The 57,671-nt window shown below is 42.6% G+C and carries 42 protein-coding genes, 5 tRNA genes, 6 rRNA genes, 1 other RNA gene and 1 other annotated feature; of the genes, 49 read left to right on the forward strand and 5 right to left on the reverse strand.

Features of this window, described 5'->3' with window-relative positions; genetic code table 11:
* The 13 genes from dnaA to rrf (N1I87_RS00065) all read left to right on the forward strand — a co-directional run.
* Positions 1-1,344 (forward strand): chromosomal replication initiator protein DnaA (dnaA, locus tag N1I87_RS00005; protein ID WP_270583198.1); only part of this gene is annotated, 1,344 nt, incomplete at its 5' end.
* 186 nt (positions 1,345-1,530) lie between these two features.
* Positions 1,531-2,673 (forward strand): DNA polymerase III subunit beta, encoded by a 1,143-nt coding sequence (gene dnaN / locus N1I87_RS00010; protein ID WP_341100147.1) that lies wholly within the window; start codon positions 1,531-1,533, stop codon positions 2,671-2,673.
* A gap of 403 nt (positions 2,674-3,076) precedes the next feature.
* Complete coding sequence (yaaA, locus tag N1I87_RS00015) at positions 3,077-3,295, forward strand: S4 domain-containing protein YaaA (RefSeq protein ID WP_003353420.1); 219 nt, start codon at positions 3,077-3,079, stop codon at positions 3,293-3,295.
* 16 nt (positions 3,296-3,311) lie between these two features.
* The gene (gene recF, locus N1I87_RS00020; protein WP_340397326.1) at positions 3,312-4,436 is read left to right on the forward strand and encodes a DNA replication/repair protein RecF; all 1,125 of its coding nucleotides are present in this window, start codon (positions 3,312-3,314) and stop codon (positions 4,434-4,436) included.
* 4 nt (positions 4,437-4,440) lie between these two features.
* Positions 4,441-4,698, forward strand: a complete 258-nt coding sequence (remB, locus tag N1I87_RS00025; protein ID WP_270583201.1) for an extracellular matrix regulator RemB — start codon at positions 4,441-4,443, stop codon at positions 4,696-4,698.
* Positions 4,699-4,977: 279 nt separating this feature from the next.
* Positions 4,978-6,903 carry a DNA topoisomerase (ATP-hydrolyzing) subunit B gene (gene gyrB, locus N1I87_RS00030; protein WP_040341093.1) on the forward strand — a complete coding sequence of 642 codons (1,926 nt, stop codon included), beginning with the start codon at positions 4,978-4,980 and terminating at the stop codon, positions 6,901-6,903.
* Positions 6,904-7,004: 101 nt separating this feature from the next.
* The gene (gene gyrA, locus N1I87_RS00035) at positions 7,005-9,470 is read left to right on the forward strand and encodes a DNA gyrase subunit A (protein WP_341100149.1); all 2,466 of its coding nucleotides are present in this window, start codon (positions 7,005-7,007) and stop codon (positions 9,468-9,470) included.
* Between the two features lie 321 nt (positions 9,471-9,791).
* Positions 9,792-10,883 (forward strand): HD-GYP domain-containing protein, encoded by a 1,092-nt coding sequence (locus N1I87_RS00040; protein WP_341100151.1) that lies wholly within the window; start codon positions 9,792-9,794, stop codon positions 10,881-10,883.
* A 367-nt stretch (positions 10,884-11,250) separates the two neighbouring features.
* A 16S ribosomal RNA gene (locus tag N1I87_RS00045) occupies positions 11,251-12,805 on the forward strand.
* Between the two features lie 64 nt (positions 12,806-12,869).
* Positions 12,870-12,946 (forward strand) — tRNA-Ile (locus N1I87_RS00050).
* A 23-nt stretch (positions 12,947-12,969) separates the two neighbouring features.
* Positions 12,970-13,045 (forward strand) — tRNA-Ala (locus N1I87_RS00055).
* Positions 13,046-13,125: 80 nt separating this feature from the next.
* Positions 13,126-16,058: ribosomal RNA gene (locus N1I87_RS00060) — 23S ribosomal RNA — on the forward strand.
* Between the two features lie 76 nt (positions 16,059-16,134).
* Positions 16,135-16,250 (forward strand): 5S ribosomal RNA (gene rrf, locus N1I87_RS00065).
* Together the 16S, 23S and 5S rRNA genes with 2 tRNA genes alongside form the textbook arrangement of a ribosomal RNA operon.
* 314 nt (positions 16,251-16,564) lie before the next feature.
* Here the strand turns inward: rrf (N1I87_RS00065) and N1I87_RS00070 are convergent.
* Positions 16,565-17,530 (reverse strand): YaaC family protein, encoded by a 966-nt coding sequence (locus N1I87_RS00070; protein WP_341100152.1) that lies wholly within the window; start codon positions 17,528-17,530, stop codon positions 16,565-16,567.
* Positions 17,531-17,644: 114 nt separating this feature from the next.
* Here N1I87_RS00070 and guaB point away from each other — a divergent pair, with 114 nt between their 5' ends.
* The 6 genes from guaB (at position 17,645) to N1I87_RS00100 (ending at position 24,362) form a co-directional block, all read left to right on the forward strand.
* Positions 17,645-19,111, forward strand: a complete 1,467-nt coding sequence (gene guaB, locus N1I87_RS00075; protein ID WP_341100154.1) for an IMP dehydrogenase — start codon at positions 17,645-17,647, stop codon at positions 19,109-19,111.
* 369 nt (positions 19,112-19,480) lie between these two features.
* Positions 19,481-20,824, forward strand: a complete 1,344-nt coding sequence (locus tag N1I87_RS00080) for a D-alanyl-D-alanine carboxypeptidase family protein (protein WP_003352270.1) — start codon at positions 19,481-19,483, stop codon at positions 20,822-20,824.
* A 158-nt stretch (positions 20,825-20,982) separates the two neighbouring features.
* Positions 20,983-21,864, forward strand: coding sequence for a pyridoxal 5'-phosphate synthase lyase subunit PdxS (gene pdxS / locus N1I87_RS00085; RefSeq protein ID WP_003352269.1), 882 nt, complete (start codon positions 20,983-20,985; stop codon positions 21,862-21,864).
* A 13-nt stretch (positions 21,865-21,877) separates the two neighbouring features.
* On the forward strand, positions 21,878-22,462 hold the full coding sequence (gene pdxT, locus N1I87_RS00090; RefSeq protein ID WP_003352268.1) for a pyridoxal 5'-phosphate synthase glutaminase subunit PdxT: 585 nt from the start codon (positions 21,878-21,880) through the stop codon (positions 22,460-22,462).
* Positions 22,463-22,516: 54 nt separating this feature from the next.
* Positions 22,517-22,727 (forward strand) — a binding site (T-box leader).
* 116 nt (positions 22,728-22,843) lie between these two features.
* Positions 22,844-24,127, forward strand: coding sequence for a serine--tRNA ligase (serS, locus tag N1I87_RS00095; RefSeq protein WP_003352267.1), 1,284 nt, complete (start codon positions 22,844-22,846; stop codon positions 24,125-24,127).
* A gap of 142 nt (positions 24,128-24,269) precedes the next feature.
* A tRNA-Ser gene (locus N1I87_RS00100) sits at positions 24,270-24,362 on the forward strand.
* Positions 24,363-24,542: 180 nt separating this feature from the next.
* On the opposite strand, the gene N1I87_RS00105 is transcribed toward N1I87_RS00100, so the two are convergent.
* Positions 24,543-25,829 carry a LysM peptidoglycan-binding domain-containing protein gene (locus N1I87_RS00105; protein ID WP_003352263.1) on the reverse strand — a complete coding sequence of 429 codons (1,287 nt, stop codon included), beginning with the start codon at positions 25,827-25,829 and terminating at the stop codon, positions 24,543-24,545.
* A 289-nt stretch (positions 25,830-26,118) separates the two neighbouring features.
* On the opposite strand from N1I87_RS00105, the gene tadA reads away from it, so the two are divergent.
* The 12 genes from tadA to rrf (N1I87_RS00165) all read left to right on the forward strand — a co-directional run bounded on the left by tadA (position 26,119) and on the right by rrf (N1I87_RS00165) (position 36,448).
* A complete protein-coding gene (gene tadA / locus N1I87_RS00110) occupies positions 26,119-26,595 on the forward strand; it encodes a tRNA adenosine(34) deaminase TadA (protein WP_003352262.1) in 477 nt (158 codons plus the stop codon).
* A gap of 111 nt (positions 26,596-26,706) precedes the next feature.
* An RNA gene (gene ffs / locus N1I87_RS00115) (signal recognition particle sRNA large type) lies at positions 26,707-26,971 on the forward strand.
* 413 nt (positions 26,972-27,384) lie between these two features.
* Positions 27,385-29,076 (forward strand): DNA polymerase III subunit gamma/tau, encoded by a 1,692-nt coding sequence (gene dnaX / locus N1I87_RS00120; RefSeq protein ID WP_341100156.1) that lies wholly within the window; start codon positions 27,385-27,387, stop codon positions 29,074-29,076.
* Positions 29,077-29,228: 152 nt separating this feature from the next.
* Positions 29,229-29,552, forward strand: a complete 324-nt coding sequence (locus N1I87_RS00125; protein WP_003352260.1) for a YbaB/EbfC family nucleoid-associated protein — start codon at positions 29,229-29,231, stop codon at positions 29,550-29,552.
* A 9-nt stretch (positions 29,553-29,561) separates the two neighbouring features.
* Positions 29,562-30,158: a recombination mediator RecR gene (gene recR / locus N1I87_RS00130; RefSeq protein WP_003352259.1), complete on the forward strand. Its 597-nt coding sequence runs from the start codon at positions 29,562-29,564 to the stop codon at positions 30,156-30,158.
* A gap of 13 nt (positions 30,159-30,171) precedes the next feature.
* Entirely contained in the window at positions 30,172-30,390 is a 219-nt protein-coding gene (locus N1I87_RS00135; protein WP_003352258.1) for a YaaL family protein, read from the forward strand.
* A gap of 54 nt (positions 30,391-30,444) precedes the next feature.
* Positions 30,445-30,711: a pro-sigmaK processing inhibitor BofA family protein gene (locus N1I87_RS00140; protein ID WP_003352257.1), complete on the forward strand. Its 267-nt coding sequence runs from the start codon at positions 30,445-30,447 to the stop codon at positions 30,709-30,711.
* 688 nt (positions 30,712-31,399) lie between these two features.
* Positions 31,400-32,954, forward strand: a 16S ribosomal RNA gene (locus tag N1I87_RS00145).
* 64 nt (positions 32,955-33,018) lie between these two features.
* Positions 33,019-33,095, forward strand: a tRNA-Ile gene (locus N1I87_RS00150).
* A gap of 23 nt (positions 33,096-33,118) precedes the next feature.
* Positions 33,119-33,194: transfer RNA gene (locus N1I87_RS00155), tRNA-Ala, on the forward strand.
* Positions 33,195-33,274: 80 nt separating this feature from the next.
* Positions 33,275-36,207: ribosomal RNA gene (locus N1I87_RS00160) — 23S ribosomal RNA — on the forward strand.
* 125 nt (positions 36,208-36,332) lie between these two features.
* A 5S ribosomal RNA gene (gene rrf, locus N1I87_RS00165) occupies positions 36,333-36,448 on the forward strand.
* Positions 36,449-36,843: 395 nt separating this feature from the next.
* Here the strand turns inward: rrf (N1I87_RS00165) and N1I87_RS00170 are convergent.
* Together N1I87_RS00170 and tnpA are read right to left on the reverse strand one after the other, a co-directional pair.
* Positions 36,844-37,956, reverse strand: coding sequence for an RNA-guided endonuclease InsQ/TnpB family protein (locus N1I87_RS00170; RefSeq protein ID WP_003353586.1), 1,113 nt, complete (start codon positions 37,954-37,956; stop codon positions 36,844-36,846).
* Between the two features lie 11 nt (positions 37,957-37,967).
* Complete coding sequence (gene tnpA / locus N1I87_RS00175) at positions 37,968-38,366, reverse strand: IS200/IS605 family transposase (RefSeq protein WP_003352529.1); 399 nt, start codon at positions 38,364-38,366, stop codon at positions 37,968-37,970.
* Between the two features lie 380 nt (positions 38,367-38,746).
* On the opposite strand from tnpA, the gene N1I87_RS00180 reads away from it, so the two are divergent.
* The 10 genes from N1I87_RS00180 to rsmI all read left to right on the forward strand — a co-directional run bounded on the left by N1I87_RS00180 (position 38,747) and on the right by rsmI (position 46,849).
* Entirely contained in the window at positions 38,747-38,941 is a 195-nt protein-coding gene (locus N1I87_RS00180) for a sigma factor G inhibitor Gin (RefSeq protein ID WP_327805821.1), read from the forward strand.
* A 246-nt stretch (positions 38,942-39,187) separates the two neighbouring features.
* Complete coding sequence (locus tag N1I87_RS00185) at positions 39,188-40,606, forward strand: aminotransferase class I/II-fold pyridoxal phosphate-dependent enzyme (protein WP_341100158.1); 1,419 nt, start codon at positions 39,188-39,190, stop codon at positions 40,604-40,606.
* Positions 40,607-40,953: 347 nt separating this feature from the next.
* Positions 40,954-41,592 (forward strand): dTMP kinase, encoded by a 639-nt coding sequence (tmk, locus tag N1I87_RS00190; protein WP_341100159.1) that lies wholly within the window; start codon positions 40,954-40,956, stop codon positions 41,590-41,592.
* A 378-nt stretch (positions 41,593-41,970) separates the two neighbouring features.
* On the forward strand, positions 41,971-42,411 hold the full coding sequence (locus N1I87_RS00195; RefSeq protein ID WP_003352337.1) for a YaaR family protein: 441 nt from the start codon (positions 41,971-41,973) through the stop codon (positions 42,409-42,411).
* 13 nt (positions 42,412-42,424) lie between these two features.
* A complete protein-coding gene (gene holB / locus N1I87_RS00200; protein ID WP_445285673.1) occupies positions 42,425-43,438 on the forward strand; it encodes a DNA polymerase III subunit delta' in 1,014 nt (337 codons plus the stop codon).
* Positions 43,431-44,258 (forward strand): PSP1 domain-containing protein, encoded by an 828-nt coding sequence (locus N1I87_RS00205; RefSeq protein WP_003352335.1) that lies wholly within the window; start codon positions 43,431-43,433, stop codon positions 44,256-44,258. Before holB ends, N1I87_RS00205 begins: the two co-directional genes overlap by 8 nt.
* Positions 44,259-44,272: 14 nt before the next feature.
* The gene (yabA, locus tag N1I87_RS00210) at positions 44,273-44,632 is read left to right on the forward strand and encodes a DNA replication initiation control protein YabA (RefSeq protein ID WP_003352334.1); all 360 of its coding nucleotides are present in this window, start codon (positions 44,273-44,275) and stop codon (positions 44,630-44,632) included.
* Positions 44,633-44,981: 349 nt separating this feature from the next.
* Complete coding sequence (locus N1I87_RS00215) at positions 44,982-45,722, forward strand: tRNA1(Val) (adenine(37)-N6)-methyltransferase (protein WP_341103229.1); 741 nt, start codon at positions 44,982-44,984, stop codon at positions 45,720-45,722.
* A complete protein-coding gene (locus N1I87_RS00220) occupies positions 45,706-45,981 on the forward strand; it encodes a GIY-YIG nuclease family protein (RefSeq protein ID WP_270584452.1) in 276 nt (91 codons plus the stop codon). The genes N1I87_RS00215 and N1I87_RS00220 overlap by 17 nt, the downstream gene beginning before the upstream one ends.
* Positions 45,971-46,849 carry a 16S rRNA (cytidine(1402)-2'-O)-methyltransferase gene (gene rsmI, locus N1I87_RS00225; RefSeq protein ID WP_341100162.1) on the forward strand — a complete coding sequence of 293 codons (879 nt, stop codon included), beginning with the start codon at positions 45,971-45,973 and terminating at the stop codon, positions 46,847-46,849. The genes N1I87_RS00220 and rsmI overlap by 11 nt, the downstream gene beginning before the upstream one ends.
* Positions 46,850-46,936: 87 nt before the next feature.
* Here the strand turns inward: rsmI and N1I87_RS00230 are convergent, their stop codons facing one another.
* Positions 46,937-47,230 (reverse strand): AbrB/MazE/SpoVT family DNA-binding domain-containing protein, encoded by a 294-nt coding sequence (locus N1I87_RS00230; RefSeq protein ID WP_003352328.1) that lies wholly within the window; start codon positions 47,228-47,230, stop codon positions 46,937-46,939.
* A 634-nt stretch (positions 47,231-47,864) separates the two neighbouring features.
* Between N1I87_RS00230 and metG the strand changes: the two genes are divergently transcribed.
* The 8 genes from metG (at position 47,865) to N1I87_RS00270 (ending at position 56,619) form a co-directional block, all read left to right on the forward strand.
* Positions 47,865-49,814 (forward strand): methionine--tRNA ligase, encoded by a 1,950-nt coding sequence (gene metG / locus N1I87_RS00235; RefSeq protein ID WP_270584467.1) that lies wholly within the window; start codon positions 47,865-47,867, stop codon positions 49,812-49,814.
* A 442-nt stretch (positions 49,815-50,256) separates the two neighbouring features.
* On the forward strand, positions 50,257-51,024 hold the full coding sequence (locus N1I87_RS00240; protein WP_048622329.1) for a TatD family hydrolase: 768 nt from the start codon (positions 50,257-50,259) through the stop codon (positions 51,022-51,024).
* A 211-nt stretch (positions 51,025-51,235) separates the two neighbouring features.
* Entirely contained in the window at positions 51,236-52,441 is a 1,206-nt protein-coding gene (locus tag N1I87_RS00245) for a ubiquitin-like domain-containing protein (protein WP_341100163.1), read from the forward strand.
* Positions 52,442-52,643: 202 nt separating this feature from the next.
* On the forward strand, positions 52,644-53,201 hold the full coding sequence (rnmV, locus tag N1I87_RS00250; RefSeq protein ID WP_270584465.1) for a ribonuclease M5: 558 nt from the start codon (positions 52,644-52,646) through the stop codon (positions 53,199-53,201).
* Positions 53,198-54,073, forward strand: a complete 876-nt coding sequence (gene rsmA, locus N1I87_RS00255) for a 16S rRNA (adenine(1518)-N(6)/adenine(1519)-N(6))-dimethyltransferase RsmA (RefSeq protein ID WP_003352322.1) — start codon at positions 53,198-53,200, stop codon at positions 54,071-54,073. Before rnmV ends, rsmA begins: the two co-directional genes overlap by 4 nt.
* Positions 54,074-54,211: 138 nt before the next feature.
* Positions 54,212-55,093: a sporulation peptidase YabG gene (gene yabG / locus N1I87_RS00260; protein WP_003352320.1), complete on the forward strand. Its 882-nt coding sequence runs from the start codon at positions 54,212-54,214 to the stop codon at positions 55,091-55,093.
* Positions 55,094-55,955: 862 nt separating this feature from the next.
* Positions 55,956-56,225, forward strand: coding sequence for a biofilm formation stimulator Veg (gene veg / locus N1I87_RS00265; RefSeq protein WP_048622332.1), 270 nt, complete (start codon positions 55,956-55,958; stop codon positions 56,223-56,225).
* Positions 56,226-56,433: 208 nt separating this feature from the next.
* Positions 56,434-56,619: a small, acid-soluble spore protein, alpha/beta type gene (locus tag N1I87_RS00270; RefSeq protein WP_003352318.1), complete on the forward strand. Its 186-nt coding sequence runs from the start codon at positions 56,434-56,436 to the stop codon at positions 56,617-56,619.
* The last annotated feature ends 1,052 nt before the right edge of the window (positions 56,620-57,671 follow it).

The raw sequence follows: 57,671 nt of genomic DNA on the forward strand, positions 1-57,671 counted from the left end.
ATGGAGAATATCGAGGATTTGTGGAATAAGGCGCTTGCCAGTATTGAAAAAAAAATCAGCAAGCCAAGCTTCGAAACATGGCTAAAGTCTACCAAAGCTCATGCGCTTCAAGGCGACACATTAATCATCACCGCTCCCAATGAATTTGCCAGAGATTGGCTCGAAGGGCGTTATTCGCAGCTAATTGCGGGAGTTATCTATGAATTGATTGGTGAAGAACTAGAAATAAAATTTATCATCCCTCAAAATCAGGAAGAAAAGGATTATGACATTCCCGTTCCCAAAAAAGTCCAACCTAAAGATGATGAGTATGACTTTCCTCATAGTATGCTGAATCCAAAGTACACATTTGACACTTTTGTCATTGGATCCGGAAACCGTTTTGCCCATGCCGCTTCTTTAGCAGTGGCCGAAGCACCTGCTAAAGCATACAATCCTTTGTTTATCTATGGGGGAGTTGGATTGGGAAAAACCCACCTTATGCATGCGATCGGACATTATGTTCAAGAGCATAATCCTTCAGCGAAAGTTCTTTATATAACATCCGAAAAATTCACCAATGAATTTATTAATTCGATTCGCGATAACAAATCCGATGAATTTCGCAATAAATATCGAAATGTCGACGTTCTTTTAATTGATGATATTCAATTTTTAGCAAAAAAAGAACAAACACAAGAAGAATTTTTCCATACCTTTAATACGCTGCATGAGGAAAGCAAACAAATTGTCATCTCCAGTGACCGTCCTCCTAAAGAAATTCCAACTTTGGAGGATCGGCTGCGATCGCGTTTTGAGTGGGGATTAATTACGGATATCACCCCGCCTGATTTGGAGACAAGAATTGCCATCCTCCGCAAAAAAGCGAAAGCAGAAGGTTTGGACATCCCTAATGAAGCCATGCTTTATATAGCCAATCAAATAGATACAAATATTCGGGAGCTGGAAGGAGCTCTTATTCGTGTTGTTGCCTATTCTTCCCTTATCAATAAAGACATAAATGCCGATCTGGCAGCGGAAGCATTAAAGGATATTATTCCAAGTTCCAAGCCAAAAGTAATTACCATTCAAGAAATTCAACGTGTTGTAGGTGAACACTACAATGTAAAAATAGAAGACTTTAAAGCGAAAAAACGAACAAAGTCCATCGCGTTTCCAAGGCAAATTGCTATGTATTTGTCAAGGGAACTGACAGATTCCTCGCTGCCTAAAATCGGGGAAGAGTTTGGGGGCCGTGACCATACAACGGTTATTCATGCGCATGAGAAAATTTCGAAGCTGCTGCAAACGGATGAACAATTGAAGAGAAGTATTGCGGAAATTGAAAATAAATTGAAATCGTAAAAGGGAATACTGTGAATAACATGACCAAGGCTAGCCACAGTCTGTCCACATGTGGATAGGCTGTGTTTTCGTGTAATTAACAAGTTTATCCACATATCCACAGGCACTACTATTACTACTACGATTTTTTTAAATAAAAAATATATATGTTTTTAACAAAAAATTATTCTCATGGAGGCTATTAAAATGAAATTCGTCATTCAAAAAGACCGTCTTGTTCAAAGTGTTCAAGATGTAATGAAAGCAGTTTCCTCACGAACAACAATCCCCATATTAACTGGTATAAAAATTGTAGCCGATCACAGAGGAGTTTCTTTAACAGGGAGCGATTCCGACATTTCCATTGAATCTTTTATTCCTACGGTAGAAGAAGATGATCAAATAGCGACTATACAAGAAAGCGGTGCTGTTGTTCTACAAGCTAAATTTTTCAGTGAAATCGTCAAAAAGCTGCCGCTCGACACAGTGGAAATTGAAGTCACCAATAAAAGCAATTACCAAACTGTCATACGGTCAGGGCAAGCGGAGTTCAATTTAAACGGATTGGATCCTGATGAATACCCGCATTTGCCGCAAATCGAAGATGGTAAAGTCTTTCAATTGCCGGCGGATTTAATGAAAACCATTATTCGGCAAACTGTTTTTGCAGTGTCCACGTCAGAAACACGTCCAATCTTGACAGGTGTCAACTGGAAAGTGGAAGGAAATGAACTTATTTGCGTAGCCACGGATAGCCATAGGCTTGCGCTGAGAAAAGCGGCTGTAGAAACTGAATTTGAAGAAGCATACAGCGTGGTGATCCCGGGAAAAAGTTTAAGCGAATTAAGCAAAATTTTAGATGATTTATCGGATCCAGTAGAAATTGTGTTTACGGAGAATCAAGTTTTATTCAAAATGAAACATATTTTATTCTTTTCAAGATTGCTGGAAGGGAATTATCCGGATACATCTAGACTGATTCCTACCGAAAGCAAAACCACCATTGAATTAAATACAAAAGAGTTTTTGCAAGCTATTGACCGCGCTTCTCTCCTTGCAAGAGAAGGACGAAATAATGTTGTCAAGCTATCCACCGTAGAACAAAATGAAATTGAAATTTCTTCTAATTCTCCTGAAATCGGGAAGGTCATTGAATTGGTAAAAAGCCAGCGAATTGAAGGGGAAGAGCTAAAAATCTCATTTAGCGCCAAATATATGATGGATGCTTTAAAAGCGTTGGAAGGCACCGAAATTCGTATTCAATTTACGGGAGCTATGCGCCCCTTTGTGATAAGACCTATTATGGATGACTCAATTTTGCAGCTTATTTTGCCGGTGAGAACGTATTAATTTCGTAATTAAACTGTTTTCGATCCATTTGAAAGCTGTCCGCTTTGCGGTGCCTCAACGATTACCGCAAGACGGATCTTTGTTTAAAGCATTATGCTATAGGGTGGCTTGAGATTAAATCACTGCAAACAAAATGTTTAAAGGTTTTGATACAGAGTTTTCACTATTTGCTGGTATCTGACTCTTAAGGTTCTTCCTTCTATAGTGGATTTTATGGCGAAGGCAGGCCTTTAAAAGGGTCAGTTTTTTATTGGATGATCGAAAGAGAAAATCAGTTGCGGCCATCTCTATTTAATTCCATTCTTGGATTTGGGTGTTTTGAGACAAGTATGATTTTGAATTTACCTGATTATTTTAGTAAAATTAAATTTTAGATACTAAAATCGGAAAGCAGTGAGCACGAATGGCAGAAAAGGTTTTTATCGATACAGACACCATTACTCTTGGACAATTTTTAAAATTGATCAATGTGATTTCTACGGGTGGAATGGCTAAATGGTTTTTGAGTGAAAACGAAGTGTATATAAACGGAGAACTGGACCAACGGAGAGGGAAAAAATTAAAACCAGGCGATACCGTTGTCATTCCTTCCGTCGGTGAATTTGTCATTACACGAACTTAAAAAGGGTGTCGCGTAAATGTACATGAAAGAGCTGGTATTGGAAAATTTTAGAAATTACGAATCTTTGCAATTAACTTTTGACAATAAGGTGAATGTGATACTCGGGGAAAATGCCCAAGGAAAAACAAATGTACTCGAAGCGATTTATGTATTGGCGATGGCTAAATCCCATCGCACGTCAAACGATAAAGATTTGATTCGCTGGGATGAAGAGTATGCTAAAATAGAAGGTAGAGTGGAAAAACGGCATACCTCGATTCCATTAGAATTAACGATTTCAAAAAAAGGGAAAAAAGCGAAATCCAATCATATTGAGCAGCAAAGATTAAGTCAATATGTTGGAAATTTGAATGTCGTGATGTTTGCTCCTGAGGATCTTCATTTAGTCAAAGGAAGCCCGCAAGTTAGACGCCGTTTTATTGATATGGAGATCGGACAAATCTCTCCTGTCTATTTACATGATATTAGTCAATATCAAAAAGTTTTACAGCAAAGAAATCATTATTTAAAACAGCTGCAGGCTAATAAGCAGCACGACAAAACGATGCTGGAAGTTTTGAATGAACAGTTAATTACGTTAGCGGTAAAGATTGTTCAAAAACGTTTTGAGTTTATCCGGCTTTTAGAAGAATGGGCTCAGCCGATTCATTCCGGAATCTCCAGAGGACTTGAAAAATTAAAAATCGATTATCGTCCGTCTATCGATGTATTAGAAGATGACGATTGGTCAAAAATGGTAGAAGTATTCGAAGAAAAAATTTCTTCTCAAAAGGAGCGGGAGATTGAGCGCGGGGTCACGTTGATAGGCCCTCACCGGGATGAATTGGTTTTTATGGTGAATGGAAAAAACGTTCATACCTTTGGATCGCAAGGACAGCAAAGAACGACAGCTCTTTCTGTAAAATTGGCGGAAATTGAGTTAATTTGCTCGGAAATCGGCGAATACCCTGTGCTGCTTTTGGATGACGTTTTATCGGAATTGGACGATTTTAGACAGTCGCATTTGCTGAACACCATTCGCGAAAAAGTTCAGACATTTGTCACTACAACTAGTACAGACGGCATTCATCATCAAACGTTGAAAGAAGCAGATACTTTTCATGTGGTGGCCGGCAGGGTGTCAAAACAAGATGGAGGTTAAAAGAATGTATTTGCATGTAGGAGATGATTGCATAATACATGCAAAAGATATTGTGGCCATTTTGGATCGAAAAGGTTCGGATATTCCCAGCCTTTTGCAGTATTGGAATAGAACGGGGAAGATCCCGGAATCATCGGTTTTGCCTCCTGACTGTAAATCGATCGTCATTACAACGGAGCAAATCTATTTTTCACCGTTTGCCTCAGGTACTCTGAAAAAACATTTAACCCGCATAAATGGTCATTCAGTTTTTAATTTTTAATTTCCTTAACAAGAACGGATTCGGGATTTGCTGTCCGGAAAGGTATGTTCAACAAACTTCCGACTTCCGATGAAATGGAGAAATTTCCTCCTGATCCACTCGACCCGGCTCATTTATGCGAAGTATACAGATCTTTAGATCGTTTATATAAATCAACATTGGATGCCCGCTTATGTTGTGTCGGGCTTTTGCGGTTATTTCCCCGTTTTTTGACGGGGCTGTACGAGCAGTGAAAGCAGGAAAAGGCATTGAAGAAAGAGCAGGTGATTGAATTTGGCGATAGATAAGAACGAACAAAATTCTCAATCGTATGATGCTAGCCAAATCCAGGTATTAGAAGGTCTGGAAGCTGTAAGAAAACGACCTGGTATGTATATTGGATCAACAAGCAGCAAAGGTCTTCACCACTTAGTCTGGGAAATCGTTGATAATAGTATTGACGAAGCACTTGCCGGATATTGCAGTGAAATCAATGTCATTGTTGAAGAAGACAACAGTATAACGGTGATTGACAACGGCCGCGGTATCCCAGTGGACATTCAAGAAAAAATGGGCCGTCCGGCAGTAGAAGTCATTATGACCGTTCTTCATGCCGGCGGGAAATTCGGCGGAGGTGGGTATAAAGTATCCGGGGGCCTTCACGGAGTTGGTGCTTCCGTTGTTAATGCCTTATCCACTGAACTGGAAGTGTTTGTCCATCGGGATGGCAATATTTATTATCAAAAATACCGGCGCGGTGTCCCAGTAGAAGATTTGAAAACGATCGGTCATACCGATCGAACGGGAACAACCGTTCATTTTAAGCCAGACCCGGAAATTTTTACGGAAACCACCGTGTTTGATTATGACGTATTAGCGACAAGAATTCGTGAACTTGCTTTTTTAAACCGGAATATCAAGATTACCATCGAAGATCGCCGTGAAGGGCAAAAAAGAAAAAATGAATATCATTACGAAGGCGGAATCAAGTCTTATGTCGCTCATTTAAATCGTACCAAGGAAGTACTTCATGAAGAACCCATTTATGTTGAAGGTTTAAAAGATGATATTCAAGTAGAAATTGCCTTGCAATACAACGAAGGTTTTTCCAGCAATATTTATTCATTTGCCAACAACATTCATACGTATGAAGGCGGAACTCATGAATCTGGTTTTAAAACAGCCTTGACTCGAGTAATCAATGATTATGCCCGCAAAAACGGACTGATAAAAGATTCGGATCAAAATTTATCAGGAGAAGATGTCAGAGAAGGGCTGACCGCCATTGTTTCCATTAAACATCCAAATCCTCAATTTGAAGGTCAAACGAAAACAAAATTAGGAAATTCAGAAGCTCGCACCGTTACGGACGCTCTTTTCTCTGAGCATTTTGAAACCTACCTACTTGAAAACCCATCCGTGGCCAGAAAAATCGTAGAAAAAGGATTGATGGCGGCGAGAGCGCGGCTGGCAGCTAAAAAAGCACGTGAATTGACAAGAAGAAAAAGTGCATTGGAAGTTTCCAGTTTACCGGGAAAACTTGCCGACTGTTCTTCACGCGATCCATCCATCAGCGAATTGTTTATTGTGGAAGGGGACTCGGCAGGAGGATCTGCCAAGCAAGGCCGCGATCGTCATTTCCAAGCCATTTTGCCTTTGAGAGGAAAAATTTTGAACGTGGAAAAAGCGCGGTTGGATAAAATTTTATCCAACAATGAGATCAGAATGATCATTACCGCTTTAGGCACCGGAATCGGGGAAGAATTCGATATTTCAAAAGCCCGCTACCATAAGGTGGTCATCATGACGGATGCCGATGTAGACGGTGCTCATATCCGTACGTTATTATTAACCTTTTTTTATCGTTATATGCGCCAAATCATTGAAGCGGGCTATGTTTATATAGCACAGCCTCCTTTATATAAAGTTTCTCAAGGAAAGCGAATTGAGTATGCATATAATGATCGGCAATTGGACGAAATTTTATCCAGTCTTCCAGAAAGTCCAAAACCAGGCATTCAACGTTATAAAGGTTTAGGGGAAATGAATCCGGAACAATTATGGGAAACAACAATGGATCCTGAAAAAAGAGCAATGCTTCAAGTTAGTTTGGAAGATGCCATAGAAGCTGACGAAACATTTGAAATGCTGATGGGAGACAAAGTAGAACCGCGCAGACAATTTATTGAAGAAAATGCTTTGCACGTAAAAAATCTAGATGTTTAATACAGCAGGATAGATGAAAAGTCTATCCTGCCTTCGTAAAGAAAACAGATTCTTACGGCTGATACGCCGGGAACTGTGTGTATGAAGGAGGTTCTTAATAAATGGCAGATATGCCTAGTTCTAGAGTACAAGAAGTGAATATCAGCCAGGAAATGCGTTCTTCCTTTCTTGATTATGCCATGAGCGTCATCGTCTCCCGTGCTATCCCCGATGTCCGCGATGGTCTTAAGCCGGTGCATCGCCGTATTTTATACGCGATGAACGATCTTGGAATGACGCCGGATAAAGCATATAAAAAATCGGCTCGTATTGTCGGCGAAGTCATTGGGAAGTACCATCCTCACGGTGATGCCGCCGTTTATGAAACGATGGTCCGTATGGCTCAAGATTTCAGCTACCGCTATATGCTTGTGGACGGACATGGAAATTTCGGTTCCATTGACGGTGATCCCGCTGCCGCTATGCGTTATACGGAAGCCCGTATGTCCAAAATTTCGATGGAATTATTAAGGGACATAAATAAAGACACGATTGACTATAAAGATAACTATGAAGGATCTGAAAAAGAGCCTGAAGTGTTACCATCCCGATTCCCCAACCTGCTTGTAAACGGATCATCAGGAATTGCGGTTGGAATGGCAACCAATATCCCGCCTCATCAGTTGGGAGAAGTCATTGATGGCATTTTAGCATTAAGCAAAAACCCGGACATTACGATTTCAGAGTTAATGGAGTACATTCCGGGGCCTGATTTCCCAACAGCAGGACTTATTATGGGAAGAAGAGGCATTCGTAGAGCGTATGAAACCGGCAGAGGGTCGATTACACTACGGGCGAAAGCGGAAATTGAAACAAAATCCAACGGAAAAGAAGCCATTATCATCACTGAAATTCCTTATCAAGTCAATAAAGCCAAATTAATTGAAAAAATCGCAGAACTCGCTCGTGATAAAAGAATAGATGGCATTACGGATTTAAGAGATGAATCAGACCGTCGCGGTATGAGAATTGTCATCGAAGTGCGCAAAGATGCCAATGCCAATGTATTGCTTAATAATTTATATAAACATACAGCTTTGCAAACAAGTTTTGGCATCAATTTGTTGGCGCTTGTAGACGGTCAACCTAAAGTATTGAACTTGAAGCAATGCCTGCATTATTATCTCGAGCACCAAAAAGTTGTCATTCGCAGAAGAACGGAATTTGATTTGCGAAAAGCAGAAGCGCGTGCACATATTCTGGAAGGATTGCGCATTGCACTCGATCATATTGATGAAATTATTAATCTTATCCGCTCCTCTCAAACAACGGATATTGCCCGGCAAGGCTTAATGCAACGTTTTTCTTTGACCGAAAAACAAGCCCAAGCCATTCTTGATATGAGGCTGCAGCGGTTGACAGGTTTGGAACGGGAAAAAATTGAAGAAGAATATCAAAATTTGATTCGTTTGATCGCTGAACTAAAAGCAATTCTTGCCGATGAAGAGAAAGTACTGCAAATTATCCGCGACGAACTTTTAGAAATTAAAGAACGTTTTAATGATAAACGCCGTACAGCGATCATGGATAGCGGAGTCGACGAAATTGAAGATGAAGACCTGATTCCCGAGGAAAATATCGTGATTTCGCTCACTCATAACGGTTATATTAAACGCCTTCCACTTTCTACTTACAAAAGCCAAAAGCGCGGCGGCAGAGGCATTCAAGGCATGGGAACGAACGAAAATGATTTTGTGGAACATCTCATTACGACGTCGACCCATGACACGATTTTATTTTTCACTAACAAAGGAAAAGTGTATAAAACGAAAGGGTATGAGATACCGGAATTAGGAAGAACCGCAAAGGGAATTCCAATCATCAATGTGCTTGGAATTGAGAAAGATGAATGGATTAATACCATGATAGCCGTGGAAGAATATCATGAAAATTGGTATTTAGTCTTTACGACCAAGCATGGGATTACAAAACGAACGCCGCTGAGAGAGTATGCTCATATTCGTACGAACGGCTTGATTGCTTTGACATTAAGGGAAAATGACGAACTCATTTCGGTTAAATTGACAGATGGAAACCAAGATATTGTCATTGGAACAAAGAACGGCATGATGATTCGGTTTAAAGAAACGGAAGTTCGGTCGATGGGTAGAACTTCTACTGGTGTGAAAGGAATTACGTTGGATGATGACGATGAAGTTATTGGAATGGAATTGCTGCATGATGGCGAAGAAGTTCTGATCGTTACTCGAAACGGTTATGGAAAACGAACGCATGAAGCTGAATATCGAATTCAAGGGCGCGGAGGAAAAGGATTGCGCACTTGCAGAATCACTCCGAAAAACGGTCCTCTTGTCGCTATAAAAACGATTTCTGGTGAAGAAGACATCATGCTCATGACTGCTGGTGGTGTTTTAATTAGGATGGATGTTCAAGACATTTCTCGAACGGGAAGAAATGCACAAGGAGTAAAATTAATTCGCCTTGACGAAGATGAATATGTCGCCACCGTAGCCGTTGTTGAAAAAGAAGAAAGCGACAAAGAAGAAGATCAAGAAACGGAAGAATAGGTCAAATTTCTTCTTCAGGACACTTCATTAAATTTTCCGCTAACTGTAATGATGTGAGGAAACATATAAGCTAATCGATTTATATATGTTCATTAGGTGGTCTTAAAAATGGTGTATCTTCTCTCTCGATTGAAGAAAGAGAAGATAGACCTTTTTCTTTTGTATAAATTCCTTGATACTGGGATTAAAAAAAGAACTATTTTTGATTGATTAGAAATGAATGGAAAAATTTAATAATTTTTTGCAATATTTTTTTAATTCCCTCCTCATTTTGGAGTTTTTTTGGTAAATTGGTAATAGATAATGATGGAGGGATTCTTAATGGAGGTAATAGTGGAAGAGCTGGAAGCGGGTCTGACTTTAAACAGCGATGTTTTAGGTCTTTCGGGCTACCCTATTATTCCTAAAAATACAGTACTAACAGATGAGCATATCGAGATTCTGAAAGCCTTTTCCATATCATCTGTCGATGTAAAAGGCAAGGAACGGAAGAATTCATTCACTAAATCCAAAAATCAATCGCCAGTGTCAGCCGTTCGAACGCAAGAATTTGAAAAAAATACGAATAAGCAAACAAACCTTTTTGATTTGTATATGAATGGGGTAGTGTCGTACGAAAGAGAATTCAAAAAATGGCAGTCCGGATTGGGAATTGACATAAATGCTGTAAGAAAGATTATTCTGCCTTTAATAAAAACGATCGAATTTCAAAAAGATAAATTGATTGAAATTCTTGATTATACGACAAAAGAGAAATATTTATTTCATCATGCAGTATCTGTAGGCATGATCAGCAGTTCCTTAGCCCAAGAAATGAAGCTTGGAAATGGGACGTCCATTCAAGTGGGACTGGCGGGTTTATTAGCGGATTGCGGCATGGCTAAAATCAATGGTACTCTTTTGAAGCCGGACAAACAATTATTTTCTCAATATAATGACATTAAGCAGCATGTCATGCATAGCTATAATATGGTCAAAAACATTAATCTATTGAGGACGGAAACGAAGCTTAGCATTCTCCAGCATCATGAAAGACTAGATGGAAGCGGTTATCCTCTAGGTGAAAAAGGTAAGAGAATCCATTTACTTTCACAAATAGTAGGTATTGCGGATCTTTTTCATCATATGGTTTCAGAAAGAGTTCATGAGAAAAAACAACCGTTATTTAAAGTGCTCGAAACGATTCGTCATGATTTGTTCGGACAATTTGATATTCAAGTTGTTAATGCTCTTTTAAGTGTTTTCGCTCGTCTATCGATTGGCACAAGAATCCAGCTGATGGATCAAAGGATCGCAACGGTTCTATTTGTAAATGACAATGAAAAAACAAGACCGATTATTAAAATAGAGGGTACAAACGAAGTGATTGACATGGCGGCTAAAAGAGATTTGGTCATTGATAAGGTTCTTTAAAAGAGTTTAAAGCTCAATCACGGAGGCCTATATTCTTTTATGTTATTTTAATCAAATTTCATTTAATTGATGATTGAAATTCGAGCTGTTTCGCAGTTCATTGAAAATAGGAGTTTAACTATTGTTTTAAACTATACTTTTGAAAAAACAAAAACAGACATTATACGAAAATAGGGGTTGAAATCTTTCAAGATCATTGTTATTATATCTAGCGGAAAGTTTTTTGGTCATGTTTTTTCTTTTAAAAAAATATTGACTCACTAATTTGAATGTGATAATATATAAAAGTCGCTTAATTGATCTTTGAAAACTGAACAAAACGAAGCGTAAACCAATGTTTCGATAGAAACAAGCCAAGTCAAATTTCTTTTTGGAGAGTTTGATCCTGGCTCAGGACGAACGCTGGCGGCGTGCCTAATACATGCAAGTCGAGCGGACTTTCAAGAAGCTTGCTTTTTGAAAGTTAGCGGCGGACGGGTGAGTAACACGTGGGCAACCTGCCTGCAAGACGGGGATAACTCCGGGAAACCGGGGCTAATACCGGATAATATCTTCCTTCGCATGAAGGAAGGTTGAAAGGCGGCGCAAGCTGCCGCTTGCAGATGGGCCCGCGGCGCATTAGCTAGTTGGTGAGGTAACGGCTCACCAAGGCGACGATGCGTAGCCGACCTGAGAGGGTGATCGGCCACACTGGGACTGAGACACGGCCCAGACTCCTACGGGAGGCAGCAGTAGGGAATCTTCCGCAATGGACGAAAGTCTGACGGAGCAACGCCGCGTGAGCGAAGAAGGTCTTCGGATCGTAAAGCTCTGTTGTCAGGGAAGAACAAGTACCGTTCGAACAGGGCGGTACCTTGACGGTACCTGACCAGAAAGCCACGGCTAACTACGTGCCAGCAGCCGCGGTAATACGTAGGTGGCAAGCGTTGTCCGGAATTATTGGGCGTAAAGCGCGCGCAGGCGGTCTCTTAAGTCTGATGTGAAAGCCCACGGCTCAACCGTGGAGGGTCATTGGAAACTGGGAGACTTGAGTGCAGAAGAGGAGAGCGGAATTCCACGTGTAGCGGTGAAATGCGTAGAGATGTGGAGGAACACCAGTGGCGAAGGCGGCTCTCTGGTCTGTAACTGACGCTGAGGCGCGAAAGCGTGGGGAGCGAACAGGATTAGATACCCTGGTAGTCCACGCCGTAAACGATGAGTGCTAAGTGTTAGAGGGCTTCCACCCTTTAGTGCTGCAGCTAACGCATTAAGCACTCCGCCTGGGGAGTACGGCCGCAAGGCTGAAACTCAAAGGAATTGACGGGGGCCCGCACAAGCGGTGGAGCATGTGGTTTAATTCGAAGCAACGCGAAGAACCTTACCAGGTCTTGACATCCTTCGCTACCTCTAGAGATAGAGGGTTCCCCTTCGGGGGACGGAGTGACAGGTGGTGCATGGTTGTCGTCAGCTCGTGTCGTGAGATGTTGGGTTAAGTCCCGCAACGAGCGCAACCCTTGACCTTAGTTGCCAGCATTCAGTTGGGCACTCTAAGGTGACTGCCGGTGACAAACCGGAGGAAGGTGGGGATGACGTCAAATCATCATGCCCCTTATGACCTGGGCTACACACGTGCTACAATGGATGGTACAAAGGGTCGCGAAACCGCGAGGTGGAGCCAATCCCAAAAAACCATTCTCAGTTCGGATTGCAGGCTGCAACTCGCCTGCATGAAGCCGGAATCGCTAGTAATCGCGGATCAGCATGCCGCGGTGAATACGTTCCCGGGCCTTGTACACACCGCCCGTCACACCACGAGAGTTTGCAACACCCGAAGTCGGTGAGGTAACCCTTACGGGAGCCAGCCGCCGAAGGTGGGGCAGATGATTGGGGTGAAGTCGTAACAAGGTAGCCGTATCGGAAGGTGCGGCTGGATCACCTCCTTTCTAAGGATATATGAAGGAACGCTTTCGTTTTGTTCAGTTTTGAAGGATCAATCCTTCCTGGTGGGGGCCTGTAGCTCAGCTGGTTAGAGCGCACGCCTGATAAGCGTGAGGTCGATGGTTCAAGTCCATTCAGGCCCACCATGTGAAAACCCAATAGAAATGAAGGGGCCTTAGCTCAGCTGGGAGAGCGCCTGCTTTGCACGCAGGAGGTCAGCGGTTCGATCCCGCTAGGCTCCACCAAGTCTGATTGTTCCTTGAAAACTAGATAGAAGAAAGAAGCAGCATAAACCGAGTATCGCCATCTAGGATAAAACCAACATGGTTAAGTTAGAAAGGGCGCACGGTGGATGCCTTGGCACTAGGAGCCGATGAAGGACGGGACTAACTCCGAAAAGCTCCGGGGAGCTGTACGTAAGCGTTGATCCGGAGATTTCCGAATGGGGAAACCCGCTGCCCGTAATGGGGCAGCATCCTTGCCTGAATCCATAGGGTAAGGAAGGCAACCCGGGGAACTGAAACATCTAAGTACCCGGAGGAAGAGAAAGCAACAGCGATTCCCTGAGTAGCGGCGAGCGAAACGGGAACAGCCCAAACCAGAAGGCTTGCCTTCTGGGGTTGTAGGACACCAATGGTGGAGTCACAAAGGAACGAGGTAGACGAAGAGGTCTGGAAAGGCCCGTCAGAGAAGGTAACAACCCTGTAGTCGAAACTTCGTTCCCTCCCTGGTGGATCCTGAGTACGGCGGGACACGAGGAATCCCGTCGGAAGCTGGGAGGACCATCTCCCAAGGCTAAATACTCCCTAGTGACCGATAGTGAACCAGTACCGTGAGGGAAAGGTGAAAAGCACCCCGGGAGGGGAGTGAAAGAGAACCTGAAACCGTGTGCCTACAAGTAGTCAGAGCCCGTTTACGGGTGATGGCGTGCCTTTTGTAGAATGAACCGGCGAGTTGCGATCTCATGCGAGGTTAAGTCGAAAAGACGGAGCCGCAGCGAAAGCGAGTCTGAACAGGGCGCATGAGTATGGGGTCGCAGACCCGAAACCAGGTGATCTACCCATGTCCAGGGTGAAGGTGAGGTAACACTTACTGGAGGCCCGAACCCACGCACGTTGAAAAGTGCGGGGATGAGGTGTGGGTAGGGGTGAAATTCCAATCGAACTTGGAGATAGCTGGTTCTCTCCGAAATAGCTTTAGGGCTAGCCTCAAGGGAAGAGTCTTGGAGGTAGAGCACTGTTTGGACTAGGGGCCCTCATCGGGTTACCGAATTCAGACAAACTCCGAATGCCAGTGACTTATCCTTGGGAGTCAGACTGCGAGTGATAAGATCCGTGGTCAAAAGGGAAACAGCCCAGACCGCCAGCTAAGGTCCCAAAGTATACGTTAAGTGGAAAAGGATGTGGAATTGCTTAGACAACCAGGATGTTGGCTTAGAAGCAGCCACCATTTAAAGAGTGCGTAATAGCTCACTGGTCGAGTGATTCTGCGCCGAAAATGTACCGGGGCTAAACGTATCACCGAAGCTGCGGGTGGACACCTTCGGGTGTCCGCGGTAGGAGAGCGTTCTAAGGGCAGAGAAGCCAGACCGGAAGGACTGGTGGAGCGCTTAGAAGTGAGAATGCCGGTATGAGTAGCGAAAGAAGGGTGAGAATCCCTTCCACCGAATGCCTAAGGTTTCCTGAGGAAGGCTCGTCCTCTCAGGGTTAGTCGGGACCTAAGCCGAGGCCGACAGGCGTAGGCGATGGACAACAGGTTGATATTCCTGTACCACCTCTTTTCCGTTTGAGCGATGGGGGGACGCAGGAGGATAGGGTAAGCGCACCGTTGGATGTGCGTCCAAGCAGTGAGAGGGGCAGCGAGGCAAATCCCGTTGCCATTCACCTCAAGCTGTGACGGCGAGGGAAATATAGTACCGAAGTTCCTGATTCCACACTGCCAAGAAAAGCCTCTAGCGAGGAAAAAGGTGCCCGTACCGCAAACCGACACAGGTAGGCGAGGAGAGAATCCTAAGGTGTGCGAGAGAACTCTCGTTAAGGAACTCGGCAAAATGACCCCGTAACTTCGGGAGAAGGGGTGCTTTTTGGGGTGCATAGCCCCGAGAAGCCGCAGTGAATAGGCCCAGGCGACTGTTTAGCAAAAACACAGGTCTCTGCGAAGCCGTAAGGCGAAGTATAGGGGCTGACGCCTGCCCGGTGCTGGAAGGTTAAGGGGAGCGCTTAAAGCTTTGCTTGAAGGTGCGAACCGAAGCCCCAGTAAACGGCGGCCGTAACTATAACGGTCCTAAGGTAGCGAAATTCCTTGTCAGGTAAGTTCTGACCCGCACGAAAGGCGTAACGATCTGGGCACTGTCTCAACGAGAGACTCGGTGAAATTATAGTACCTGTGAAGATGCAGGTTACCCGCGACAGGACGGAAAGACCCCGTGGAGCTTTACTGCAGCCTGATATTGAATTTTGGTACAGCTTGTACAGGATAGGTAGGAGCCTTAGAAACCGGAGCGCCAGCTTCGGTGGAGGCGCCGGTGGGATACTACCCTGGCTGTACTGAAATTCTAACCCGCACCCCTGATCGGGGTGGGAGACAGTGTCAGGTGGGCAGTTTGACTGGGGCGGTCGCCTCCTAAAAGGTAACGGAGGCGCCCAAAGGTTCCCTCAGAATGGTTGGAAATCATTCGCAGAGTGCAAAGGCAGAAGGGAGCTTGACTGCGAGACCTACAAGTCGAGCAGGGACGAAAGTCGGGCTTAGTGATCCGGTGGTTCCGTATGGAAGGGCCATCGCTCAACGGATAAAAGCTACCCCGGGGATAACAGGCTTATCTCCCCCAAGAGTCCACATCGACGGGGAGGTTTGGCACCTCGATGTCGGCTCATCGCATCCTGGGGCTGTAGTCGGTCCCAAGGGTTGGGCTGTTCGCCCATTAAAGCGGTACGCGAGCTGGGTTCAGAACGTCGTGAGACAGTTCGGTCCCTATCCGTCGCGGGCGCAGGAAATTTGAGAGGAGCTGTCCTTAGTACGAGAGGACCGGGATGGACGCACCGCTGGTGTACCAGTTGTCTCGCCAGAGGCATCGCTGGGTAGCTATGTGCGGAAGGGATAAGTGCTGAAAGCATCTAAGCATGAAGCCCCCCTCAAGATGAGATTTCCCATTTCTTCGGAAAGTAAGATCCCTGAAAGATGATCAGGTAGATAGGTCCGAGGTGGAAGCGTGGTGACACGTGGAGCTGACGGATACTAATCGATCGAGGACTTAACCAAATGAAAGTGCGAAATCGGTGAAACTGCTTCTTCTATCTAGTTTTGAAGGAACAATCGTTCCGACAACTTCATACCGTCTGGTGGCGATGGCGAAGAGGTCACACCCGTTCCCATCCCGAACACGGAAGTTAAGCTCTTCAGCGCCGATGGTAGTGAGGGGTTTCCCCTTGCGAGAGTAGGACGCTGCCAGGCAATAGAGAAGGACTTGTTGAACAGATCCCTGTTGAACAAGTCCTTTTTTGTTTGAAGAAAGCGATATACCGTTTTGGCTTGTTGTGATGCCGCTTGAATGAGAGGAACTAATGTGGCTCTTTTTCTAAATAAAACAATCGGCTGCGTTTACTTTTGATCGACTGTTCCATTTTTTTAATCAGGCATGTTTCCCAAGTTGCTCGCACTTAGCATAGCGGGATTTCAAGGTGAAATTGAAAAAAGAAGAAATCGAGTAAAGATGTGAAAAAAAGAATGGTGTGCTAAATTCAATAAAAAATCTTTAGAAGATAATCCTATCTTTCCATTGGCCATTGCTGCAAGTAGTGAGCAATAAAAATTGGCACCTTGTGAGAAGATACTGACATGAATTGGGTAATAAAGGGATAGTCTTCATTGGGGTTGGTTTTTATCAGTTCAAGCCACCACTCTGTTTCATATCTCGCGATCATACTAAGATTGTACAACAAGGTATAGTGAACCATTAGTTCTGGCAGAAAAAAGTTCCTTTTTTCTATAGGGAAGGCGAGTGTTTGATTTTCAAAGTGGTATCGCAGCGGAGGATACTCTAATTTATTCCCTTGAAAGGTAAGCTGAAAATAATGGTCATCATGTTGTTCAATGTTCATTTCTTCTCTTATTTTACTGTTCAGGTAATCGATGAATCTTGTTTCGGTCATATGAAAACCGTTTAATATATTTTTTGTCAATAAGAAAGATTGGTGGTGTTTCTTTTCAAGAAGAATAAAGCTGTTTTTTCCGAAAAGAAATCTGAAGGCATTCGATAGTTCAGGTACTTCAAGCAATAGATGTTTCATAACAAACTTTTCTCCTTCTAGTTGTTTCACGTGAAACAATTTATTGGCAAAATGCATAAATAAACCGTTTTTTTGGATTTTCACTTCATCATCTAGAAATTGATAATTTTGTTTTTTTCTTTTTCTGGTGGAGAGGCCGTGTGCAAGCACAGATGTATTTTCCGGATAATAAGGGTCTACTGTTAATAAACAAGCTTTGATGAATTGAATGGTGCCGTAAAAAAGCAAAATAGGCTGCAAAGAAACAGGCGACTGTCGTACTTGTTGAAAATAGGATATTCCATGTTCGATAAAGTGCATAAATCGGGTGCAATTATGAAAACTGAGGGAAGTGGCTTGTTCACGATTTAAGGATTTATAGCATTGATATAGATATTTTTGAGAGGTGGAAGCGGACTGAAAATAATTTAAAATTTGGAATGGATCAAAATGGTTCTTTATCATGATAAACTGCCTCCCAAAATGTTTGAAAAATCAAACTTATTGTGGATATCTTGACAGTATTTTATCCAATTGATAACCTACTAATAATATTTTGGACTAGGAGGGCGAGAAAAAATGTGGGAAACCAAATTTGTAAAAGAAGGACTAACTTTTGACGATGTTCTGTTGATGCCTGCAAAGTCGGATGTATTGCCAAGAGACGTGGATTTAAGTGTTTCTTTAACAGAAACATTGAAGTTAAATATTCCTATTATCAGCGCTGGTATGGATACCGTAACGGAAGCGGAAATGGCGATTGCCATGGCTCGTCAAGGCGGATTGGGGATTATTCATAAAAATATGAGCATTGAACAGCAGGCGGAGCAAGTTGATAAGGTGAAACGGTCAGAGAGCGGCGTCATTACGGATCCTTTCTTTTTAACGCCTGAACATCAAGTGTATGATGCTGAACATTTGATGGGCAAGTATAGAATTTCCGGGGTCCCGATTGTAAACAATGAACAAGAACAAAAATTAGTCGGCATTATTACGAACCGGGATTTACGGTTTGTACAAGATTATTCCATCAAGATTTCTGAAGTGATGACAAAAGAGAATTTAGTAACGGCTCCGGTTGGGACGACATTAGAAGAAGCTGAAAAAATCCTTCAGAAGCATAAAATTGAAAAACTGCCATTGATTGATGAGAACGGTGTATTAAAAGGATTAATTACGATTAAAGATATTGAAAAAGTGATTGAGTTTCCGAACTCTGCGAAAGATAAGAAAGGACGGCTTTTAGCGGGTGCTGCTGTAGGTGTTACGAAAGACACGAAGAAACGTGTGGAGATGTTGGTAAAGGCGAATGTCGATGTCATTGTCATTGATACCGCGCATGGCCATTCGCAAGGAGTTATTAATACCGTGAAAGAAATACGGGCCGCTTATCCGACACTCAATATTATTGCCGGTAACGTTGCAACTGCAGAAGCGACAAGAGCTTTAATTGAAGCAGGGGCAGACATTGTGAAAGTTGGGATCGGACCTGGTTCGATTTGTACGACGCGCGTTGTGGCTGGAGTAGGCGTGCCGCAAATAACAGCGATATATGATTGTGCAACGGAAGCAAGAAAATACGGAAAAGCGATTATTGCGGACGGTGGAATCAAATATTCCGGAGACATTGTCAAGGCGTTGGCTGCCGGAGGGCATGCTGTTATGCTAGGAAGCTTGCTGGCTGGAACTTCCGAAAGCCCTGGAGAAACGGAAATTTATCAAGGACGACGTTTTAAAGTGTATCGAGGAATGGGTTCGATCGGTGCGATGGAAAGTGGTTCAAAAGACCGTTATTTCCAAGAAGATGCCAAAAAATTAGTTCCGGAAGGGATTGAAGGTCGTGTTCCTTATAAAGGACCGCTTGCTGACACGATTTATCAGCTGGTTGGCGGAATCCGTTCGGGCATGGGATACTGTGGCACCAAAAATTTGGAAGAATTGAGAGAAAATGCTCAATTTATCCGGATGACAGGTGCTGGATTAAGAGAAAGCCATCCGCATGATGTCCAAATTACGAAAGAAGCCCCAAATTATTCTTTGTCTTAATGATTGAAATCTGTTTTTGATGTCAACATGACAAATCTTGAGGCGGTAGGGAAATAGCCCTGCCGCCGTTTATTTTTTCTGGTCTAAAAGTAGGTCACAATGAAAGGGAGTCCTTTAGTAATCTAATAGAATTCAAGTTTTAAAAATCATAAAATCAGTTTTCATTCTTGCCGTAAAACGAAATGAACCAGATTACTTAATACATTTCAAATAAGCTGAAAGGAAAAAAGATTCTACGGATATAGTCATGCCTATGGGCCCATTGTGATCGTTTCGAAAATAAAAAGTAGTCCGATCCTCTGTCTACTTTTTGTCTTGAGAGTATGATAAAATATCGAAGGTGTACATATAAAGATGGAGGGCTATTGAGTGAGAAAGAAGAAGGTTTACAAAAGTATCGCCTGTTTAGTCAGCTTGTTGCTATTGACCGTTTTACTTCAATCTCCCGTTCAAGCTCAAGCGGAAGAAACTCCAAATATTAACGCTGCAGCTGCGATTTTAATAGATGGAGATACCGGGAAAATTTTATACGAAAAAAATGCTGATAAAATGTTGGGAATTGCAAGTATGACTAAAATGATGACAGAATACTTGCTTTTGGAAGCGATTAAAGAAAAAAAGGTCAGCTGGGATACGGAATATCGAGTAAGTGATCGTGTTTATAAAATTTCCCAGGAAAGAAATTTTTCAAATGTCCCACTGCGATTAGGAGAAAAGTATAAAATACGAGAATTATATGAAGCCATGGCAATTTATTCTGCCGATGCCGCTTCAATAGCTATCGCCGAAACCATTGCTGGCTCCGAGGAAAACTTTGTGAAATTAATGAACCAAAAAGCGAAAGAACTTGGCTTGCAGTGCAAATTTGTGAATGCAACCGGTTTAAGCAACAAAGATTTAAAAGGAATGTATCCGAAAAATTCAGGGCCAAACGATGAAAATTTGATGACAGCAAGATCTACTGCAAAATTAGCTTATCGACTTATAAAAGATTATCCGGAAGTGTTAAAAACAGCCAGCATTCCCAAAAAGAAATTTCGTCCTGGAACAGCCGATGAAATCAATATGGAAAATTGGAACTGGATGTTGCCGGGATTAGTTTTTGCTTACAAAGGAATGGATGGTTTAAAAACAGGGACAACCGATTTTGCTGGATATTGTTTTGCAGGTACGGCCAAGCGAGGAAATGTACGTCTTATTTCTGTTGTGATGAATGCAAAGGATCCAAGTGGAAAAGGTTCTTATAATGCCAGATTTACCGAAACGAAAAAACTGTTGGATTATGGGTTTAATGAGTTCTCTCGACAAAAAATTTATCCGGCTAAATTACAATTAAAAGGATACGAAACGATAAAGGTTGAAAAAGGAAAAGACAAAGAAGTGACCATTTATACAAACAAGCCTTTTTATGACCTCGTAAAAAAAGGTGAACCTAAAAAATATACCGCTTCTTTCACGCCGGATAGGTCAAAGATTGATAAAAACGGCGCTTTGAAAGCACCTGTTCAAAAAGGTGAAACAGTCGGCTATTTAACCTTCCATTCTGAAACCAACAATCCGTTGGGATACTTGTCAAAAGAGGAAGAAAAAAAGGCTAGCATCCCGGTTGTAACGGCAAAAGCGGTGGATAAAGCGAACTGGTTCATCCTTTCACTACGAAGTATTGGGGATCTTTTCGATGGAATGTTTTCCACAGTTAAAAGCTGGTTTTGATAGTTTTTGACCTCCTTGTATTGACAGGAGGTTTTTTTTGTTGTTTATTTAAATTCAAGGGAATCATATGATCCTCCAATTATATCGGAAAACCCGGATATTTCAAAATTTTTAACAAATAATCATATAGACGTCCTTGTCTGAAGGGGGAATTACAAGTGAGTACAGGTACAGATCGGGTTAAAAGAGGAATGGCCGAAATGCAAAAAGGCGGAGTCATTATGGACGTTGTCAATGCTGAACAGGCCAAAATTGCTGAAGCAGCAGGAGCAGTGGCTGTTATGGCATTGGAAAGAGTCCCTGCTGATATCCGAGCAGCCGGTGGAGTAGCAAGAATGGCAGATCCGCGCGTTGTGGAAGAAGTTATGAATGCTGTTAGCATTCCAGTCATGGCAAAAGCAAGAATTGGTCATATTGTGGAAGCTCGTGTGCTGGAAGCGATGGGTGTAGACTATATCGATGAAAGTGAAGTATTGACACCGGCAGATGAGGAATTTCATATTAATAAAAAAGAATTTACGGTTCCATTTGTATGCGGATGCCGTGATCTTGGAGAAGCTGCCCGTCGTATTGGGGAAGGAGCGTCTATGTTAAGGACAAAAGGAGAACCTGGTACCGGAAATATTGTGGAGGCAGTTCGCCATATGCGCAAAGTCAACGCGCAAGTTCGAAAAGTAGTTCATATGAGCGAAGACGAGCTCATGACGGAAGCTAAGAAATTAGGAGCTCCTTATGAAGTATTGCTTCAAATTAAAAAAGAAGGTCGTCTTCCAGTTGTCAACTTTGCGGCTGGTGGGGTTGCTACACCTGCTGATGCAGCGCTTATGATGGAATTGGGAGCGGACGGAGTATTTGTCGGTTCTGGTATCTTTAAATCTGAAAATCCGGAAAGATTTGCAAAAGCGATTGTAGAAGCAACGACTCACTACCAAGATTATGAATTAATTGCAGAATTATCGAAGAATTTAGGAATTCCGATGAAAGGAATGGAAATCTCCACGCTTTCTCCGGAAAACCGGATGCAAGAGCGCGGTTGGTAAGGGGTTAAACAACATGAAAATTGGAGTACTAGGACTTCAAGGTGCTGTTCGTGAACATATTCGATCTGTCGAAGCATGCGGCGAAGAAGCGTTTGAAATTAAAAAAGTCGATCAGTTGAAAGATTTGGACGGGCTGATTCTTCCTGGGGGAGAAAGCACTACAATGAGACGGCTGATCGACCGCTATGGATTTTTAGAACCTATTAAAGAATTGGCCAATAGCGGAAAACCGATTTTTGGAACATGTGCCGGCCTTATTTTACTGGCGAAAGAAATTGTCGGTTATCAACAACCGCACTTAGGACTCATGGATGTGACGGTGGAACGAAATTCATTTGGTAGACAGCGGGAAAGCTTCGAAGCTGAACTTGATATTAAAGACGTTGGCGAGTCTTTCCCGGCAGTATTTATTCGTGCTCCGCATATTGTGAAAGTCGGCCCTAATGTCGAAGTGCTCGCAAAACATGAAGATCGGATTGTAGCGGCACGGGAAGGCAATCTATTAGGATGTTCTTTCCACCCGGAATTAACGGATGATTATCGGTTTACGAAGTATTTTTTGAACATGGTAAAAGAAGCCAAACAAGCTCGCGTATAAACAACTTGCGAGAGAACGAAAATTATAGTAAATTGGTCTTGAAAATTAAAGAAGATCAAAGCAATGACAGGAAATAGTAGCAGGACATCCCTGGCATAGAGAGTCGATGGTCGGTGGAAATCGAACCGGGGTGCTTGTGAATCCATCCTGGAGTGGAATGCTGAAAAAATGAGTAGGCATTTCCGGTTCTCGCCGTTATCCAGATGAAGTGGAAAGTGTGCAACTTTCAATTAGGGTGGCAACGCGGGTTACTCTCGTCCCTTATACAGGGATGAGAGTTTTTTTGTGGATTCAGAGAAACCGGTTGAGCCTGGAAGCTTCAACGTCTAGTTGATTGTTCGAATTCATGGATATAAAAACGTTGGAAAGGAAGTGGCGATAATGTTAGACATCAAGTATTTACGCAATCATTTTGAAGAAGTAAAAGAACGTCTGCAGCACCGTGGAGAAGATTTATCTGATTTTGAAAAGTTTGAAACGCTAGATCAAAAGCGGAGAGAGCTTCTTACGAAAAGCGAACAATTGAAAAGCAAAAGAAATAATGTGTCCCAACAAATTGCTCAAATGAAGCGAGAAAAGCAAAATGCTGACCATTTGATTCAAGAGATGCGAGAAGTCGGGGACGAAATTAAAGAGTTGGACCATCAATTGAAAACTGTAGAAGAAGAACTTCAGCAGTTGTTGTTATCCATTCCGAATATTCCACATGAAAGCGTACCGGTTGGCGATTCTGAGGATGACAACGTGGAAATCCGCAGGTGGGGAGATATCAAAACCTTTGATTTTGAACCGAAACCGCATTGGGATCTTGCTGATCAATTAGGTATTTTAGATTTTGAAAGAGCGGCTAAAGTGACAGGAAGCCGGTTTGTGTTTTATAGAGGGTTAGGCGCCAGACTGGAACGAGCGTTAATCAGTTTTATGCTCGATCTTCATGTGGAAGAGCACGGATACGAAGAGATTCTCCCTCCTTATATGGTCAATCGCGCCAGTATGACAGGTACTGGACAATTGCCGAAATTTGAAGAAGATGCCTTTTTAATTGAAAAAGAGGATTATTTCCTCATTCCTACAGCTGAAGTGCCTGTCACCAATTACTTCCGGGATGAAATTTTGGATGGCGACCAGCTGCCCATTGCATTTGCTGCATACAGTGCATGCTTCCGGTCTGAAGCGGGTTCGGCGGGAAGAGATACGAGGGGATTAATCCGTCAGCACCAATTTAATAAAGTCGAACTTGTCCGCATCGTCAAACCTGAAGATTCTTATGCAGAATTGGAAAAATTGACAGGGCATGCAGAAAAAGTTTTGCAGCTTTTAGGACTTCCGTATCGAGTCATGAGCATGTGTACGGCGGATTTAGGATTTACAGCGGCTAAAAAATATGATATTGAAGTATGGCTTCCAAGCTACAATACGTTCCGCGAAATTTCTTCTTGCAGCAATTTTGAGGCCTTCCAAGCGAGAAGAGCGAATATCCGCTTCCGCAGAGAAAAAAATGCAAAGCCGGAACATGTCCATACGTTAAATGGATCTGGCTTGGCTATTGGACGTACCGTAGCAGCCATTTTAGAAAATTATCAGCAAGCGGACGGAAGTGTGATCATTCCGGAAGTACTCCGTCCTTATATGGGAGGAAAAGAAGCGATCCGCCCGGAAAAATAAAGGAAAGGGACCTGATTGAAAAGATGCTTTCAACGGGTCATCGGAACTTTATAGGCAGAAGGAAAAAAACTTCTGCCTTCTTCTTATATTTTTGGTTATTGACACTATTCATTGATTGTGATAAATTATTTTTTGTCCGTATGGAGGAGTACCCAAGTCTGGCTGAAGGGATCGGTCTTGAAAACCGACAGGCGGGTTACACCGCGCGGGGGTTCGAATCCCTCCTCCTCCGCCATCACTCACAAGCGCATAATATTGGAGATATTGTACAAAATTCGTTACAACTATGTAGCGAATTTTTTTATGTCTTTTTGTCCTGCTCTTGAAACAGAATCTTTCATCCGTTTAGACTTTTATTGGAGGCACAGCTGATCTGTACCGAAGAATGCAGGCAGCCACACTTTCAATGACGCTTTTATTTTTTGACGGGATTGAAATTGTCAGCTAGAAGCAGCCAATTTTGAGGGAAAGAAAGACCTAGTTTCCAATAGCTCATGCCTCTTAAATTGAGTTCTTTCACTAAATCAAATTTTGCTTGAATAGAACGAGCGTCTTCAAACCATACTTTATGCCTTCGATTTTGTTCATCGATGTAGTCGATATACGGGGCTTGAGCTTGTTGGTCATATTGAATGGCGGCGTTGTATTTCACTGCCAAGAGAATAGCCTGCTGCGGGCTAATGGCTTTTGCCGTATCTCTTCCCGGTACAAACGGCAAAGTCCAATCATAACCGTACAAGTTCTGCCCCATTAAAATTTTTTGCGAAGGAATTTCTGAAACAGCATATTGAAGAACTTGACGTACAGGTTCAATAGGTGATACGGCCATTGGAGGGCCGCCGCTGTATCCCCATTCATATGTCATAATGACGACAAAATCAACGATGGCTCCGTGGGCTTTATAGTCGTGTCCTTCGTACCATCTCCCTTTTTGGTCTGCACTTGTTTTTGGAGCAAGAGCAGTGGAAATGAACCATCCTTGGCGAGAAAAGAGGTCTTTTGCTTTTCTTAAAAATTGATTATAGGCTTCCCGATCTTCGGGGCGAAGGTATTCAAAATCAAAGTGGATGTCTCGAAAGTGGTATCTGTTGGCAAGGGAGATAATATTTTGGAGAAAGCGGTTTTGAATTTGTTGATCGTTCAACAAAATCTGACCCAACTCGGCACTGAATTGGCCCTGTTCTTGATTCGTAATGACCATCACGAGAATATTGCGGTATTGTGAAGCAATGGCCGCCAAATTGCCCAGGGGAGGCGTGTCCAAAGTTCCATCCCTTTTTGCTCGAAAACTAAAAGGAGACAAAAAAGTCAAATAAGGAGCGGCTTCTCTTGCGCTGGATTCGAGTTCTGGCGATACAGAGGTTCCAAAAGGCTCAACATAGGCGTTAAATTCTGCATTTCGTTTCCGCGATGGGGGGATAAACAGGCGCAATCCTTCTCTTAGCACTGTGTTTACTGAAATTCCGTTTACGCGAGCAAGTTCTTCAGGAGATAAGCCATATCTGCGGGAAATGGACCAAAGGCTGTCCCCCCTACGAACAGTATAAAAGCTCCCAGAAGTAGGAATGACAATCGCTTGCCCGATTACCAGATGATCGGGATTCGGCAATTGATTGGCCGTTTCAATAGCATTTGCGTTTATGTTATACTCTCGGGCAATGCTAGTTAATGTCTCATTTTGTCTAACCACATGAATTTGCAGTCCGATTCCCCCTCTAGATGTATTCATTAGTAAATGTTTATGACAGAGACGAGCAAGATATTCGAAAGTTTTGGCTATTCATTCGGATCCGCTTTTCCTGTGCAATATAAAATATGATTGACTGTACATATGTTCATTTTTCTGTGCGAAAAGAAGATTCTTCCCCGCGCCACTTATTGGGTTTTGCCTTTCGTATTCTATGAGGATGGGATTTTTCCCTGTTTAAGGTGAAAAGTGTTTATGATCGAAATGATTGTCCCTCGAAAACGAATATGAGGAGTTGTTCCACATGAAAGAACAAGATCTTTTTTTTATGAAAATAGCGATCGAAGAAGCAAAAAAGGCGGAAGAAATCGGCGAGGTTCCGATAGGCGCAGTCATTGTTATGAACAATCAAGTCATAGCCAAAGCTCATAACAAAAGGGAAACGTCCCAAAATGCTGTTGCCCATGCAGAGGTGTTAGCGATTCAAGAAGCTTGCAGAAACGTTGGCTCTTGGAGGTTGGAGGGAGCGACATTGTATGTTACGTTGGAACCATGTGCCATGTGCAGCGGGGCGATTGTATTGTCACGGATAGAACGTGTGGTATACGGAGCTAAAGATCCAAAAGGAGGCTGCGCAGGCACGCTGATGAATCTATTGACGGAAGATCGCTTTAATCATCAATGCGACGTGACCGCCGGAGTGCTTGAACAAGAGTGCGGGGCAATATTGACGGATTTTTTTCGAAAATTAAGAGAAGAAAAAAAGAAAAATAAGGGATAAATATAAAATATCAATGATAGGATGAAAATCTTAACATCGGTTGCTTTTTTATAGTCGACCTAGTATACTAATATATGCACCAATAAGGTGCTTAATATGGTATCAACTATGCCGTGCTAGGTGGGGAGGTAGCGGTGCCCTGTACCCGCAATCCGCTCTAGCGGGACTGAATCCCTTCCCCCGGTCGATATTCTGCAGGGTCTGCCTTAAGCAAGTGGTGTTGACGTTTGGGTCCTGCGCAATGAGAATCCACGAACCATGTCAGGTCCGGAAGGAAGCAGCATTAAGTGGACCATCTCATGTGCCGCAGGGGTGCCTGAACCGAGCTAACTGCTTAAGTAACGCTTGTGGGAGTCGGTCAAAGGAAGGTGCACGGCAGTTTCATACATAATAAAAAAAGTCCATCCTTTCATGGGGTGGGCTTTTTCGCTTTTGATTACCTAATCGTCTCTTTGTATTGGTGTAAAAAGTTTTTTCTATAGGTTATAATAAAGTGAAGCTTTTATTATTTGGAAATCGTATATTGTAGTGGCGATTCGTTGGCTCAATCAGACATACTCAGGCAGAAAATTTATGTTTTTTTCATTTGGGGCCAGTAAGACTCCTGCATTAAGGATTCGAAGCAAAAATGATCGTTTGGCGGTGCTGACTGTCTCTAAATGTCTGATAGGTTCATTAATCATCAGTGGAGATGATAGAACTCTTTTGCTGGAAATTTCATTTCAATCGATAAGAGAGATTCTTCTGCCTGATCAGATAATGGAATCATAACTTTACGGAGGGGGAATCATGAGTTATCAAGCTTTATACCGTGTCTGGCGTCCGCAAACTTTTGCTGATGTCGTAGGCCAAGAACATGTGACGAAGACATTGCAAAATGCCCTCCTTCAACAAAAAATTTCTCATGCTTATTTGTTCACGGGCCCGCGAGGAACGGGAAAAACGAGCGCGGCTAAAATTTTGGCAAAAGCCGTCAATTGTGAGCATGCACCAACTATGGAGCCTTGTAATCAATGCAGCGCATGCAAAGGAATTACGGATGGATCGATACCGGACGTAATAGAAATTGACGCCGCTTCCAATACGGGAGTGGATGATATTAGGGATATTCGAGATAAAGTCAAATATGCGCCGAGTGCGGTTCCTTTTAAAGTATACATTATTGATGAAGTTCACATGTTGTCGATTGGCGCTTTCAATGCTTTGCTGAAAACGTTGGAAGAACCGCCGAAACATGTTATTTTTATTTTAGCTACAACGGAGCCTCATAAAATTCCGCTGACCATTATTTCAAGATGTCAGAGATTTGATTTTAAGCGTATTACAACCCAAGCGATTGTGGAAAGAATGAAGCTGATCGCAGATGAGTCTGGCGTTTCGTACGAAGAAAATGCTCTGCGGATCATAGCTCGGGCAGCGGAAGGTGGAATGAGGGATGCTTTAAGTTTATTGGATCAGGCAATTTCCTTCAGCAATGAAAAGTTGACGGAAGAGGATGCCCTTGTAGTCACCGGATCCGTTGGACATAGCACATTGAATCATCTTGGGCGGGCTATTTTGGAAAAAGATATTGCATCAGCAATGGAAGGGTTGAAAAGTCTATTCATGAAAGGGAAAGACCCTTCAAGATTTACGGAAGATTTCATTCATTATTTTCGAGATCTCCTTTTATATAAAACAGCCCCTCAGCTCGAAGATACTTTAGAGCACCCTGCTGATGAAGAATTTATTTCTTTGGCTCGAGAGTTTCCGACTGATTTCATCTATGATTGCATAGAGATTTTAAATCAAACTCAACAAGAAATGAAATTCACGAATCATGCTAGAATATATTTGGAAGTAGCTTTCGTGAAAATGTCTCAAGCGGAAACAAAACCAGTCACATCGCAAGTTCAGCCGGACTTGTCGAAACTGCTTAGCAGGATCGAAACACTAGAACAAGAGTTGCATGAATTGAGAAGCAGAGGACTTTCTCCGGAAGAAACTTCCCCTGTGAAAACACCGCCAAAGAATCCAGTACGGTCGCACCATGACTATAAAGTGCCGGTGAAGAAGATCGAGCATATTTTAAAAGAGGCGACCAAACAGGATTTGCAATTATTGAAAAGCCGGTGGGGAGAAATGCTCGAAATTCTCAATCAACGCCAAATGCGGTCACAGGCGGCATTACTGAACGATGCGGAACCAGTAGCTGCTTCGCCGGATTCGTTTGTATTAAAATTTAAATATGACATTCATTGTAAAATGGCGATGGAAAATGCAAAATTTGTAGAAGCGATTTCTTCGGTGTTTGGGGAATTGACGGGAGTTCGCTATGTGCCGGTGGGTATTCCGGAAGAAAAATGGCATATCATTCGCGAAAATTTTATCAGACAACAAAAGGAGAACATCGCCGATGACGGCAGTCGTAATGAGGAAGATCCTCTAATTGCCGAAGCAGTGAAGCTTGTGGGAGAAGACTTGCTAGAGATTAAAGATTAATATTCATGGTATATTACATCCTGGCTTAGTCTTTTTAAGAAATATGTATTTTGGTCAGCTTATTTTTAGTGATATAGGAATGCTCCTGCTCATTGAATAATTGTCTTTCTAAAAGCAGGTCATGGAGCAGATAAAAATGGAGGATGATAAAAATGATGCGTGGAATGGGCAATATGCAGAATATGATGAAGCAAATGCAAAAAATGCAAAAGAAGATGCAGCAAGCACAAGAAGAACTCGGTGAAAAAAGAGTAGAAGGTACGGCAGGCGGCGGCATGGTAAAAGTGGTTGTTTCTGGCCATAAAGAAGTGCTGGACGTAATCATAAAAGAAGAAGTAGTGGATCCGGAAGATGTTGAAATGCTGCAAGATTTAGTGCTTGCTGCTACAAATGACGCACTCAAGAAAGTAGATGAATTGACGAATGAAACAATGGGGCAATTTACAAAAGGGTTAAACATCCCAGGGTTGTTCTAGGAGGAAATTATGCATTATCCAGAACCGATTACAAAACTCATCGATAGTTTTATGAAACTGCCAGGAATCGGGCCGAAAACTGCCGCCCGACTGGCATTTTTTGTTCTCGACATGAAGGAAAATGAAGTATTGGATTTTGCCAAAGCGCTTGTCGACGCGAAACGAAATCTTGGATATTGTTCCATCTGTGGGCACATCACGGATCAGGATCCGTGTTATATTTGTCAGGATGAAAGAAGAGACCGAAGCGTAATCAGCGTTGTCCAAGATCCAAAAGACGTGATTGCCATGGAGAAAATGAAAGAATATAACGGATTGTATCATGTACTTCACGGGGCTATTTCTCCTATGGATGGCATCGGACCGGAAGATATCAATATTCCTAGTTTGCTAAAAAGGCTGCAAGATGAAACGGTTCAAGAAGTGATTCTTGCCACCAACCCCAATATCGAAGGAGAAGCAACGGCAATGTATATTTCTCGTCTTCTAAAACCGACCGGTATCAAAGTAACGAGAATCGCTCACGGACTTCCGGTTGGAGGAGACTTGGAGTATGCGGATGAAGTAACGTTGTCGAAAGCACTGGAAGGAAGAAGAGAGATATAGGCGGTGAAGGTAAGTGCTGATTCGAAAGAAACATAAATTAAAAGCGGAATTTGACAACAAACTCATTGAACAGATGGAAGCGGCGCGGCAAGAATGGCTGCAGCAAAGCAATTTTTTAAAACTAAGCATGGAGCAAAGCCTCGATTTGATCACGCGAAAGAAAATCGCTGAAGCCAAATATTTTTTTCTCTATCGAGAAGCTAAAAAAAGAAAAATTATCATAAAAAGATAGCCTGTTTCATAAGATCTCCTAAGTGGACAAACTTATGAGATTGGAGGGGCTTTTTTGGAATTTGCTTATTCATTGGGGATATTGGCGATCTTGCTTTTGTTGTGGATTGCTTTTAAAGCAAATGTCAAACCGTTAAAATTTTTAGGCAACATTGTTATAAAGGGGGCCATCGGTGCTCTATTCTTATTTCTTCTGAATTTGTTCGGCAACCAGTATAGTTTGCATGTCCCTATTAACCTAGCAACTTCTTTTATAGCCGGTCTTTTGGGAATTCCGGGAGTTTGTGCCCTTGCCGCCATTCAGTTATGGATTCTTTCGTAATGTTTGTACGATGATTGAATCGATACCCGCTTTTCAGCTGAGCTGTTTGCACGGGCGGGTATGTTGGAATTTGAGATATTTTCGTAATGGAAATCATCATTTATTTGGAATCTCTTTAAATGTTTTTGAAAAGTATGTTGAACCAGACAGAGACGTCCAACAAGGGCGACTCTGTTTTGTTATGACTTTAGTAAGTTGAGCTCGCGATAGCGTGCGAAACAATAAACCACCTGCTATGCGGGTGGCGCCGATTTGCTTCTTCATCTTGCTTATCCCAATTGTTTTTTACGATTATCTTTTTGTTACACGGCTTCGTGTTCAAAGTGAAGGCAAAATGCTTTTGAAAAATCTTTTGGATATGATCGAATGGATTTGTGAAACTAGATTTCATTCTCTTTGTTTTCGTTATTAAGAGATGTAACTTAAGTAAAATGATGATATTACCATATTTGACCGAATAATTTTCTTTACACTTTTTTAAAAAAAATGTCGTATTAGTATTGACAGCTATATTTAATGGTGATAGTATATATCTCGTCGCTGTTAGTTCTTACAAAAAAGAAAAAACAGTAGACATAAACTTAGATTTGTGATATTATTTAAAAGTTGACAGGAAATTGATCTTTGAAAACTGAACAAAACGAAGCGTAAACCAATGTTTCAATAGAAACAAGCCAAGTCAAATTTCTTTTTGGAGAGTTTGATCCTGGCTCAGGACGAACGCTGGCGGCGTGCCTAATACATGCAAGTCGAGCGGACTTTCAAGAAGCTTGCTTTTTGAAAGTTAGCGGCGGACGGGTGAGTAACACGTGGGCAACCTGCCTGCAAGACGGGGATAACTCCGGGAAACCGGGGCTAATACCGGATAATATCTTTCTTCGCATGAAGGAAGGTTGAAAGGCGGCGCAAGCTGCCGCTTGCAGATGGGCCCGCGGCGCATTAGCTAGTTGGTGAGGTAACGGCTCACCAAGGCGACGATGCGTAGCCGACCTGAGAGGGTGATCGGCCACACTGGGACTGAGACACGGCCCAGACTCCTACGGGAGGCAGCAGTAGGGAATCTTCCGCAATGGACGAAAGTCTGACGGAGCAACGCCGCGTGAGCGAAGAAGGTCTTCGGATCGTAAAGCTCTGTTGTCAGGGAAGAACAAGTACCGTTCGAACAGGGCGGTACCTTGACGGTACCTGACCAGAAAGCCACGGCTAACTACGTGCCAGCAGCCGCGGTAATACGTAGGTGGCAAGCGTTGTCCGGAATTATTGGGCGTAAAGCGCGCGCAGGCGGTCTCTTAAGTCTGATGTGAAAGCCCACGGCTCAACCGTGGAGGGTCATTGGAAACTGGGAGACTTGAGTGCAGAAGAGGAGAGCGGAATTCCACGTGTAGCGGTGAAATGCGTAGAGATGTGGAGGAACACCAGTGGCGAAGGCGGCTCTCTGGTCTGTAACTGACGCTGAGGCGCGAAAGCGTGGGGAGCGAACAGGATTAGATACCCTGGTAGTCCACGCCGTAAACGATGAGTGCTAAGTGTTAGAGGGCTTCCACCCTTTAGTGCTGCAGCTAACGCATTAAGCACTCCGCCTGGGGAGTACGGCCGCAAGGCTGAAACTCAAAGGAATTGACGGGGGCCCGCACAAGCGGTGGAGCATGTGGTTTAATTCGAAGCAACGCGAAGAACCTTACCAGGTCTTGACATCCTTCGCTACCTCTAGAGATAGAGGGTTCCCCTTCGGGGGACGGAGTGACAGGTGGTGCATGGTTGTCGTCAGCTCGTGTCGTGAGATGTTGGGTTAAGTCCCGCAACGAGCGCAACCCTTGACCTTAGTTGCCAGCATTCAGTTGGGCACTCTAAGGTGACTGCCGGTGACAAACCGGAGGAAGGTGGGGATGACGTCAAATCATCATGCCCCTTATGACCTGGGCTACACACGTGCTACAATGGATGGTACAAAGGGTCGCGAAACCGCGAGGTGGAGCCAATCCCAAAAAACCATTCTCAGTTCGGATTGCAGGCTGCAACTCGCCTGCATGAAGCCGGAATCGCTAGTAATCGCGGATCAGCATGCCGCGGTGAATACGTTCCCGGGCCTTGTACACACCGCCCGTCACACCACGAGAGTTTGCAACACCCGAAGTCGGTGAGGTAACCCTTACGGGAGCCAGCCGCCGAAGGTGGGGCAGATGATTGGGGTGAAGTCGTAACAAGGTAGCCGTATCGGAAGGTGCGGCTGGATCACCTCCTTTCTAAGGATATATGAAGGAGCGCTTTCGTTTTGTTCAGTTTTGAAGGATCAATCCTTCCTGGTGGGGGCCTGTAGCTCAGCTGGTTAGAGCGCACGCCTGATAAGCGTGAGGTCGATGGTTCAAGTCCATTCAGGCCCACCATGTGAAAACCCAATAGAAATGAAGGGGCCTTAGCTCAGCTGGGAGAGCGCCTGCTTTGCACGCAGGAGGTCAGCGGTTCGATCCCGCTAGGCTCCACCAAGTCTGATTGTTCCTTGAAAACTAGATAGAAGAAAGAAGCAGCATAAACCGAGTATCGCCATCTAGGATAAAACCAACATGGTTAAGTTAGAAAGGGCGCACGGTGGATGCCTTGGCACTAGGAGCCGATGAAGGACGGGACTAACTCCGAAAAGCTCCGGGGAGCTGTACGTAAGCGTTGATCCGGAGATTTCCGAATGGGGAAACCCGCTGCCCGTAATGGGGCAGCATCCTTGCCTGAATCCATAGGGTAAGGAAGGCAACCCGGGGAACTGAAACATCTAAGTACCCGGAGGAAGAGAAAGCAACAGCGATTCCCTGAGTAGCGGCGAGCGAAACGGGAACAGCCCAAACCAGAAGGCTTGCCTTCTGGGGTTGTAGGACACCAATGGTGGAGTCACAAAGGAACGAGGTAGACGAAGAGGTCTGGAAAGGCCCGTCAGAGAAGGTAACAACCCTGTAGTCGAAACTTCGTTCCCTCCCTGGTGGATCCTGAGTACGGCGGGACACGAGGAATCCCGTCGGAAGCTGGGAGGACCATCTCCCAAGGCTAAATACTCCCTAGTGACCGATAGTGAACCAGTACCGTGAGGGAAAGGTGAAAAGCACCCCGGGAGGGGAGTGAAAGAGAACCTGAAACCGTGTGCCTACAAGTAGTCAGAGCCCGTTTATGGGTGATGGCGTGCCTTTTGTAGAATGAACCGGCGAGTTGCGATCTCATGCGAGGTTAAGTCGGAAAGACGGAGCCGCAGCGAAAGCGAGTCTGAACAGGGCGCATGAGTATGGGGTCGCAGACCCGAAACCAGGTGATCTACCCATGTCCAGGGTGAAGGTGAGGTAACACTTACTGGAGGCCCGAACCCACGCACGTTGAAAAGTGCGGGGATGAGGTGTGGGTAGGGGTGAAATTCCAATCGAACTTGGAGATAGCTGGTTCTCTCCGAAATAGCTTTAGGGCTAGCCTCAAGGGAAGAGTCTTGGAGGTAGAGCACTGTTTGGACTAGGGGCCCTCATCGGGTTACCGAATTCAGACAAACTCCGAATGCCAGTGACTTATCCTTGGGAGTCAGACTGCGAGTGATAAGATCCGTGGTCAAAAGGGAAACAGCCCAGACCGCCAGCTAAGGTCCCAAAGTATACGTTAAGTGGAAAAGGATGTGGAATTGCTTAGACAACCAGGATGTTGGCTTAGAAGCAGCCACCATTTAAAGAGTGCGTAATAGCTCACTGGTCGAGTGATTCTGCGCCGAAAATGTACCGGGGCTAAACGTATCACCGAAGCTGCGGGTGGACACCTTCGGGTGTCCGCGGTAGGAGAGCGTTCTAAGGGCAGAGAAGCCAGACCGGAAGGACTGGTGGAGCGCTTAGAAGTGAGAATGCCGGTATGAGTAGCGAAAGAAGGGTGAGAATCCCTTCCACCGAATGCCTAAGGTTTCCTGAGGAAGGCTCGTCCTCTCAGGGTTAGTCGGGACCTAAGCCGAGGCCGACAGGCGTAGGCGATGGACAACAGGTTGATATTCCTGTACCACCTCTTTTCCGTTTGAGCGATGGGGGGACGCAGGAGGATAGGGTAAGCGCACTGTTGGATGTGCGTCCAAGCAGTGAGAGGGGCAGCGAGGCAAATCCCGTTGCCACTAACCTCAAGCTGTGACGGCGAGGGAATTATAGTACCGAAGTTCCTGATTCCACACTGCCAAGAAAAGCCTCTAGCGAGGAAAAAGGTGCCCGTACCGCAAACCGACACAGGTAGGCGAGGAGAGAATCCTAAGGTGTGCGAGAGAACTCTCGTTAAGGAACTCGGCAAAATGACCCCGTAACTTCGGGAGAAGGGGTGCTTTTTGGGGTGCATAGCCCCGAGAAGCCGCAGTGAATAGGCCCAGGCGACTGTTTAGCAAAAACACAGGTCTCTGCGAAGCCGTAAGGCGAAGTATAGGGGCTGACGCCTGCCCGGTGCTGGAAGGTTAAGGGGAGCGCTTAAAGCTTTGCTTGAAGGTGCGAACCGAAGCCCCAGTAAACGGCGGCCGTAACTATAACGGTCCTAAGGTAGCGAAATTCCTTGTCAGGTAAGTTCTGACCCGCACGAAAGGCGTAACGATCTGGGCACTGTCTCAACGAGAGACTCGGTGAAATTATAGTACCTGTGAAGATGCAGGTTACCCGCGACAGGACGGAAAGACCCCGTGGAGCTTTACTGCAGCCTGATATTGAATTTTGGTACAGCTTGTACAGGATAGGTAGGAGCCTTAGAAACCGGAGCGCCAGCTTCGGTGGAGGCGCCGGTGGGATACTACCCTGGCTGTACTGAAATTCTAACCCGCACCCCTGATCGGGGTGGGAGACAGTGTCAGGTGGGCAGTTTGACTGGGGCGGTCGCCTCCTAAAAGGTAACGGAGGCGCCCAAAGGTTCCCTCAGAATGGTTGGAAATCATTCGCAGAGTGCAAAGGCAGAAGGGAGCTTGACTGCGAGACCTACAAGTCGAGCAGGGACGAAAGTCGGGCTTAGTGATCCGGTGGTTCCGTATGGAAGGGCCATCGCTCAACGGATAAAAGCTACCCCGGGGATAACAGGCTTATCTCCCCCAAGAGTCCACATCGACGGGGAGGTTTGGCACCTCGATGTCGGCTCATCGCATCCTGGGGCTGTAGTCGGTCCCAAGGGTTGGGCTGTTCGCCCATTAAAGCGGTACGCGAGCTGGGTTCAGAACGTCGTGAGACAGTTCGGTCCCTATCCGTCGCGGGCGCAGGAAATTTGAGAGGAGCTGTCCTTAGTACGAGAGGACCGGGATGGACGCACCGCTGGTGTACCAGTTGTCTCGCCAGAGGCATCGCTGGGTAGCTATGTGCGGAAGGGATAAGTGCTGAAAGCATCTAAGCATGAAGCCCCCCTCAAGATGAGATTTCCCATTTCTTCGGAAAGTAAGATCCCTGAAAGATGATCAGGTAGATAGGTCCGAGGTGGAAGCGTGGTGACACGTGGAGCTGACGGATACTAATCGATCGAGGACTTAACCAAATGAAAGAGCGAGATCGGTGTATACTGCTTCTTCTATCTAGTTTTGAAGGAATAATTTTTTCCTAAATATCCATTTGTTATTGCAATCTTCATAATTTATGTTACAATATTACCTGTCTTGAACGTCTGGTGGCGATGGCGAAGAGGTCACACCCGTTCCCATCCCGAACACGGAAGTTAAGCTCTTCAGCGCCGATGGTAGTGAGGGGATTCCCCTTGCGAGAGTAGGACGCTGCCAGGCAAAAGAGAAGGACTTGTTGAACAGGGATCTGTTCAACAAGTCCTTTTTTGTTTGAAAGAAGCGATATTCAGTTTTGGCTTGTTATGGTGTGCTTTAACGGATGGCTGTTAAGATTCTTTTCTTATTTTAATGAATGAAAGGGACATCATTTCTGAAAAAATCTACTTCGTCTAATTAGTGATCTTTCGTCAAAACAATCTTTCTTAGAAGATCAAAGTCTCTTTTTTCTTGAACGCTTTTCTATAAAGGTATTGTTAGAAATAAAAGCTGTTCTCGTGAACTACCCTCCACTTACCACCCTTGTGGGTCGCTTGAAGTGGGGGCTTCTCGGGTAATCCTATCTAACGATAAGAAATTGACCGAGCTTACCCTCTCGTTCCGAAAGTTATTATTCTTTATGCTAATATGCGTAATCCTTCATTTTTGATATTGATTGCTGAATTGTGATCACGATCTAATACAAAACCGCAAGAACATTCATATACACGTTTAGATAATGGCATTTCTTTTTCCTTGCCACAACAAGAACATTTCTTAGTAGAAGGGAACCACTTATCGATTTTTACAAGTTGTTTCCCTTGTTCTTTTAGCTTGTATTCTAAGAAAGTAGTGAACATACCCCAGCCATTATCATGAACACTTTTTCCAAAATTGAGGGCTTGAGACATTCCTTTCATGTCTAAGTCCTCAATGATAACTGCGTCATAGGTTGATGCTAATTCTTTTGATTTATGGTGAAGAAAATTCTTGCGTTGATTGGCAATTTTCTCTTGTAACTTTGCTACTTTCAAACGTTGTTTTTCCCAACGTGCAGAACCTTTTTTTCTGCGAGAAAGAATTCGTTGTGCTTTTGCCAGTTTGTCTAATGCTTGTCGATAGTACCGTGGGTAATTGGCTTTCTCACCCTGTTCACTCTCGACATATAGACCGTCCATAGCAAAATCTAAGCCAACTACTTTTTGAATCTTTACTGACTGAATATCTTTCTCGTATTCTGTCAAAATCGAAATATAATATTTACCTGTCTTTGTTTTAGAAATAGTACAAGATTTGATTTTATAATCAGCAGGTATTTCTCTATGTCGGTTCATTTTCATTGGCTTTTTGATTTTTGGTAGTTTGATATGACCATTTTCTAGCTTAATATTGCCGTTGACCATATTGGTTGTGTAAGATTGTTTATTTTTCTTGCTTTTGAATTTAGGAAACTCCGCACGACCTTCAAAAAAGTTCTTATAAGCATTTTGCAAATTGATCTGTGCGTTTGCTAAAGCTAAAGAATCCACTTCTTTTAGGAATGGAAATTCATCTTTGTATTTCGCTGGTGTCGGGAATGCTTGTTGTTTAAGCGTTTCTTTATCGTTTTTGAATTTCTCATACGTTTCCTTACGTTCTTCCAGCATCTTATTGTAGACAAAGCGAACACAACCAAATGTTTTGGCTAATTGGATTTTCTGTTCTTTATTCGGATACAAACGAAATTTGAAGGCTTTGTTTTGTTTGGCCATATCAAATCACCTCACTTCTGACCTTGATTTTCAATGTATTTTTTTATGACTTCTATTGGTGCACCGCCTGTTGTAAGCAGGCAAAAGCTTCTTGACCAAAACATCTCTTTCCATAGTCTTTTTCGGATATGAGGAAAGTTTTTCTTTATCAGTCGAGAACTTGCACTCTTATACGTATTGATGAACTTCGATAATTCAGAATTAGGATGTGCTTTGAATAGGATGTGGATATGATCCTTATCATGATTCCACTCTGTCAAAGTAATGTTGTATTTTTTTCCGATCTCAATGAACATATCTTTTGCAAAATCAGATATTTTATCGGTGAACACTTCTCTGCGATACTTTACAACTAATACAAGATGATAATGTAATAGGAACACTGAATGATTATTACTATCCAATTTCATTGATATATCAATCCTTTTTTATATATAAGACTGATTATATCAAAACCTTTGGCTAAAGCCAACCGAAATTCATCTCCCACCTACTCATTGGGCTACGCCCTGCACATTCCTTGAGGATGGGAGACTTCTTTCGGAAATCCGTTAAATCTGTCCCAAAAAAGCAAATGGAAGCGGCGCGATTCTTTGGATTAAAACGCTAAGGTTTGAAAAAATGATGACCCTTGGTCGCCCAGTTCCTTTCACTATAAAAAAGACCATCGCTAGATATGCTTTATCAGAACGATTGCATAATGCGAAAGTGATCCACAAGGAAATATATTCTATTTTCGTATAAAAAGGGAGAAAATGGGCAGAATGATAGAGAAGGGGAGGTAGATGAAATGAAGAATCAGAGAGACAGCGGGGAGATTTGTATCATTTGCGAAAATCAAAAAACGGAAGGCATTCATGTATTGGAGTCTTTTATTTGTACGGATTGCGAAAAAAAGATGACTTCTATTGAAACGACACATTCGGATTACTCCTACTATGTACAAAAATTAAAAAAAATAAAATCATCCAATGTCTATTCATAAGTACCGTTATGTTGCTATTTTCATTGAAAATAACATTCTGTTTAGAGTATGAGGATTGGAATCAATTTTTCAGCAGCAAGTGTTCTTTCTATCGCCGGCTAGTCCAATAGAGTGGAACGGTCGATATACCAATTTGCTATTTTAAGATGGATTATTTCAAATATTTCGGATTCCCGTGGTTGATTTTTTGCACGGGGTCTTTTTGTATAATGATGAGTAGAAAACAAGAAAGGACAAAAAGACAAGATGGAACAAGATAAAATGCCTATTATGGATGCGTTAATCAAACATCAACAAAAACGGCCTGTTTCTTTTCATGTACCCGGTCATAAATTTGGAACAGTAATAGGAGAGATTCCAGACGATTTTCGGACGATTTTATCTTATGATGCTACCGAAATTACCGGCCTTGACGATTTTCATTCTCCCGAAGGAGCGATCCTGGAGGCTCAGACTCTTTTAACCAAACTATACGGTTCTAAGAAAAGCTATTTTTTAGTAAACGGAAGCACCGCCGGCAACCTTGCCATGATTGCCAGTTCTTTTCAGAAAGAGGATATTGTATTGGTGCAAAGAAACTGCCATAAATCCATCATCCACGGATTGATGCTGGCCAACATTCGCCCTGTTTTCCTGGAGCCGGAATATGATGAAAAAACAAAAAGCCCTGCAGGTGTTTCTTTGGATACATTGAAGCTTGCATTGGAGCGGTTTCCAAATGCCAAAGGACTGATTCTTATCTATCCTAGCTATTACGGCGTATCTTACCCGATCAAGGAACTGATCGATTATGCCCATCAAAAGGATTGTATCGTATTGGTCGATGAAGCTCACGGGCCTCATCTCGTTCTCGGGGATCCATTTCCTCCATCGGCTTTGAGTATGGGAGCAGATATGGTCGTTCAATCGGCGCATAAAATGCTTCCGGCGATGACAATGGGTTCTTTTTTTCATGTCGGCACGGAGAGACCTTCGTTAGAAAAAGTGGAATTCTACTTATCGCTTTTTCAATCGAGCAGTCCCTCTTATCCGATTATGGCTTCCTTAGATGCTGCCAGACAGTATTTAGCATTGATAAAGGAAGAAGATGTGGCTTTTACGTTGGAGGAAAGAGAGCGTTTTGTGGAATGGCTTCAAAAAGAAAAGGACTTGCAAGTAGCAGTGTCTGAGTTCCCTTATGATCCATTGAAGCTAATAGTGCGGAGTCCAAACAGCGATGGTTTTCAGCTGAAAAAGGATATTGAAACGGCAGGAGTTTTTCCTGAACTGGCCGATCCTTATCAAGTTCTTTTTACGCTGCCATTACTAAAGGAAGGAAATCGTATTTTTTATCAGCAAGCAAAAGAAGCAATCGCCAGAGTGACAATAACAGAACGAAATGTACGACCTGTGGAGTTGCCGGCACTTTCCCATTCTAAAGTATCATCTGTTCCCGTTTCTTTCGAAAATTGGAGGGAAAAAGATAAGAGGTGGGTAAAGCTTTCCGAAGCGGAAGGAAGCATATCCGCCGCCATGATCATTCCTTATCCACCGGGGATACCGCTCTTAATGATGGGAGAAAGAGTGACGAAGGAAAAAATCGATTTTATTGAAGAATTAGTAGCAAGAGGTGCTCATATACAAGGAGATCATCAGCTGAATGAGGGATTCATCGCTGTATATTAGTGCGAAAACACGGCGGCAAATCCTTTTCTTAGTGAAAGCTAAATTTCTTTTCGGTTTACCTTATCTTTTGCTATTTTCCTAACATATGAAAACCAGTAGAATAGAAAGGACGATATTTATATTGAAAAAGCTTCGTCTACAAAATTAGAGTTCCTGTAGAGAAGCTTTTGTTTTTTATAAATAAACATCATGAAGCCCTTTGAAAAGCGTGATTCATCCCACTATTGAGATCGTTATGGTTGGATCAACTGGAAAAATAAATGCGGTACGATTCCTTCCAGTTTTCCAGTTCGATCAGGTATACTTAAGTACGTGTTTGGAGGCATAAGAATCCGGAGGTTCGAAAGATGATAAATAATGGTATTTTTATTACGGTGGAAGGTCCTGAAGGCGCCGGAAAAACGACGATCGCCCAAAGGATCGTAGAAAATTTAAAACGAGAAGGCTACCAGGCTATGTACACAAGAGAGCCAGGAGGCATTTCCATTTCTGAACAAATTCGACAAATTCTTTTAAATAGCCAAAATACTGCAATGGATGGCCGTACAGAAGCGCTTCTTTATGCAGCGGCCAGACGTCAGCACTTGGTAGAGAAGGTGATTCCAGCGCTGGAAGCAGGAACCATTGTAGTATGCGATCGATTTATTGACAGTTCTCTTGCCTATCAAGGGTATGCCAGAGGGCTTGGCGTAGAGGAAGTATATAAAATCAATGAATTTGCCGTAGATGATGCCATGCCCCATTTAACGCTATACTTCGACATTTCTCCTGAAATTGGTTTGCGCCGAATTCAACAGAATAAAGGAAGAGAAGTGAATCGGCTTGATCTTGAAACGCTCGATTTCCATCAGAGAGTGAGAAAAGGATATTGGCAGTTGCTTGATCAGTTTCCGGAAAGAATGGTCAAAATTAATGCTGAACAGCCAATTGAATCAGTGTTTGAAGACAGCTGGAAAACGGTTCTGAAGTTTCTCCTCAATCGTTGAGAATCTCCCCCCACATTTCTCAAAATTTCCAGCGTTTCTTGCTGATTCTTCATACTCAAAAGTTCAATGGAACGGAAAGGCGGCCTAACACGGTATGTTGGTCCCTTTCGGTCGTTCCAATACGGTTTGGTTTTCAAAGATTTTCTGCTTTTCCAGCAAGCGCACCCCTTTCTCCGCGTTTGTATCTTTTCTCTCTGTTCGTTTATTCTACAAGCATGATCAATCTTGGTATAATAAAAGAAAATGCTTTTTAAAGAGGCCTCTTGATGAAACTTGCTTTAGCTGATGAAAATTGGAAAAGCCATTCATTAATTGCGCTTTCCTGTTATATCCTTTTCGGCAGATGAGTTTCATCAATTTGAACGGAGGTTGTACAGGATGAAAATAAACCAAGATCTTCGGATCGGAGCGGAAAATTTTCGAGGAGACATAAAGAGAACACCAGCTGTTCATGGCCAGTTTTCAAATCTGGTACAACAATATGATCAAAAATTAAAAGATGAGCAGCTCAAACAGCTAATGGCCAATATTGATGAAGCTGGAGAACGGTTGGCTAAATCCAGAAATCTTCAAGATTTAGTAAAATATAAAACGTTAATTAAAAAATTTATAAAGGAAACAGTCGATTATGGAATGGAGTTGAGCAGTTCCCATTCCTGGAACTTATACGGCGAAGGCAGGCAGCTGAAAGTAGTCAAGACGATAGATGAAAAATTAGTGGAATTGGCCGAGGATCTAGTGAATAAAGAAAAGTTGACGATTGATATTTTGGGCAAAATAGGGGAAATTAAAGGCTTGCTTATCAATTTATATGCGTAGGAAGGGATTAGTGTTGTTAAAAAATTGGGATGAGTGGAAAAACATACAGCCACAGGCAGCCAATATGCTGCACAATAGTTTGAAAAAAGAACGCATAGCCCACGCTTACCTTTTTGAAGGAGAAAAAGGGACCGGCAAAAAACAAGCTGCCCTATTTTTGGCCAAAAGCCTATTATGTGAACAGCCTCTTCCTGATTATACGCCTTGCGGACAATGCAGCCATTGCCGCAGAATTGAAAATGGCAACCATCCTGATTTTCATTTGATTGAAACAGAAACGGACAGTTTATCGATTAAGAAACAGCAAATTGAAGCACTGCAAAGGGAATTTGCCAAAACGGCGGTAGAATCAAAACGCAAGATTTATATAATCGAACATGCAGATCGAATGACGACAAGTGCCGCGAACAGTTTATTGAAATTTTTGGAAGAACCTCATCCAGGAACAACTGCCATTTTGTTGACTGAACAGTATCATCGAGTACTTCCAACCATTATATCTCGCTGTCAAACGATTACGTTTAAACCGTTGCCGGTTGATTATCTTGAAACTCGTCTGAGGGAAGAGCAGGTAGGTGCCAATATGGCTGCTTTAGCCGCTCGTCTTACGAATAACCTTCAAGATGCGCTGGAGTTGAGCGCAGATGAGTGGTTTGCGCAAGCGCGTAAAATAGTGTTAAAATTATATGAAGCGCTTAATAAACAACCTCTAGAAGCCATGATCAAACTTCAAGAAGAGTTTCATCAACATTTTAAAGATAAACAGCAGATAGAAAGAGCCTTGGATTTATTGCTCCTTATATATAGAGATTTATTATCCATCCAAATAGGCAAAAGTGACCATTTAGCCTATCCTGATCAACGTGCACATTTTGAAAGCAGGTCCCTTCAACTATCGATCAAGCGTCTTACGGAATGTATGGAAGCCATTTTTGAGGCGAAGCGCAAGCTGCAAGCCAATATGAATTCTCAGCTGTTAATGGAACAGCTTGTGCTAAAATTACAGGGAGGGTTCACCTTTGTATGATGTAGTAGGTGTCCGATTTAAAAAAGCGGGCAAAATATATTATTTTGATCCGGGCGATTTTTCGATTGAAAAAGGAGACCCGGTTATTGTAGAGACGGTTAGAGGGATCGAATATGGCCATGTGGTAGTAGGCCGCAAAACGGTGGATGAAAATGACGTTGTTCTGCCGTTAAAAAAAGTCATTCGGCCGGCGGATGAAAAGGATCATCATATTGTGGAAGAAAATAAAAAAGCTGCCCAGGAAGCGTACCATATTTGTAATGAAAAAATTATGGATCATCAGCTGGAAATGAAGCTGGTCGATGTAGAATATACGTTTGACCGCAATAAAGTGATTTTTTATTTTACGGCTGACGGCAGAGTGGACTTTCGTGAACTAGTAAAAGATTTAGCGGCAGTGTTCCGGACGAGAATCGAGCTTCGGCAAATTGGAGTTCGGGACGAGGCCAAAATGCTGGGCGGGATCGGACCGTGTGGAAGAATGCTTTGCTGTTCCACATTTTTAGGAGATTTTGAACCGGTGTCCATTAAAATGGCAAAAGATCAAAATCTTTCTTTAAATCCAACAAAAATTTCCGGTTTGTGCGGACGGTTGATGTGCTGCCTAAAATATGAAAATGATGAGTACGAAACGGCGAAAGAAGAACTCCCTGACTTGGGGGAAGTTATTAAGACGCCACGTGGAGTCGGCAAAGTAGTGGGACTAAACATTTTGGAACGGGTGCTTCAAGTAGAGCTGGCTGAACACGATCGGGTGTTGGAGTTTACTTTGGAAGAAATTTTTAATGAAGGTGCCTTTTCATCGCAAGCCACAGAGTAATTGAGGTGGAACCAGTGGATAAAAAAGAGTTCTTTGATTCAGTCAGCCATATGGAAATTCAAATCGGAAATTTATATCAACAACTGGGGGAATTGAAACAAAAACTGGCAGAGTTATTGGAGGAAAACAATTCCCTTAAACTGGAAAATGAACATTTGCGCCGGAGACTGGAGCAAATGGAGAACTCTGGTGAACAAACCGCATCGTCTGAAAAAAACAGCCGTTTTTCTCCCAAAACAATGGATATCGGGGAAGGGTACGATAACCTTGCCCGACTTTATCACGAAGGTTTTCATATTTGCAACGTCCACTTTGGAAGCCCTCGTCAAAATGAAGATTGTTTATTTTGTTTATCCTTTTTGAATAAAAAATAAATCAAAGCTTTCGTTGTACGTTGTCTTTTATAACCAGTATAATGGGGACAGACTGCCAATATATAAAGAAGCGAATTTCCTCTGAGGAATTTTTCCAAAGATGAATGTCGATTTAAGCTTTGCATGGCAGCATTGATTTAATAAGTTTTAACAATTGAAATAAGCGATGCTCTCAAAAATTTAACGGTCAGTGATCTTTCCATTTGGATTTCATCCCCCGATAAAATAAGACATTAGAACGGCATTCGATTGGTGCTGTTTTCTTTTTTTGTGGAGATGATCGTGTGGCCTTCTGTTTTGGAATATGAGTTTATTTGAGATACTACTTGGAAGCGGAGGTTTTTCATTGATGTTAAAAGAGGACGAACGCTTGGACTTTTTGCTTGCTGAGGATATGCGGATCATCCAGAGTCCAAATGTGTTTGCCTTTTCCCTTGATGCTGTGTTGCTTGCCCGCTTCGTATACGTTCCCATTCAAAAAGGAAGTTTGGTTGATTTATGTTCGGGGAATGGAGTTGTTCCTCTGTTGTTAAGCAAGCGGACGAAAGGAACGATCGTCGGTGTCGAAATTCAAGAAAAGTTATACGACATGGCGGTGCGAAGCATTGAATACAACCACCTGGAACATCAAATTCAAATGGTGCACGGCGATTTAAAAGATGCTCCTCGAGTGCTTGGATATGAAAAACATGATGTTGTCACTTGCAATCCTCCTTATTTTTCAACTTCTCCTTCTGGGGAAATGAACCTCAATGAACATTTCGCCATTGCCCGCCATGAAATTATGTGCACGCTTGATGACTGTGTGAAGGCGAGCAGCGAGCTTTTGAAACAAGGCGGAAAAGCAGCTTTTGTCCATCGGCCTGAAAGGCTGCTCGATTTGGTGACAGCTATGCGCAAGTATCGATTGGAGCCGAAACGATTGCAATTTGTCTATCCTAAACCGGGAAAAGATGCGAATACCATTTTGCTTGAGGCGATTAAGGACGGAAAACCGGGAATGAAAATTTTGCCGCCTTTGACGGTTTATCACGAAAATAATGAATATACGGAAGAAGTTAGGAAGATTTTATATGGAGAAAGCAAATGAACATTATTTTTACGTTTTAAAATGCGGCGATGGTTCGTTTTACGGCGGGTATACGACGGACGTTCAAAGAAGAGTTCGCCAGCACAACGACGGAAAAGGGGCAAAATATACGAGAAGCAAAGGTCCGGTTAAGCTTATTTATACGGAAGCTTTTGAGACAAAAGGAGAAGCGTTGAGGGCGGAATATCGTTTTAAGAAGTTGACGAGAAAACAAAAGGAAAAGTTTTTGGGGCTGGCAGGTGATCGAGATGATCAGTAAACAACGCAGTTATGTCGAGCAAGAGAATCGGGGAATTCTTTATTTAGTGCCGACGCCAATCGGCAATTTGGAAGACATTACGTTTCGGGCGCTTCGCATTTTAAAAGAAAGCAGCGTCATTGCTGCCGAAGATACAAGGAATACAAGAAAACTTTGTCATTATTATGACATCCACACTCCTCTCATGAGCTACCACGAACATAATAAAGAAGCGAGCGGACGCCAAATCATAGAACGGTTAAAACAAGGAGAGCAAGTTGCATTAGTGAGCGATGCCGGTATGCCAACGATATCCGATCCGGGGTATGAACTGGTAAGAGCAGCCGTTGCTGAAAAGATTCCTGTTGTGCCGCTGCCCGGCGCCAATGCTGCTCTTACTGCATTAATTGCTTCAGGGCTTCCAACACAGCCGTTTTATTTTTTTGGGTTTCTGAGCCGGCAGAAAAAAGAAAAAAAAGAAGAGCTGAACAGGTTAAAAAATATCACGGATACGATTATTTTGTATGAATCTCCACATCGTCTTAAAGAAACGTTGGAATACATGCTTGATATTCTTGGCAACCGTCCCATTACATTATGCAGAGAGTTGACCAAAAAATTTGAAGAATTTTTGCGCGGAGACATAAAAGCAGCGTTGAATTGGGTAGAAAACGAAAAAGTCATGGGAGAATTTTGTCTAATTTTAGAAGGGGCAAAAGAACAAGAGGCTGAAACAAGGGAAAAATGGTGGGAGTCGCTGTCGATTGTGGATCATGTCAATTTTTACATTGACGCAAAGAAAATGGATGCAAAAGAAGCGGTGAAACAAACGGCAAAAGACAGAAATATGCCAAAGCGGGAAGTATACCAAATGTATCATAATACATAAAAATAGGAAGCGAATCAGGCAAAATAAAAGAGGCTGTATCGGCATAATCCAGTGTCGATACGGCCTCTTTGCATTTTCTAATAAAAATTATTTATTCGCTGCGGACAGGTGAAAAGCTTCTTCGATTTCTTTTAACAACAATTCGGCGCCTTCACGGCTTAAAATTAATTTTCCGCCTGCCAATTTTACGTTGTCATCAGAAACTTCTCCAGTGATTTGGCAGGTCATGCTCGGTTTATATTTTTTTAGAATAATCTTATCATCATCTACATAAATTTCCAAAGCGTCTTTTTCAGCAATGCCTAATGTACGACGAAGCTCTATAGGAATAACCACGCGGCCTAGTTCATCAACTTTACGAACAATGCCAGTTGATTTCATTTGTCAATTCTCCTCTCATTTCATTTTTTGTTCTCTATATTTCTCTCTGGTTCGTCAAATTTCGACAAATTTTGTTTATGTTTTAATAATACCAATGCTGCCAAAATTAGTCAACAAGAAAAATGAAATTTTTCTAATAAATGTCAGACTTCTAGTAACTACTATCATTTGTAAATAAAGGGGATTTGATAAATGCTGTTTTTAAGTAAGAATTTTTAAAATCTCGGGACGAAATCATGGAAAACTTTTGTCCCTTTGTATTTACATTAAGGAAAGAATGCGAGAAAATAAAAAGAGGATTCGATTATTTGCAGAAGCTTATCAGATTATGTATATTTTGATGTTATAAGAGGAAATGATGTAGCATAAATGGTCTTTTCATGCAAATGGAATGGACTGATCGGATGCTATTACCGTGTTAGGAATTTCCGCTTCGGTTTTTTTCAGCTTCTGTGAGATCAGCGTACGGCAAGCAAAAATCGTGACGATTGATTATGAAGCATTTTGATGGGAGAGATGGACGACCCCGCTTTTTATGCAGGATGCCTTATCGATCTCGAATGCAATCGGTAGGAGGCAACCTCTTCTCTCATGGCAAGGTGCACATTTTATGTTGTTAAAGGGGGTTATATGAATGAAAAAAACTTTTTATTTGACAACGCCAATTTATTACCCAAGCGGAAATTTACATATTGGGCATGCTTATACAACGGTAGCCGGTGATGCGATGGCACGTTACAAAAGGATGCGCGGCTATGACGTGATGTTTTTAACGGGGACGGATGAACACGGGCAAAAAATTCAAAGAAAAGCGGAAGAAAAAGGGGTTACCCCTCAACAATATGTCGATGAAATCGTTGCCGGCATCCAAGAATTATGGAGAAAACTCGACATTTCATACGATGACTTTATTCGCACGACACAAGACCGTCATAAAAAAGTGGTTGAAAAGATATTTAAAAAATTATTAGATCAAGGCGATATTTATCTTGATCAATATGAAGGTTGGTATTGTACACCGTGTGAATCTTTCTTTACTGAAAGACAGCTTGTAGACGGTAAATGCCCTGATTGCGGCCGGCCGGTTGAAAAAGTGAAAGAAGAATCCTATTTCTTCAAAATGAGCAAATATGTCGACCGTTTGTTGCAGTTTTATGAAGAAAATCCTGATTTTATCCAGCCTGAATCCCGAAAAAATGAAATGATTAATAACTTTATTAAGCCGGGATTGGAAGATCTAGCAGTTTCCCGCACTACCTTTGATTGGGGGATTAAAGTGCCGGGAGATCCAAAGCATGTCATTTATGTTTGGATTGATGCTTTGACCAATTATATTACCGCCATTGGATACGGAAGCGAAAATGAATCAAAATTCAAAAAATATTGGCCTGCTGATGTCCATCTAGTCGGAAAAGAAATTGTCCGCTTCCATACTATTTATTGGCCGATCATACTAATGGCGCTGGATTTGCCGCTGCCGAAGAAAGTATTTGCCCATGGCTGGCTGCTGATGAAAGATGGAAAAATGTCTAAATCAAAAGGGAATGTTGTCGATCCGGTAACATTGATCGACCGTTACGGACTTGATGCGCTGCGCTACTATTTGCTGCGCGAAGTTCCTTTTGGATCAGACGGCGTCTTTACACCAGAAGGGTTTATAGAACGGATCAACTATGATTTGGCAAATGACCTCGGAAACCTGCTCAATCGGACAGTTGCTATGATCAATAAATATTTTGATGGGCGGATTCCGGCTTATAAAGGATCCGAAAGCGAGTATGAACGTCAGTTGCTGGAAGCCAATAAGGAAACGGTAGAAAAATACGAAGAAGCGATGGAAAACATGGAATTTTCCGTTGCATTGACGGTCGTATGGCAGCTGATTAGTCGAACGAATAAGTTTATTGATGAAACTCAGCCTTGGATTTTGGCAAAAGAGGAAGATAAACGCGAAGAGCTGGCCAGTGTCATGGTTCACTTGGCAGAATCTTTACGTCGTGTAGCTGTTCTGCTTAAGCCATTTTTAACAACGGCTCCGAAAAAAATCTTTGAGCAGCTGAACCTTTCTACGGAACAGTTTACATCTTGGGAAAGCTTAGAAACATTCGGCGTCATTCCAGATGGCACAAAAGTAGTGGAAAAAGGAGAGCCGATTTTTCCGCGGCTGGATATTGACGAAGAAGTGAAATTTATTAAATCGAAAATGCAAGGCGGTTCGCAACCCGCTGAAGTGAAAAAAGAAAAAACAAATGACTCTTCTGCAGAAATTTCAATTGATGATTTTATGAAAATTGATTTAAGAGTCGCTCAAGTCATTGAGGCTGAACCGGTTAAAAAAGCGGATAAGCTGTTAAAACTGCGCCTTGATTTAGGAGACCATAAGCGCCAAGTGATCTCAGGAATCGCTCCATATTATAAGCCGGAAGAGTTGATCGGTAAAAAAGTGATTTGCGTAGTCAATTTAAAACCAGTTAAATTAAGAGGAGAATTATCAGAAGGAATGATTTTAGCCGGAGAAAAAGACGGCGTATTATCATTGGCGAGCGTCGATGAAAATCTTCCAAACGGTGCAAAGGTTAAATAATAAGACTAAGAAACATAGAATGTTTCACGTGAAACAAGATTCGACGGAAACTTCTATGTTTCTTTTTTCTTAGACGTTAAATCCATTCATTAGTAAAACTGTCCAGTATGTATAGTCTTCCGTTTTGGCTATTTTTCTTTTTCCGCTAAACCGCTGATCAAGGAATTTGATTGAAAGGTATATGCTTTAAAAAATAGGAATCGAAAAATATACATGATATTATGATGACAAATGAACCGCTATTGTCATCATTTTGTCATATGGATGGAAGAAAAGGAAAGGATGGACAAAGGACCAGAAGACACATCTTCCTCTGTATTATGAGGAAAACTACCTATGATGATGGGCGTGTTCTGGATTTTTGGCATAAAGGGAAAATTGTAATCTATTTGACATGTCTTTTTTGAAAGGAAACAACGTAGAGTAAAGGAGAGAGCAAAAGATGTTGTTTGATACTCATGTTCATTTGAACGATGAACAATTTTCCGATGATTTGGACGAGGTGATAGACAGAGCAAAAGAAGCCGGTGTTGAAAAGATGGTGGTGGTAGGTTTTGACCGGCCTACGATTGAAAAAGCGATGAAACTAGTAGATCAATACGATTTTCTATACGCCAGTATAGGGTGGCACCCGGTGGATGCTATCGATATGACAGAGGCTGATTTGGAGTGGATTGAAAAATTGACCTCTCATCCAAAAGTAGTAGCAATAGGAGAAATAGGGTTGGATTATCATTGGGATAAGTCCCCAAAAGAGGTTCAAAAAGAAGTGTTTCGCAAACAAATTCGACTAGCCAAAAAAGTAAAATTGCCGATTATTATCCATACTCGAGAAGCGACACAAGACACTATAGAAATTTTGAAAGAAGAAGGAGCGCATGAAGTAGGAGGAATTATGCACTGCTTCAGTGGCAGCGTTGAAACAGCACGAGAATGTATCAATATGAATTTTTATATTTCTTTGGGCGGTACGGTAACATTTAAAAATGCGAAAAAGCCAAAGGAAGTTGCTGCTGAAATTCCTTTAGAAAAACTATTAATCGAAACAGATTGTCCGTATTTAGCTCCGCATCCTTACCGCGGCAAACGAAATGAACCTGCACTCGTAAAACTCGTTGCCGAGCAAATTGCCGAATTAAAGGGCATTCCTTATGAAGAGGTAGCCCGGAAAACGACGGGAAATGCCCAAAAATTATTCGGCATTGTCTGACGGCAAATTTTGTCGCATTGCTTTACAATTTGTTGTCAACTTTCGATTTTCTTGAAAGTTCTACAAGCCTCCTTTCATTCATACACTAAGCCTGTCGATAAGTCTTTCTATCATTTTTTTATCCAGCTATGCATAATAGTTGGAAAAAGAGAGAGGACAGAGCGATAGATTCTCTGTTTGAGGAAAGGATGACAAAGGGGGCCTATTTTGAATGACAGTAAACGAATTTAAACAGGATCGTTCAAGGTTTAAGTCGAGAAAAAGTTTTTTATTGGCAGCTGGAGTTGTTCTTCTATCATCTACAAGTGCTTATTCTTATTATGAAAGCACAGAGAAAACGGTTGAGGTCAAAATCAACAACCGGGAGAAAACGATTGAAACAAGGGCCGACACCGTGGCAGAGGTGGTGAAAGAACTCAAGCTGCCTGTCAAACCAAAAGATTATTCAGTTCCTTCAAAACAGACCAAAATAAAAGACGGAATGAATATTGAATGGAAGCCATCCAAGCAGATCCATCTTACGATCGAAGGCAAGAAAAAGACGGTTTGGACAACAGCCGATACGGTGAAGGACTTTCTGAAGGAAGAACATTTGTCCATTTCTCAATTCGACAAAGTGGCTCCTTCGTTCAATCAAGCCCTTCAAAATCATATGAATGTCAAAATCAATAAGGTGTTTCCGGTGACATTAGTGGACGGAAACAGGAAAAAAACAGTATGGACTGCTTCGACTACTGTCGGTGATTTTTTAAAACAACAGGGGATCACTTTTGGCAAATGGGACAAGGTAAAGCCTGGATTCGACGATTACTTGCATTCAAACAGCTCCGTGAAAATCGTTCGAGTTAAAAAAACCACCGATGTAGTGGAAAAGTCTAAAGCATTTGCTATCACCATCCAAAAAGATCCAAGTCTTATGGAAGGAGAGAGAAAGGTTCTTCAGGAAGGGCGAAACGGTACAGTAATAAACACATATGAGTCTGTCTATGAAAATGGTCGGCTCATCTCTAAAAAACTTTTAGAGCAAAGGACGATAGTGGAAGGTCGAAATAAAATTATTGCGGAAGGCACGAAAAAGAGAGATGGTCAATTTGCGGCTGAAACAGCGTCGACCGCTGGCACTAGAGGAAGAGAGCTTTTGGTAACGGCCACTGCCTATACCTCCAATTGCAGCGGCTGTTCAGGAATTACGGCGACAGGCATAAACATACATTCCAGTCCTAATATGAGAATCATTGCTGTCGATCCGGGGCTTATTCCCCTTGGATCAAGGGTATATGTGGAAGGATACGGCTATGCCGTTGCGGCGGATACGGGAGGAGCCATCAAAGGCAACCGGATTGACATTCTTATGCCTTCCCAATCCGCAGCAGCACAATGGGGTCGGAAACAAGTCAAAGTTCAGATTATCGATTGATTCTTGATGAAGCGAGGGGAACCTCGCTTTTTCTATTTATATAAAATATAATAGACAAGTATTCATCGGATGATAAAAATACTCAAGCGGTTGACGGAGATGATTTTTTAAGAATATTTTTCATTTCCGCAGCTTTGAAAAATTGGTTTGCCCGCCTCATTTTGGATTGGGCGGATAAGAATTATTTTTATGGAGGAAATGCATGAAAATAAAAGAAGTGATCGTTGTAGAGGGGAAAGATGATACAACGGCGATCCGGCGTGCCGTTGATGCCGATACAATTGAGACAAACGGATCTGCTGTTTCGAAAGAGACGATCGAAAAGATTAAACTGGCACAAGAAAAAAGAGGAGTCATTGTTTTTACAGACCCGGATTATCCCGGCGAGCGGATCAGGCACATTATTTCTCAAGCAGTCCCCAATTGCAAGCATGCTTTTTTGCCAAAGGACAAAGCGAAGCCGAAGAATGGAAAAGGAATCGGAGTCGAACATGCCAGTCCTGAAAGCATCAGGGAAGCGTTAAAAGAAGCGCAATGGATGGAAAAAGAAGCAGAAGAGCAAATAAGGAAAGAAGATTTGATCACTGCCGGATTAATCGGTGGAGGAAATGCCAGAGAAAGAAGAGAAAAATTAGGAATTAAGTTAAAAATAGGCTACACAAACGGAAAACAGCTTTATAACAGGCTAAAGATGTTTCAAATTACAAGAGAACAGTTTTTGAATGCCATGGAGGAAGTGCTGCAGGAGGAAAAACGATGAAAGATATTGCGACACCGTCCAGAACGAGAGAAATTTTAAAAAAATATGGCTTTGCGTTCAAAAAGAGTTTAGGGCAAAACTTTCTCGTCGATCCTAATGTGTTAAATCGGATCACAGAAGCTGCCGGTTTGACGAAGGAAACAGCTGCCATTGAAATCGGCCCGGGTATTGGCGCTTTAACCGAGCATTTGGCGCGAAAAGCGGGAAAAGTGGTGGCATTTGAAATTGACAAGCGGCTATTGCCTATTTTGAAGGACACGCTTTCCCCCTATAAGAACGTAGAAATTATTCACCAAGACGTTTTGAAAGCGAATGTAAAAGAGGTTATTAAAGAAGAGCTTTCCGGATATTCCGATATTATGGTGGTGGCTAACCTTCCTTATTATGTCACCACTCCAATTATTATGAAATTATTGGAAGAATGTTTGCCGATTAGAGGGCTGGTGGTTATGATGCAAAAGGAAGTCGCTGATCGGCTTTCGGCACAACCAGGTACGAAAGAGTACGGCTCTTTATCCATCGCCGTACAATATTATACGGAAGCAAAGACAGCGTTTGTCGTACCTAAAACCGTTTTTATCCCTCAGCCTAATGTCGACTCTGCTGTCATTCATTTAAAAAGACGAACAAAGCCCCTCGTGGAAGTGGATAATGAATCTTTCTTCTTTTCTCTCGTCAAAGCGGCTTTTGCGCAAAGAAGAAAAACGTTAATCAATAACTTAACTTCGCAAATGCCCAATGGCAAAGAAAAAAAAGAACAAATTCTCAACATTCTTGCTGAAGCGGAGATTGATCCTTCCCGCCGGGGTGAATCTTTATCCATACAAGAATTTGCTCGTTTAAGCAATTTGCTTTATCCGTTATTTTCTTAACAAGGAGAACTCATCATTTGGATTTCCAACTCTTGTAAAAGAGGCAAATTTTGTGGCGGTCCCCTTCATACACGCTTCCTTCCGCGATTGCATATGCTGGCAAGGAAATATTTATTTTCGCCTGTGGAGATGACGGTTATGGGGATCAAAATCAATGATATGGTCGGCCGGCAGTCTTACAAATGCGATTTGTTGTTTCGGGTTATCGATTTCACAAATATAAACGGAAAAGAGATGGCGATTTTATACGGTGAGGATTTTCGATTAATGGCAGACGCCCCGATTGAGGATTTGATCGTCATCGAACAAAAAGAACAGCTGGAAGCGGCTCGCCAAATCAGAACGCTGGAAAAACAATCATTTGAGCTTTTTCAACGAGACCTCCATTTGCTGAAGGAAAGGCAAGAATATGAAGTTACAGGGGGCTACAACGAGGAAGGATCCAATATATTTCAGATACCTGGAAAAGTGTTGCATTTAGACGGAGATCCGGCTTTTTTAAAAAAATGTCTGGCTGTCTATGGACAATTTGGAGTTCCCGTCAAAGGCATACATTGCAGTGAGAAAGATATGCCGGTAAAAGTGTTGGAGCTTTTGGAACGGCATCGGCCGGAGATTCTTGTCATTACGGGACATGATTCCTATTCAAAGTCAAAAGGGAAAAAATCGGATTTAAATGCTTATCGAAATTCCAAATATTTTGTTCAAACCGTAAAGGAAGCTCGAAAAAAAATACCGAGTCTTGATCAGTTAATTATTTTTGCGGGTGCTTGTCAATCCCATTTTGAATCATTAATTAGGGCCGGCGCCAATTTTGCCAGTTCGCCGTTTCGAGTCAACATTCATGCCTTGGATCCTGTCTATATTGTAGCTAAAATCAGTTATACCCCTTTTCATCAATCGGTTAATGTGTTAGATGTCCTTAAGAATACATTAACTGGAAATAAAGGGTTAGGCGGTGTAGAAACGAGGGGAGTTTTAAGGACCGGAATGCCGTACCATTGGAATTTAGATGATTAAGCTGTAATGAAGGAGTTTCATTACAGCTTTTTATGTGCGCCCGGCATGTACATGAACTATAGGGTGTAAGTCCCGAACCCCGAAGACAGAAGTAGAGGTTAGCCAAGAGCAAGGGTGTCCGTGGTGACGCGGAATCTGAAGGAAGCTGGAGGCAAAACACCGGTCCGAGGAACACGAACCTCATATAAGGCTAGGTATGATTGAGTGAGTTTGCATAACAAAACAAAGCTCTTTCTGTCGAAGGTCATATCGAGTAAATGAGGCGGATAGATGGTGTGAAAGTGCATGTACTTACCCGGGGAGGTCTGATGGATACGTGAAGTACCCTTCATAACCTACTTAGTGATAAGTAGCTGAGCCATCAGAAGTCAGCAGAGGTCATAGTACGAATTGGTCTAGAACAATTCGGAAGGACTGAACAATTAAGAGAGAATAGCCCTTGGTATTCAGTGAGTCATGATGAACACAGAAAACGTAGTACCTCACTTGAGGGAGGAAGCGGTGAATCCCGTGGGAGACCTCTTGGAGGGTGGAGTGACCACTGGCATAAAGAGAACAGCTATTCACGGAAGTTATAAAGACTTGCGTCAATTATCTTAATTGAACCGCCGTATACGGAACCGTACGTACGGTGGTGTGAGAGGACGGGAGTTAATCGCTCCCTCCTACTCGATTGGATGAAAAAAATTAAAACGGTGTTTACATAAAACATCAGTGAGGTGGCATATTAGAACTGTAGAAAAAAGAAATATTTTGAAAAAATAAAAATGTTGACAGTAAGGGTTTTCGTTGATAAAATTATTAATTTATTTGACTACATGTACAAGCTGTGCTATAATAAAGGACAGTGAGGTGGAAGCAAATGCCGAAAACATTAGCCGACATTAAAAAAGCACTTGATTCCAATCTTGGAAAAAGACTTTTGCTAAGAGCAAATGGTGGTCGGAGAAAGACCATCGAGCGATCCGGTATATTAGCTGAAACGTATCCAGCTGTGTTCGTCGTTGAATTGGATCAAGACGAAAACTCTTTTGAAAGAGTGTCGTACAGCTATGCGGATGTGTTGACAGAAACAGTGGAGTTAAAATTTTACGAAGATTCAACAGGGAATATGGCATTAGGGCAGCAGTAGACATCATGTTTGCTGCTTTTTGTTTTCCAATATTGGCGGCAGCCCCCTGTTATAAATAAAGTACTTCGAAACAAACTAAATATGCGGCATAGCTACAACTTTCATCGATTCTTTATGACCGATGAGTGAACCGATCTTGCTTTTTTCGAGCTCTTTTCTCTGTATAGAGTAGGGGTTCGTTAAAGCAAGATAAAAGGGGGATGCTTATATGGGCAAAAGACGAGGAGTTATGTCCGATCGTTTCAAAGAAGAACTTGCCAAAGAACTTGGGTTTTATGATGTCGTCCAACGAGATGGTTGGGGCGGCATAACGGCAAGAGACGCAGGAAACATGGTTAAACGAGCTATCGAAATGGCCGAACATCAGCTCATTAATAAGCAACAATCTGAATAAAAGCCGCACAAAGGCCGGGAAATCAAATTCCCGGCCTTTTTTTATGTGCGCCCGGCATGTACATGAACTATAGGGTGTAAGTCCCGAACCCCGAAGACAGAAGTAGAGGTTAGCTCAACGAAAGGGTGTCCGTGGTGACGCGGAATCTGAAGGAAGCTGGAGGCAAAACACCGGTCCGAGGAACACGAACCTCATATAAGGCTAGGTATGATTGAGTGAGTTTGCATAACAAAACAAAGCTCTTTCTGTCGAAGGTCATATCGAGTAAATGAGGCGGATAGATGGTGTGAAAGTGCATGTACTTACCCGGGGAGGTCTGGCGGATATGTGAAGTACTCTTCATAACCTACTTAGTGATAAGTAGCTGAACCGTCAGAAGTCAGCAGAGGTCATAGTATTAGTTGGTCTAGAACAACTAAGAAGGACCGAACAATTAAGAGAGAATAGCCCTTGGTATTCAGTGAGTCATGATGAACACAGAAAACGTAGTACCTCACTTGAGGGAGGAAGCGGTGAATCCCGTGGGAGACCTCTTGGAGGGTGGAGTGACCACTGGCATAAAGAGAACAGCTATTCACGGAAGTTATAAAGACTTGCGTCAATGATCTTAATTGAACCGCCGTATACGGAACCGTACGTACGGTGGTGTGAGAGGACGGGAGTTAATCGCTCCCTCCTACTCGATGCAGAGAAGAGATCCTCTTTATTCCTCGACGTGTCCTCTTTATCACTTCAAAATAAAGAACACGCAAAGATCACAGAAAAATTTCGATGAAGCGACAACCATGATAGACGGATTTTCAGATACAGGGAAAGTAAAAGTTCATGAAATGATATCGATTTTTTCATCTAAACCTTTGTTTTGTGTAAAGTAAAACGACTCTTTTGCATTGAATAGGAACTGTCCGTGTTTTTAAGTCATTCATGATGCATGTTTACGAGGATTTTATCCGTTCGTTTTGTCTACTGTTTATTGAAAAGCTTCACAATGATATCAGCTAAGAGATAGAGTTCATGAACCCGGTCTTTTCATTGTTTTTTGAAAATGGTAA

Source organism: Bacillus sp. FSL W8-0102, from assembly GCF_038007225.1.
In the GTDB taxonomy this organism is placed as follows: Bacteria; Bacillota; Bacilli; order Bacillales; family DSM-4216; genus Bacillus_O; species Bacillus_O smithii.

Excerpts from the sequence above, each read along its gene's own strand:
- dnaN (WP_341100147.1), top strand. The coding sequence starts at position 1,531 with ATGAAATTCGTCATTCAAAAAGACCGTCTTGTTCAAAGTGTTCAAGAT.
- yaaA (WP_003353420.1), top strand. The coding sequence starts at position 3,077 with ATGGCAGAAAAGGTTTTTATCGATACAGACACCATTACTCTTGGACAA.
- recF (WP_340397326.1), top strand. The coding sequence starts at position 3,312 with ATGTACATGAAAGAGCTGGTATTGGAAAATTTTAGAAATTACGAATCT.
- remB (WP_270583201.1), top strand. The coding sequence starts at position 4,441 with ATGTATTTGCATGTAGGAGATGATTGCATAATACATGCAAAAGATATT.
- gyrA (WP_341100149.1), top strand. The coding sequence starts at position 7,005 with ATGGCAGATATGCCTAGTTCTAGAGTACAAGAAGTGAATATCAGCCAG.
- N1I87_RS00040 (WP_341100151.1), top strand. The coding sequence starts at position 9,792 with ATGGAGGTAATAGTGGAAGAGCTGGAAGCGGGTCTGACTTTAAACAGC.
- N1I87_RS00070 (WP_341100152.1), bottom strand. The coding sequence starts at position 17,530 with ATGATAAAGAACCATTTTGATCCATTCCAAATTTTAAATTATTTTCAG.
- guaB (WP_341100154.1), top strand. The coding sequence starts at position 17,645 with ATGTGGGAAACCAAATTTGTAAAAGAAGGACTAACTTTTGACGATGTT.
- pdxT (WP_003352268.1), top strand. The coding sequence starts at position 21,878 with ATGAAAATTGGAGTACTAGGACTTCAAGGTGCTGTTCGTGAACATATT.
- serS (WP_003352267.1), top strand. The coding sequence starts at position 22,844 with ATGTTAGACATCAAGTATTTACGCAATCATTTTGAAGAAGTAAAAGAA.
- tadA (WP_003352262.1), top strand. The coding sequence starts at position 26,119 with ATGAAAGAACAAGATCTTTTTTTTATGAAAATAGCGATCGAAGAAGCA.
- dnaX (WP_341100156.1), top strand. The coding sequence starts at position 27,385 with ATGAGTTATCAAGCTTTATACCGTGTCTGGCGTCCGCAAACTTTTGCT.
- N1I87_RS00125 (WP_003352260.1), top strand. The coding sequence starts at position 29,229 with ATGATGCGTGGAATGGGCAATATGCAGAATATGATGAAGCAAATGCAA.
- recR (WP_003352259.1), top strand. The coding sequence starts at position 29,562 with ATGCATTATCCAGAACCGATTACAAAACTCATCGATAGTTTTATGAAA.
- N1I87_RS00170 (WP_003353586.1), bottom strand. The coding sequence starts at position 37,956 with ATGGCCAAACAAAACAAAGCCTTCAAATTTCGTTTGTATCCGAATAAA.
- tnpA (WP_003352529.1), bottom strand. The coding sequence starts at position 38,366 with ATGAAATTGGATAGTAATAATCATTCAGTGTTCCTATTACATTATCAT.
- N1I87_RS00180 (WP_327805821.1), top strand. The coding sequence starts at position 38,747 with ATGAAGAATCAGAGAGACAGCGGGGAGATTTGTATCATTTGCGAAAAT.
- N1I87_RS00185 (WP_341100158.1), top strand. The coding sequence starts at position 39,188 with ATGGAACAAGATAAAATGCCTATTATGGATGCGTTAATCAAACATCAA.
- tmk (WP_341100159.1), top strand. The coding sequence starts at position 40,954 with ATGATAAATAATGGTATTTTTATTACGGTGGAAGGTCCTGAAGGCGCC.
- N1I87_RS00195 (WP_003352337.1), top strand. The coding sequence starts at position 41,971 with ATGAAAATAAACCAAGATCTTCGGATCGGAGCGGAAAATTTTCGAGGA.
- N1I87_RS00215 (WP_341103229.1), top strand. The coding sequence starts at position 44,982 with ATGTTAAAAGAGGACGAACGCTTGGACTTTTTGCTTGCTGAGGATATG.
- N1I87_RS00220 (WP_270584452.1), top strand. The coding sequence starts at position 45,706 with ATGGAGAAAGCAAATGAACATTATTTTTACGTTTTAAAATGCGGCGAT.
- rsmI (WP_341100162.1), top strand. The coding sequence starts at position 45,971 with ATGATCAGTAAACAACGCAGTTATGTCGAGCAAGAGAATCGGGGAATT.
- N1I87_RS00230 (WP_003352328.1), bottom strand. The coding sequence starts at position 47,230 with ATGAAATCAACTGGCATTGTTCGTAAAGTTGATGAACTAGGCCGCGTG.
- metG (WP_270584467.1), top strand. The coding sequence starts at position 47,865 with ATGAAAAAAACTTTTTATTTGACAACGCCAATTTATTACCCAAGCGGA.
- N1I87_RS00240 (WP_048622329.1), top strand. The coding sequence starts at position 50,257 with ATGTTGTTTGATACTCATGTTCATTTGAACGATGAACAATTTTCCGAT.
- N1I87_RS00245 (WP_341100163.1), top strand. The coding sequence starts at position 51,236 with ATGACAGTAAACGAATTTAAACAGGATCGTTCAAGGTTTAAGTCGAGA.
- rnmV (WP_270584465.1), top strand. The coding sequence starts at position 52,644 with ATGAAAATAAAAGAAGTGATCGTTGTAGAGGGGAAAGATGATACAACG.
- rsmA (WP_003352322.1), top strand. The coding sequence starts at position 53,198 with ATGAAAGATATTGCGACACCGTCCAGAACGAGAGAAATTTTAAAAAAA.
- yabG (WP_003352320.1), top strand. The coding sequence starts at position 54,212 with ATGGGGATCAAAATCAATGATATGGTCGGCCGGCAGTCTTACAAATGC.
- veg (WP_048622332.1), top strand. The coding sequence starts at position 55,956 with ATGCCGAAAACATTAGCCGACATTAAAAAAGCACTTGATTCCAATCTT.
- N1I87_RS00270 (WP_003352318.1), top strand. The coding sequence starts at position 56,434 with ATGGGCAAAAGACGAGGAGTTATGTCCGATCGTTTCAAAGAAGAACTT.